The sequence below is a fragment of the Streptosporangium sp. NPDC003464 genome (genome assembly GCF_053588315.1).
Window position 1 is genome coordinate 1 of record NZ_JBSFPS010000004.1, and the last position, 56,467, is coordinate 56,467.

A 56,467-nucleotide genomic window follows, 5' to 3' on the forward strand; every position below is an offset into this window, starting at 1 on the left:
CGGGATCAGCCGGGATCAGCCGGGATTAAATGGTTGCGCCGCCCGGGGCGGCCGCCGTACGGTCGATCGCATGTGGATCAACTCCTAAGAGCCGGCGTCGATCAGTTCCGACTGATCCGCCCGCACACTCAGCCCTCTGGCCCCGTACGTCTGACGCGGCAGCTGAGTCTCCGGCACGGCATCGACCGCGTCGTCATCATCCTCAAGGAGTCCATATGCGAATTCACGCCGGCCAAAAGCGCGGTGGCAAGAACAAGACCACCAAGACCCGCACTCCGCTGCCCGAGCGGAACCTGCCTCCGGCGGCGGCGCCGCGGCACATGCCGATGCCGCACCTGCCGATGAGGCCGACCCAGCAGCCGCGCCGGATCCCCGGCAAGGGCGGACGCTGAGACGGCGGACGCCCCGCCCCGGTCTCCCGGGGCGGGGCGTCCGTCTCGTGCAGCGCCCGGCTCGGAGCCGGGCGCTGCGCCCAGCTCGGTCCGACGTTCTCCCCCCAGCCTTACCGGAGTCAGCCTTACCGGAGCCTCAGCCCCACCGGAGCCGCTCGGCGCCGGACGCTCGGCGCCGGACGCTCGGCGCGGAGCCGCTCAGAGCCGCTCGATGATGGTGACGTTGGCCTGGCCGCCGCCCTCGCACATCGTCTGCAGGCCGTACCTGCCGCCGGTCCGCTCCAGCTCGTGCAGGAGCTTGGTCATCAGGATCGCGCCGGTCCCGCCGAGCGGGTGGCCCAGGGCGATCGCGCCGCCGTTGGGGTTGACCTTGGCGGGGTCGGCGCCGATGTCCTTGATCCACGCCATCGGGACCGGGGCGAACGCCTCGTTGATCTCGGTGACGTCGATGTCGTCGATCGACAGGCCGGACCTCTTCAGCGCCTTCTGGGTGGCCGGGATCGGCGCGGTCAGCATGTAGACCGGGTCGTCCCCGGTGAGCGCCAGGGTGACGATGCGGGCCCGAGGAGTCAGGCCGTGATCGCGGACCGCCTGCTCGGAGGCGATCAGGAGCGCCCCGGAGCCGTCGGAGATCTGCGACGAGGTGGCCGCGGTGATCCGGCCGCCGTCCCGCAGCGTCTTCAGCGACGCCATCTTCTCCAGGGTGGTGTCCGCGCGCGGGCCCTCGTCGTCCTCGACGCCGTTGACCGGGGCGATCTGGTCCTTGAAGTAGCCGTTCGCCACGGCCTTGGCCGCCCGCTGGTGGCTCTCGTAGGCGAAGCGCTCCAGCTCCTCGCGTTCGAGGCCCCACTTCTCGCACATGAGCTCGGCGCCGCGGAACTGGGAGATCTCCTGCTTGCCGTACCGCTCGACCCACATGTCCCCGAACGGGAAGGGCATGCCCTTCTCCAGCGCGGCGGTGATCGACGACCCCATCGGCACGATGCTCATGGACTCGACCCCGGCGGCCACCACGAGGTCCTGGGTACCGGACAGCACGCCCTGGGCCGCGAAGTGGATGGACTGCTGGGAGGAGCCGCACTGACGGTCGATGGTCACACCGGCGACGTTCTCCGGCAGGCCGGCCGACAGCCACGCGTTGCGCGCGATGTCCATGCTCTGCGGGCCGAACTGCATGACGCAGCCCATGATCACGTCTTCCACCGCGGACGGGTCGACACCCGTGCGCTCGATGAGCGCCCTGAGGGTGTGCGCGGCCAGATCGGTGGGGTGGACGGTGGACAGCCCACCCTTCTTCTTACCGACCGGGGTGCGGACCGCCCCGACGATGTACGCCTCTGCCACAGTGCCTCCTGCTTATGAACCGAGCATTGTTCGGTTATGAGGAGATTACAACAGAACCTTTGTCCGTGTCGTGCTCGGGACGGCCGGTTGAACACGGTCGGACACACCGCCCGACCCACGGGACGGCGGCTTCCGGCAGTCCCGGATAGGGCTTTTCATACCCCGTGGGCGTGAATCCGTATTCGCGTCACCTATTCGACATCTGCCGGTAAAGGTCTGGTTTCCTGCCGTTGAAAGCCTTCCGGGATCCCCTTCGAAAGGAAATCCCCCATGTCCGAAGGCCCCTCCCGCCGGCGGTTCCTCGCGGCCGGCGCAGGAGTACTGGCGGGCTCGCTGCTGCCCCCCTCGGTCCACCGGGCGATGGCGATGGCGGTACCACCCGGTGGCCTGTCCGCGATCAAGCACGTCGTCTTCCTCATGCAGGAGAACCGCTCGTTCGACCACTACTTCGGCACGCTGCGCGGCGTGCGGGGGTACGGCGACCGCAACGCGATCCGGCTCCCGGACGGCAAACCGGTCTTCGAGCAGCCCTCGACCGGCGGAAGCGTGCTGCCCTTCTCGGTCCGGGAGGCCGCGGGGCTCGTCGGCAAGGACCTCCAGTGGATCTCCGACCTGGCGCACGGCTGGAACGACGGCCAAGCGGCGGCGGCCAAGGGCTGGCACAACGGCTGGATCCCGGCCAAGTCCCCGGCCACGATGACGCACTACGAGCGGCAGGACATCCCGCTCCAGTACGAGCTGGCCGACACCTTCACCGTCTGCGACCACTACTTCTGCTCGGTGCTGTCCTCCACCAGCCCGAACCGGAACTACCACGTCAGCGGGCACACCGGCTACGAGCCCGGGACCACCAAGCGGGCCATCGACAACGCCGCCTACAGCCAGGACACCCACGCGGGCTACTCCTGGACGAACGCCGGGGAGATCCTGGAGGCGGCCGGGAGGTCGTGGCGGGTCTACCACGAGTGGGACAACTACGAGGACAACAACCTGGAGTTCTTCACCCGCTTCCGGCAGATCGCCCGCAAGGCGCTGCGCGGTGACTACAAGAGCATGCACTCCTTCTACCGCGCGGTCCGGTCGGCGCCGGAGCCGCAGCGCCGGGAACTGCTCGCCCGTCTGGAGGAGGGCGTCGCGCAGCTCACCCCGCAGGAGCGGTCGCTGTTCGACCGGGCGCTGCGCCGGGTGCCGTCCAAGACGCTGGCACAGGCCTTCCGGGCCGACGTCGAGGCCGGGAAGCTGCCCGAGGTGAGCTACATCGTGCCGTCGGCGGCCGACTCCGAGCACCCCTCGGCGTCGTCGCCGATCCAGAGCGCGCAGATCACCTACGACATCCTCGACGCGATCGCCTCCACTCCCGAGGTGTGGCAGTCGACCGCGCTGTTCATCACCTACGACGAGAACGACGGCTTCTTCGACCACGTGCCGCCGCCGCTGCCGCCCGCCGAGCAGACCGCGGAGTTCTACGACGGCAAACCGATCGGGCTGGGCATCCGGGTACCCATGACGATCATCTCGCCGTGGACCGTCGGCGGATACGTCTGCTCCCAGATCTTCGACCACTCCTCGACCGTGCGGTTCCTGGAGACCTGGCTCGGGGTCCGCTTCCCCGACGTCTCCCCGTGGCGGCGCACGGTCTCCGGCGACCTGACCTCCGCTTTCGACTTCACCGCCGCCGGTCCCCGACCGTCCCCCGCCCGGCCCGCGCCGGTCCCGGCCTTCACCGGACGCTGGCGGCCGTCGCCTCCGGCCGAGCAGCGGATGCCGGTCCAGGAGGAGGGAACCCGCCCGGCCCGGCCGCTGCCGTACCAGCTGAACTCCTGGGCCCGGCTGCTCGGCTCCACGCTGGAGCTGACCCTGGCCAACACCGGCCGCGACAGCGCGCACCTGGCGCTCTACCCCTACGCGGGCGAGTTCGACCACCCGCGCCACCTCGACGTCCTGGGCGTCACCACCCGCACCGTCGAGGTGAAGGACCGCTACGACCTGACCCTGACCGGCCCGAACGGCTTCCGCCGCGAGTTCGCCGGGTCCCTGGCCGGCAAGGCCGCCCGGGTCCAGGTCCAGCAGGTGATCGACATCGATCCCCGGAAGGTCCGGATCGAGATCACCAACCTCGGCGACCACTCGCTGACCCTGAAGGTGCGGGCCAACGCCTACGGCGACAAGGAGCAGACCGTGCCGCTGCGCGCGGGCCAGTACCGGCAGGTCATCTGGCCGGTGGAGGAGTCGCAGGGCTGGTACGACGTCCAGATCACCTGCGACGACGACCCCTCCTACGCCCGCCGCCTGATGGGCCACGTCGAGAACGGCCGCCCGAGCGTCACGGGCTGACCTCGAACGGCTCCGCTGAACCGGCCGTGACCTCCGTCACGGCCGGTTCAGCACGACGTAGCCGTCACGCTCGAACACCTTGCGGTAACCGCTCCGCAGCGCCTCGTCGACCCGCTGCTGCTGCATGCCGTAATCGCCGAACGGATAGGTCCACCGCGCCACGTCGGCCACGATCCAGGGTGCGCCGTGGGCCTGGGGCCCCCACAGCAGCACCGTCGTCCGCTCGGTGAGCGCGGGGCCGACGTTGTTGGCCGCCTCGACGACCACCCCGTCCGGGACCCTGGCCACGGCCTCGCGCGCCGCCGCGACGTGCGGATCGCCCTCGTAGAAGGCCGGGTCCAGGAGCTTGCCGAGCTCGAAGCGCGGCACGAGGGTGAGGCCGATCACGCAGACCGCGACCGCCCAGTGCGTGACCAGGCGCCGGCCCCGGAACCGTCCGGCGAGCCGGTCCGCCCCGTCCACCCCGGCGCAGACGAGGACGGCGACGATGAAGGCGTTGTAGTGGTGCTCCGGCCCCCACCACTGCGGCCGGTCGGCCAGGAACCGCTCCAGGACGAGCGGGACCGCCACCAGCGTCAGCGGCGACAGCAGCGCGGTCAGCGCCATCGGCCACAGCAGGAAGGCCAGGGTGTTGACCTTGACCATCGGGCTGACGAACTGCGCCAGCGCGCCCAGCGGATCCCGCAGGAGGGCCAGCGCCACCTGGCCGAGATCCGCACCCCAGGCGCCGTAGGCCCAGTGGAAACCCGTGGCGCTGGCCCCCGCCGCCGGCATCAGCACGCCGCGGATCATCATGAGCGCGCCCAGCGCGAAGAGGATGACGGCGGCTCCCGCGAGCAGCCGCCGGGTGAGGAGCAGATACGTCCCGAAGCCGACGAGCAGCAGGCCCATGTCCTCCTTGACCAGCAGCAGCCCGGCGGCGGCGAGCACCGCCGGGACCGGCCGGCCGGCGTCGGAGCGCTCGATCATGATCGCGCTCAGCAGCGGGACGAAGGCCGCCTCGTGGAAGTCGAACCCGGCGGCCTGCGCGACCGGCCACGACACCGTGTAGGCCAGCGCGACCAGGTGGGCCGGGCGCGCGCCGAGACGGCGCTCGGCGTAGTGCCAGATGGGGACCGCGGCCAGCGCGAACAGCACCGCCTGGGTGACGATCAGCGTCTGCGGCCCGTCGTGCAGCCAGTACAGCGGGGCCAGCAGGGCCAGGATCGGCGAGAAGTGGTCGGCGAGCTGGAGGAAGTCCATCCCGGCGCCGTACTGCATGCCGACCGAGGGCACGACGGGCGCCCCGAAGCCCGCGTAGCCGCGCACGGCCTGGTCGAAGATGACCAGGTCGAAGACGGTGGCCCGGAAGGTCGCGAGCTTGACCAGGCCGAGCAGCGAGTAGACCGCCGTGGCCAGCGCCACGAGCGCGCCCAGCACCAGCCCGTGCCGCCGCCGCCACACGGTCTCCGCGGTGGCGAGGGCTCTCAGGGACGCGGCGCCGCGGGCTCTCAGGGAAGGCACGGCACCAGACGGAGCGGCGGCGCTCATTCCCTGCGGGTGCCCGTCATCGTCGCGTAGGCGATGACGTTGTCGGTGTAGTGGCCGGTCGTGCGGTCGTAGGTGCCGCCGCAGGTGATCAGGTGGAGCTGGGGGTTGGGCGACTCGCCGTACACCCGCTGAGTCGGGAAGACCGACTTCTCGGCCTGTTCGAGACCTCCTACGGTGAAGACCGCGATGACGCCGTCCTTGCGGTGCACCTCGATGACGTCGCCGTTGCGGATCTCGTCGAGGCGGCTGAAGACCGCGCTGCCCGACTTCGTGTCCTTGTGCCCCAGCATGATTGCCGGCCCGGCCTCCCCGGCCGTGGGCCCCGAGCGGTACCAGCCGACCAGGTTGGGGTTGCCGACCGGCGGCACCTCGATCGCGCCCTGCCTGTCGAGCCCCACCGACCTGATCGGCGCGTTGACGCCGAGCCGTTCGATGACCAGGCGGACCGGGGTCGAAGGTTGCATGGCGGGGGCCGCCGGGATGCTCGGCTGCGGCGGCGGCACGGTCGCGGGCGCCTGGAAGTAGGGGTCCGCGGGGGCGGTGGCGTTCATCTGGCTGCGGGGCGGCAGCGTGGTGCGCTGGTCGGCCAGGCCGTACTGCTCGGGCGCCGCCACCATGTAGAGCAGGCCCACCAGCACGGTGATCACCCCGGCGACCCCCGCCAGGATCAGCACCGACCGCAGCACCCGGCCGCCGTCGATCCGGCCGTCGGGCCACTCCTCGTACGGCCGGCCGTACTGCTGGTATCCGGGCTGCGGCGGGTAGGGCGGGCGGACCGGCCCGCGCCCGTACGGCGGCACGGGCCCGTGGGGACGCCCCTGCCGCCCCCCGCCCGGGGCGGGGGGCCTCGGCGGCCTGCCGTCAGGCGTCGGGCTGGTCATCCGGCACCCCGGTCAGCCTCTGGCCGCCGTACGGCGCCGCAGCACCAGGCCGCCGACCGCCGCGCCGGCCACCATCAGCGCGCCGCTGATGACGATCATCCGGGCGTCCGGCCCGGCCTCCCCGCCGCCTCCGGTGGAGGCGCCTCCTCCGGGGGTCTCGTCGATCTGCCGGGTCTTGGGGGGCTTGACGGGCTTGGACGTCTTGGTCCTGGTGACGGTGACGACCGGCGCCGGGGTGCTCGTCTGCGTCGGGGTGGGGGTCGGCGTGCCGGTGCCCGTGTTCGTGGGGGTGGGGCTCGGCGTGCCCGTGCCGGTCGAGGTGCCCGACGGCTTGACCGTGATCAGCAGCGCCGCGGCGCTCGCCTCGGCCGAGGCCGTGGACGCGACGTCGCACGCGTAGAGGGTGCCGCCCGTGCCGCCGCCGCCCGGCCCGGAGGCCGGCTCCAGGTAGAGGTCGAAGGAGGCCGGCTGGACCGCGATGACACCGGTCGCAGTCGGGGTCACCGTGATCAGCACGGGGGGCACCTGCAGTTGGGCACCCGCCGTCGCCGCGACGGCGGCGGCGGTGGCTCCGACCGTCCGGAGCTCGGAGGGGACGATCGAGGGGTTGCTGGTGACGAGCGCGTCACCGTCGATCACGAGGCGCTCGGTCGCGGCGATGGCCGAGGGGGCGGTGAGGAACGGCGAGGCGGCGGGCTGCCGGATCGCCCAGGTCGCCACGACGGCGGAGCTGGGCGTCGGCGCCAGCGGGCCCGTGATGTCCATCTGGAGCTTGTAGGTGAGATTCCCGGTGGCGGCGGAGGAGGCCGTGCAGGTGTAGGTGACGGTCTTCGGGGCCGCCGTCATGGAGGCGATCGCCGGGACAGCGCCGAAGAAGATTCCTCCACCCACTGCTGCGATGGCGGCTGTCTTGACCGCGACGCGGCGGCGCGTCTTGGACTTCAGCACAGTCTCTCTCCATTTCGGAACAGTTGAGCGCTCTGGGCGGGCGTCCACGATTCCAGGCGATGGTCACGGTCCGGCATAGATCCTATGAACAGAGACTGAGATATGCACGTAACTCGGCAAAACGGGCATAAATTCCTCCCCGTCTCACCGCTGCCGGTCGCGGGGCCCGGCCGCGGCCCCGCGCCATCCGGGCGCGACGGGCGGCTGCCCGCTACCCGCGCGGCGCGCGGACCACCACGGTGGTGATCGGGAGCTCGAACTCGCCGCCCGCCGTCTCGGGGGTGGCGCGCAGGTAGTCGAGGACCCGGGCCAGCAGCTCGGCACGCTCGGTCTCCGGGAGGGTCAGCACGTGGGAGTGGGTGGCGATCGTCGCCGCCATCGACTCCGCGGTCCGGCGCTGGCCGTGCGCGAACTCGGCCCGCTCGCCCGCGCCGAAGTGCGGCCCCGGCAGGAAGGCCGCGGCGGGCCGCCACCGCCTGAACGACACCGTGCTGGCGGCCACCCGCTTCAGGCCGCTCACCCACGGGACCCGGTCGTCGTCGAGGTTCCACAGCCCGGCCAGCACCCCGCCCGGCGCCAGGACCCGGGCCATCTCGGGGAGGGCCCGGTCGAGGTCGAACCAGTGCATGGCCTGCCCGACCAGGATCGCGTCGACCGCCCCGTCCGCCAGCGGGATCTCCTCCGCCGTGCCGGGCAGCGCCCGGACCCCGGGCAGCCGGTCGCGGAGCTGGGCGAGCATGGCCGCGTCGGGCTCCACCGCGACGACGTCGGCGACATGCCGCAGCAGCACCCCGGTCAGCTTCCCGGTGCCGGCGCCCAGGTCGAGGACGCGCAGCGGCGCGCGCTCCCGGACGGGCCCGAGAGCCCACAGCACGGCGTCGTCGGGGTAGTCGGGCCGCTCTCTCGCGTACGCGGCCGCCTGGCCGCCGAACGAGGACGCCCGCCGCGCGAGGGTCTCGGGGTCGACGTCGTCGAAGGTGGGTGAACCGCTCACCGGCTCACGGTACCCCCGCGGTCCGCGCCGGCGCTCACGGAGTGCGGCCGGCCGGCGGCACGTGACCGGGTGCCGGGTGAACCGGCGGCACGTGCGCGGGTGTCGGGTGGGCGGACGCCGGATGGGCGGGGGCCGGGTGAGCAGGTGCCGGGTGAGCGGACGCCGGATGGCCGGATGCCGGGTGAGCAGGGGCCGGATGGGCGGGTGCCGGGTGGGCGGGGACCGGGTGATGGGCTGTCACGTTCCGCTCGCCGGACGGCCGCCGCTCCCGGCGCCGCCCGCCGCCGGGCCGCGACCGGCCGCCCGCGGCCAGGGCGAGCACGAGGGCGAGGACGAGGTACGGCACGGCGGACACGGCGAAGATCACGCTGTGCCCGGTCACCGCGGAGGCGGCGGCATAACAGCCGAAGAAGGCGATGCAGGTCACATCTGTGCCCAGCCCGGCCAGCGAGGTCACGGTGGCCCGGGCCGGGCCGGTGATGCGGTCCTGCAGCCGCGCGTCGACCAGCACGGTCGCCATCTGGAAGAGACAGAAGGCCACCGCGATCACGGCGAAGCCCGCCGGGACCCCGCTGATCGCCCCCGCGCCGAGCGCCAGCGCCCCGACGGCGAGGATCACCGCGATCGCCCGGTCGGTGCCACGCCTACCGGCGGCCGCGAGCAGGCCGCCGAGCGCGCCTCCGGCGGAGACGAGGAGCACCAGGAGCGGTACGGCGTACTCGGCGACACCGGTGCCGGCCGCCAGCAGGGGGACGTACTCGTCCAGCGCGCCCCAGAGCGCCGTCACCGCGATCACCAGCAGCACCGCCCGCCGTACCGGCCGGCTGGAGCGCATCTCCCGCACGCCGTCCCGCAGGATGTCCGTGTAGGAGCCCGACGACGCCTCCTCCGGCGACGACTCCTCCGGGCTCTGCCCGCGGTGTTCGGGGAAGGTCGTCGCCACGGCCGCGCAGAGCACGCAGGCCAGGACGCTGGCCGCGCCGAGCAGCGGGTAGCCGCCCACCGCCAGCGCGGGGGCGGCCAGCGCCGTGGCCACCATGACGGCGCCGGTGCTGAGCGCGCGGGCACGGCCCATGATCGTGGCGTAGCGGCCGGCGGCGTCCAGACGTTCGAGCTCGGTGTAGACCAGCGCCTCCATGGCGCCCGACTGCAGCGCTCCCGAGGTGCCCCAGAGCACGAAGCCCGCGGCGAACGCCCAGTAGGAGGGGGCGATGACCCACAGGGCGTAGCCCACGGCCGACAGCAGCGGCGCCACGACGAGGAGCAGCCGCCGCGAGACGGCGTCGGCCCACACTCCGGAGGGGACCTCCATCACCAGGGAGGTGACCGACCAGATCACGAACAGCGAGGAGATCTCGGCGGTCGACAGGCCGGTGTCGACGAACAGCAGCGCGTAGACCGGGTAGAGCAGGATGAGATCGTCGAGGAAGGTGTAACCGTAGAGCGTCGCGGCCAGGCGCTCCGCGCGCCTGTCCGGTCCACGGAGAAGAGAGATCATCATGAGGTCTTTCCGACGGGGGACTGTGCGGGCTCGGGATGCTCGGCATCTCCGGCGGCCCGCGACAACGGGTCCCCTGTCGACCTCTGGTGATGGATCAATGTCGCCAGGTCATGAAGCCGACTCTACCTCCGGCCCGTCCGCCCGGCCCAGCCTTTTTCGGGCCCCGTCCCACCGAATATCTCTACTTATAGATAATCCCGTAGTAGAACTATCTTGGTATACTCACCGCATGACCACGAGCGCGCCGTCCCGCACCGTCCCGGATCTGAGCATGCTGCTGACGCACACCGGCCACGTGCTGGCGACCCAGATGACGGCGGCCCTGGCCGAGCTCGGGATCACGCCGCGCGGCTACTGCGTCCTGTTCCACGCGATGGAGGCCGAGCGGACGCAGATCCAGCTCGCCGAGATCTCCGACCTCGACAAGACCACGATGGTGGTGACGGTGGACGAGCTGGAGAAGGCCGGGCTTGCCGAGCGCCGGCCGTCCAGCACCGACCGCCGGGCCCGCATCATCTCGGTCACCGAGGAGGGCCGGCGGATCGTGGCCGAGGGGACGGCGATCTCCGACCGTGTCCACGCCGACGTGCTCGCGGCGCTCCCGGCCGACGAGCGCGCCCCCTTCGTCGGCGCCCTCGAACGGCTCCTCAACGGGCACCTGGCCACCCCGATGGTGAGCGAGCGGCCGGTACGGCGGGCCCGCCAGTCGCGGGCGTAGATCCGCTTCCCCCGGGGCCGTTCACTTCCCCCGGGGCCGTTCATGTGGCCGGGGCCTCAGTCTCCCCTCCGCACCTGCCGCGGGAGCCTGGGCGTTCCGGGCTTGCCCGGGATGCCCCGGTAGATCATGAGAACGCGCTCCAGGCCGGTCAGCCGGAGCAGCTCGGCCGTCTGGGAGCTGGGCTCGGCCAGGTAGAGGGCGATACCGCGAGCTCTGGCGCGACGCTGGACGCCGACCAGCGCGGCCAGCCCGGACACGTCGCGGAAGGACACCTTGGACAGGTCGAGGATGAGCGGGCCCACGCTGGACCGCACCGCGCCGATCAGGCGTTCGCGCAGGGAGTGGCTGGTGAAGATGTCGATCTCACCGCACAGCTTGACGATGGTGACGGACGGGCGGGCGGGCCGGAGCACCGTTCCGTCGGCCCGGTTCTGAAGGACAGTCATGGGATCTCCGATCGAAGAAGGAATGAGACCTCGGCCGGAGCATGGGCTCCCGCGCACGGGGATCCGGCCGGGACAGGATCGTGAACGGCGGTGAGGATGTCGATCGGACGTAGGCGGCCGGCACAGGTGACGGCCAGCTCCAGGGCGTCCATGGCCGGGACGCACGCGGTGCCGGACGGGATCACCAGCAGGTCGACGTGCTCCATGCCCGCTACGGACAGCCTGATCAGGCGGTGGTCGGCACTCCGTGACGGGCCCACCTCGACCTGGCGGCCACGGGCCGGGATGCGGCGCGGGACGCCGTCCCAGACGTCCGCGTGCAGACTCACGCGCAGGACGGTACGGCCCAGCAGCCGATCCACCGCCGCGATGAGGCCGGGCAGCTCCACGCCGGCGTTCCGCGAATACGGCCACCATGCCCCGTCCACGAGACCCCGGTGGCCGGGCACGAGGTCCAGGCTGAGGCGTACCGCGGAGGAGGTGGTCATGGGGACGGCGGCCACAGGGGGCGCGATCCGGGAGAGAAGTTTCGGCGTCATGATCGATCGGCCTGACTCGGGCCGGGAAGGACCGAAGTTGTGTATCGCCTTGGGCGACGCCGACCTGGATGCCAACGTGCGGAATGTCCTCGGTCTCCCCAGACTACTCCTCCGGACGGTCTCATCGCCGACATCAGGGAGTCCTCCCTCATCACGCCCGCGTCGGGCACCGGTCGCACGCGGGCGGGGAGGCCGCCGGCGTGCGCCCTCCCCGCCCCGGCCGCGACCGCGGCGAACATCCCCGGCGGCTCCCGCGAGGCCCTGACGGCACCGACCCGGGTGAGGCCGCCTGCCCCTCCGGACGGCTGGACCCTCCGGACGGCCGGCCCGGACGGTCAGTCCCCTCCGAACATGCGGTCTCGCGTCACACGCGCCACCCCGGGGTTGTCGGCGAACACCCCGTCCACCCGGAGCCGGTACAGCCGCTTCAACCAGCCCGTCACGTCCCCGACGGCCCGGCGGTAGGCCGAACCGCCGGGACGGCCCCGCCGGTACTCCGCCGGGAGCTTGGCGTTCTCGTCGCGGATCGTCGAGACGTGGACCTGGAGACCGTAACGGTGGGCGTCCCGGACGAGCGAGGTGGGCGGATCCGTCCTCCCGTCGGGTCCGACCGGCACGATCCGCGTGGTGGTCACGCCGATGCCGTCGGCGTAGGTGGCGATCTGCCGCAGCCCTTCCGAAGTGACGAGCTCGTCGCAGGTGAGAGCGTTGTCGACGTCGACCAGATCGTACGGCGCGCCGCTCCCCGATCCGATGAGCTGGATCAGCCGCAGCCGCGTGAGGGCCCGGAGCCGCTTGAGGTTGCTCGTCTCGAAGGACTGGATGAACACCGGGTCGCACGCCTCGTCCCAGCCGTACCGCCGGAGGACCTCCAGCAGCGGCTCCTCGATCGGCAGCCCGATCGAGGCGAAGTAGGTCGGATATTTGATCTCGGGGTAGATGCCCACGCCGTGTTTCTGCGCGAGCTTGACGATCTCCTCCAATGTCGGGATCTGCGCTTGCCCGTCGTATGCCGCGTTGCCCGGCCGCCGCTTGGGGAAGCGCTCCCTGGCACGGAGGGTGCGCAGCTCGGCGAGGGTGAAGTCCTCGGTGAACCAGCCGGTCACCTGGCCGCCGTTGATGGTCTTGGTCGTCCTGCGGGCGGCGAACTCGAAGTGGTCGGCGACGTCGGTGGTCGCCGAGAGCTCGTTCTCGTGCCGGGAGACCAGCACGTGGTCCTTGGTGGAGACCAGGTCCGGCTCGATGTAGTCGGCGCCCATCTGGATGGCGACCTCGTAGGACAGGAGCGTGTGCTCGGGCCGGAAGGCGCTGGCTCCGCGGTGCGCGACGACGATCGGCGTCCGGGCGCCGCGCCCGTGCCGGGCGGACGCGCCCGCGGACCGGCCGGGGGTGGGCACCGCCGGTTTCGGGGGCCGGGCCCTGCGGGCGGAGCGGGCCGTACCGGCGGACCGGACTCCCCCTGACGACCGGGCCGAGCTCACCGGTCCGACCAGGCTCACGGGCCGCATCGGGCCTGCGGGCTGAGCCGTCCCCGCGTGGCGGACCGGGCCCGCGGCCTGAACCGGGCCCGCGGCCTGAACCGGGCTCACGGGGCGGATAGAGCCGGCCGGTCGAGCCGGGCCTGTGGGGTGGAGGGCGAGGAGCGTCACTCCTCCTACGATCACGGCGAGGACATTGAGCGACATTTTCCCGACCACCCGGGTACACCCCCACGTTCCTACTTCGCGGGGGGCACACTGGTACAAACAGTTCTACCCTGAGCGGCTGAACGGCTAACGATCGGCCGAGCCAGGAAGGCCCGGCGGGCTACCGCTCCCGGATCAGCGTGAGCCCGTCCGCGCCGTGCCGGGCAGGATCAGGCACGCGTACGAGGCGCCGTCCGGCCGCGGGCCGTGGTCGAACCCGATGGAGAACACCTCCGCCGACAGCGACCCCGTCCGGGCGCGTGCGGAGCCGTACGGCGGGCGGGGATTTCCCCTTCTGTCGGGCCTTGGGCGGCAAAACCCCACAATGCCGGGTCCAAGGACCCTTCCGGTAACGCCGACAGAGGCGCAGTCTTGAAATGGGAGGTGTTGGTAATGGAATCAAAGGAATGGACTGTACAGATATTCATCAGCGAGGACGACGCCGACGCCGTCACCACCGCCAAGGCCGTGCTGATGACGGCGGACGGCAGGAAACGGGAATGCGTCGCGCACGCCCGGCGTAACCCGGACGACCAGCCTGTTCCGTCGATCGGCGACGAGCTGGCCGCCGGACGTGCCCTGTCCGACCTGGCCGGCAAGCTGATGCGGGAAGGCGCGGAGGACGTCGCCCAGATGGCTGGGCACGCGCCCAGAACATGGTGAGCCCTCGCCCGTCCCAGGGCCCCCGCCGGCTCTGGCGGGGGCCCTGACCCGGCCTCGGGACGGACGGGACCACCAGGCCCGTCTCACCGCCCGGAGTTCTGGATCAGCACGCCGAGGCCGTCGAGCATCGCCCGCAGGCCGAGCTCGAAGATCGCGTCGAGATCGAGGTCGTACCCGTCCTCCAGGTCCGCGACGACCCTGGAGAACGTCGGCAGAGCCCCCGAGGCGAGTTGCCCGGAGAGGACGGGCTCCTGGGTGTCCATCCATTCGTCTCCGGTGACGCCGGTGTCCGCTTCGGCCTGGGCCTCCGACTCCAGGTTCACGGCGATTCCCCGGACGTAGCTGTAGAGCAGGACGTGCACGTTGAGCATGGTCTCCGCGTCGAGGCCGAGGCCGTCCACCGCGCTCATCGTCCATTCGGCGTAGGCCATCAGGTTGGGCAGCGGCAGCGGCCGGGTCACCGAGCCGGCCTGCGCCAGCCACGGGTGCCGCCGGTAGGTGGACCACAGCAGCCGCGCCACCAGTTCGAGGCGCGCCCGCCACCCCGTGGGCGGCTCCTCCGGATACCGGATCTCACCGCACGCCGCGTCGATCATCAGCAGGACGAGATCTTCCTTGTCCCGTATGTGGCGGTACAGCGACATGGTGGCGACATCGAGCTTGGCCGCGACGCCGCGCATGGACAGGGCGTCCAGCCCCTCGGTGTCGGCGATGCCGATCGCGGCGCGGGCGATGCGCTCCCGGGTCAGCCCTTGATCGGGATCGTGGGCCGTACGGCGCGGGCCGGCCGGCCGGGACGGCGCCGGACGGGGCGCGGAGCGCGGCCCGGACCCGGGATGCGATCCGGACCCGGCCCCGGGATGCGATCCGGACCCGGCCCCGGGCTGTGATCCGGACCCGGCCCCGGGCTGTGGCCCGGGCGGGGGCTCGCGGCGCGGCCCGGGCGGGGATCCGGGCCCGGCCACCACGGTGCCGACGCGGGGCACCGCCTGAACAGCTCCCTCCTGGCGCAGGATGGTCAGGGCCTTGGTGGCGGTCGCGATCGCCACGCCCCACTCCCGGGCGACCTGCCGGGTCGAGGGCACCCGGTCGCCGGCACGGAGCTCACCGGCCGCGATGCGGCGGCGGATCTCGGTGACGATCCTCAGGTAGGGGGGATCAGGCTGGGCAGCGGGCCGGTTCACGATCGCCTTCCGTCCGGTGGAGCGTCCTGTACTAGTACAGGCGGGCCTGCCCCGAGGGTAGCCGAATCCCTCGATGACCAGGGACGGCGGCGGCCCGGCGGATCACCACGGACGGGCGCCCCACTCGCTGTACTAGTGCAGAATTTCCCGAAAGTCTCCGGAAAACCCGTGCTCAACGGCCATACAGAGTTGCCCAACCGTGTGCGTACGTCGTACATTCAGTTGTGTACGGCGTAGCCGGCGGGGCCGTCACCGGTCGGCCGCATCCCCTCCCCTCGACATCCGCCAGGAGTCCCCATGAGAGACCACGACATCCTCGTTTCCGGTGCGAGCATCGCCGGGCCCGCGCTGGCCTACTGGCTGCGCCGCCACGGCTTCAATCCCACCGTCGTGGAGAAGGCCCCCCGGCTCCGCCCCGGAGGTCAGGCGGTCGACATCCGCGGCGCGGCGCTCGGCGTCGTCGAGCGGATGGGGCTGCTGGCCGACATCCGGCGGATGGACGCCGCGATGCGCGGGATGTCCTTCGTCGACAGCGCCGGCGAGGTGCTGCACAGCACCACCGAGGAGACCCTGACCGGCGGCGAGGTCGGCAGCGAGGACGTGGAGATCCTCCGCGACGACCTGGCCGGCATCCTCTACGAGGCCACCCGTGACGGCGTCGAATACCTCTTCGGCGACTCGATCACCTCCCTCGCGCAGGACGACGACGGGGTGCGGGTCACCTTCGAGCGGGGCGCACCGCGCACCTTCGGACTCGTCGTCGGCGCCGACGGCCTGCACTCCAACGTGCGCGCGCTGGCCTTCGGCGAGGAGTCCCGGTTCATCCGCCACCTGGACACCTACCTGTCGGTCTTCACCACCGACAACTTCCTGGATCTGGACCACTGGCAGGTGTTCCACCGGACCCCGGGGAAGATGTCCGGCCTCTACAGCGCGCGGAACAACACCGAGGCCAGGGCGGTCCTCGGTTTCGAGTCGCCACGGCTGGACTACGACTACCGCGACATCACCCGGCACAAGCAGATCGTGGCCGAACGCTTCGCCGACGACGGCTGGGAGACCGCCAGGCTGCTGAAGGCCATGTGGGAGGCGCCCGACTTCCACTTCGACTCCATGAGCCAGATCCGCATGGACAGCTGGTCCAACGGACGGGTCTCACTGGTCGGGGACGCGGGTTACTGCGGCTCTCCGCTGTCGGGTCAGGGCACGACCCTCGCCCTGGTCGGCGCCTACGTCCTGGCCGGAGAGCTCCTGGCGGCGGGCGGGGACCACCGGGTGGGGCTGGCCCGCTACGAGGAGGAGATGCGGGAGTTCGCCGGGCTGAACCAGGATTTCGCGCTGCGGGTGAGCGAGTGGCAGAAGGACCAGAGCCGTCCGATGCCGGACATCCGGGAGCTGTCCAACGCCATCACGCTCAAGGACTACCGGAGCTGACGGACACGGCCCGCCCCGGCGCGCCCGGCCCCGGGGCGCGCCCGTGCGAGGCCGGAGGCCCCGGCCTCGCACACGACCCGGCGGTACGGCCAGGCCGAAGGTACGGCCGGGCCCTCCTGGACACCTCTGTCGTCCTCTGGCCGGTTGTCCTCTGGCCGCCGATCGCCGGACCGCCGACGCCGGATCAGCGTCGCCCGATCACCTTGCGGCCGGTCCGCTGCCTGCCGGTCCGCTGCCTGCTTGTCCGCTGTCTGCCGGTCCGCCGCCTATTTGTCCGCTGCCTGCCGGTCCTTCCTGGTCCGGTGCCACCCCGGGGCGGATGATCTGGACGTCGGACGTTCTCTGCCTGGGATGCCCGTTCAACCACTCACCCAGCCGCTTGGCGCTCCAGCCTCGGGGCCGCTCGGTCGACCAGCCATCCTGCCGGCCCGCGCCCGCTCCCCGGTAGCGCCGGGGACCCGGGCCGTCGGCCCGCTCGCCCCTCAGGTCCCGGTACCGCCGGGAATCCGGGCCGCCCGGCCGGCCGAGTCCCGGATCACGGTAGCGTCCGGGTCCCAGGCCGTCGGCCCGCTCGCCTCGGAGCCCCCGGTGCCGCCCGATCGTCCCCTCCTCCGGCTGCCTGGCGGCGGACCCTCCGTACGCCGGTCCCCGATACCGCCTGGGATCCAGGCCGTCAGGCCGCTCGACGCCCGACCCCCGGTAGCGCCGGGGCATCGGCCCGTCGGGCCGCTCGGCCCTCGACCCCCGGTAGCGCCTGGGTATCGGGCCCTCAGGCCGCTCGACCCTCGACCCCCGGTACTGCCGGGGCATCAGCCCCTCAGGCCGCTCGACCCTCGACCCCCGGTAGCGCCGGGGTATCGGCCCGTCGGGCCGCTCGGCCCGATGCCCCCGGTAGTGCCGGGCCCGCGGCCCGTCGGTCCGCCCGAACGCCCGGCCCCGGTGCCGGTCGGCAGCCGGTTCCGGCTGCCTGACCGTCCAGGCCACATGCCGCTTGGCGGTCGAGTTCCCCGGCCGCTTGACCACCCAGCTCGGGGACCGGTTGGACGTCGGCTTCGAATGCTGGACGGCGCCGATCGCCGCCACCCCTATGAGTACGGCCATCACACCGGCCCGTACGACGCTCATCTGCGCACACCCCCGCTTTCCGATCTGTCGGGGGGTCCGCTTCTACAGAGCTCTCTCTACCCGGGTTGGCCGGGCAGATAACGATCATAGATCAGAGCCGCCCAGGTCACGAGCACCGCGCTCGCGTCCCGACCAGCGGGTGTGCGCTCCGTCGAACGGTCCCGCCCGGCCCGCGCCGGCATCGCCGGGGAGGTCGCCCGGGCCGTCGACGCCCCCGGGGGCATCGGTCACGCGGCTGGAGCCGTGTCACGCGCGCGGCAGGCGGGGCGTGCCGCGGAAATAGTCGTTCGCCGCCGGGGCGAACATCATCGCCATGGCACCCAGGACGGCCACGAGGTGCACGATCCGGCTCCCGGCGAACACGAACGACATCGCGTCGGCCTCCGCGACGGCCTGACCGAGCGAGTTCCCGTCGAGCAGCCACCGGATCGGCTCGATCACCAGGGAGATGGTGCCGAAGATGCCGAGAGACAGGGCGAGGGCGATACGGGCCCAGCCGCGGCCCTGCCGCAGGCGGACGGCCATGAAGATCGCCGCCGCGAAGACCGCCAGCCGGAACCCCAGCCCCCCGGCGAGGTCGGCGAACGACGCCGACCCGCTGACCAGCGCGCCGGTGACGGCCAGGGCGGCCTCGAAGGCGCCGGCGCCGACGGCGGTGAGCCAGAGCGCCGAGGCGGTCTTGACGGCCGCAGGGACGGCCGGCGGGCTGTTCAGGGTCTGCGGTGCGTGCTGCTGCGTTGCCATGAAGGTACCTCCGGACGGGGGATCGGGTATGCCCCGAGTCTTTCTCGCGCGGCGGGCCGGGACATGCCCGTCCGCACCCTGATCCGGAGTAGGGAGGGCCCTACCGGCGCTCCGGCGCCGTGGCCCGGACGATTTCCAGCAGTGCGGCGCCCATGAGCAGCAGCCCGGCCGCGGCGGTTACGCGGTCGTGCCGGCGTCGACGGTGACGGACGCGCCGGTGATGTTGCGGCCGCCCTCTCCCACCAGGTGCGCGACGGTGGCGGCGATGTCGTCGGGGCTGCAGTAGCGGTCCAGCGCCGTGTAGCCGCGCTCCTCGTCGGCTCCGGGGCCGTCGGCGGGGTTCATCTCCGTGTCGGTCGAGCCGGGGTGGACGAGGTTGGCGGTGATGCCGCGAGGGCCGAGGTCGCGCGCCAGTCCCTTGGTGAGGCCGATCAGCGCCGACTTGCTCATCGCGTAGAGCGTCCAGCCCGGATAGGGCACCCGCTCGGCCAGGCTGCTGCCGATGGTGACGATCCTGCCTCCCGCGGTCATATGGCGGGCGACGGCCTGGGCGAGCAGGAAGGACGCGCGCGCGTGGATCGCCAGCGTCCGGTCGACCTCCTCCAGTGTCACCTCCTCCAGCGGTCCGTAGGGGGCTGTGCCGGCGTTGTTGACGAGGATGTCGAGCCGTCCCAGCTCCGCGACGGTGCGCTCGACCGCGCCGGCCAGCGCGGCGGCGTCGGTGGCCTGGGCGGCGACGGCGACGCCGCGGGCGCCTGCGGCTTCGATCTCCTTGACCACCGCGGCGGCGCGGTGGGCCGCGCTCGCGTACGTGATGACCACGTCCGTGCCGTCCGCCGCCAGGCGCCGGGCGATCGCGGCCCCGATCCCGCGGCTCCCACCCGTGACGAGTGCGACCTTGCCTGTCATGCCTGCCTCCATCTGGCCAGGTAAGCGGAACTGATTCCGTTTAAATTTAAGCGGAACCAATTCCGCTTAGCAAGCAGGAAGCGGAACCCGTTCCGCATGCCGGGCGACGGTCGGCGCGCCTGGATGCCGGGACGCCGGGACGTCTGGACGCCGGGGAGACTCCGGCCGGATGTGCCTGACCCGCGGATACGGGCGGGCCTTCGAGGGGTACGGGCGGGCCTTGGAGGAGGGATCGCTACCCGGGTCAAGATCCGGCCGGATTCGGAGAGGGCCGCACGCCGTGCCGCGACCTCAAGAGGGCCGCATGACCGCCCCCCAGTCACTCGCAACCGGGCTCAAAGCGGAGGGGCGGAGACTACCGACCCATGCGGGTTCCAGTCATACTCCAGCACAGCTTGGTCGAATGCGGGGCCGCCTGCCTCGCGATGGTCCTCGGCGCCCACGGGCACCACACCTCCGTGCGCGCCCTGGCCGAGGAGATGGGCGTGGGCCGGGACGGCGTCAGCGCGCTCACCCTGGTACGCGTCGCGCGGGCGCGCGGGCTGACCACCCGGGCGCTCTCCCTGCCCGCGGCGCACATACCCGAGATCCCTCTGCCGGCCGTGGCCCACTGGCGGGCGAGACACTTCGTGGTGGTGGAGCGGGCGGCCGGGGACCGGATCACGATCGTCGATCCGGGGATCGGGAGGCTGAGGCTCTCCCGGGAGGAGTTCGCGCGGGACTTCAGCGGCGTGGTCCTCACCTTCGCCCCCGGCCCGGACTTCCAGCGGGGACACCACGGCGAGCGGCGATCCTGGTGGTCGCGCTACGCCCGCTTCAGCGTGCTGAACCATCGGGGCATCCTGGCCGTCCTGGTACTGCTCAGCCTCATCCTGCAAGGGCTCGGACTCGTCCTGCCCACCGCCACCGAGAGCGTCGTGGACCGGGTGCTGGGGCGCGGGGAGATCGACCTGCTGCCCCTGCTGGGACTGGCCGCGGCCGTGGCGGCGCTCGCCTACCTCGCCGCCGGAGGGGCGCGGGCCTGGGCGCTGGCCGTGCTGCGGGCCCGGGCCGACACCGCCCTGCTCGACGACCTGGCCAGGCGGCTGCTCGCCCTGCCGTTCCGCTTCTTCGCCCACCGGGGCTCGGCGGACCTGGTCTCGCGGATCACCGGAGCCGTCGTACTGCGGGACATCTTCACCGGCCAGGTGCTGTCCACCCTGCTCGACGCGCCTCTGGCCGTCGGCTATCTCGTCGCGATCACCGTACGGTCGCCGCTGCTCGGCGGGGTGCTCGTCGTCCTGGCCGCGACCCAGCTCCTCGTGCTCCTCGTCACCCGGCAGCGGATCCGCGACCTGGTCCACCGCGAGCACGAGGCGCGCAACGAGGCCCAGGGACAGCTTGTCGAGTCCGTCAAGGGCATCGAGACGATCAAGTCGTCCGGCGCGGAGTCCCAGGTTCTGGAGCGCTGGACGCGTCTGCTGGACATCCAGACGCAGCAGGCACGGCGGAGCTCGTTCGCCCAGAGCATGCAGGACACCGCGCTGGGGGCGCTGAGGTTCGGCGCCCCGCTGGCGCTGCTGTGGGCCGGCGCGTGGCAGGTGGTGGACCACCGGCTCACCGTGGGCGCCATGCTCGGCGTGCTGGCCCTGGCCGCCGCCGCCCTGGCGCCGCTGGCCTCGTTGACCGGCAGCCTGCGGAGCCTCCAGCTCGCCCGTACCCAGGCCGAGCGGCTCGCCGACATCTGGGAGACCGCCCCGGAGTCCGGCCCCGGCGCCCCGGCGGGTGACGGGGACGCGGTCGCGGAATCCTCCTCCCCGGCCGGACCCGGCGGCGGAGCACGGCGGAGCGGGATCGAGATGAGGGCGGTCGGCTTCCGGTACGCGCCCGAAAGCCCGTGGATCGTCCGTGGGATCGATCTGCGCGTCGTCCCCGGGCAGAAGGTCGCGCTGGTAGGAAGGTCCGGGTCCGGCAAGACCACCCTCGCCCGGCTCCTGCTGGGGCTGTTCCCGCCGGTCGAGGGCGAGATCCTCTATGACGGGGTGCCGGTGTCCCGCCTGGACCCGGGACGGCTGCGGCGGCGTTTCGGGGTGGTCACCCAGGAGCCCGCCCTGTTCACCGGCTCGATCGCGGACAACATCGCCCTGGGAAGCTCCACCGTCTCCCCCGGCCAGGTGGAGGAGGCCGCCCGGCTGGCCTGCGTCCACGACGACATCGCCGCCATGCCCCTCGGCTACCACACCATGCTGACCGAGGGCGGGGGCCTGTCCGGCGGCCAGCGCCAGCGCATCGCCCTGGCCAGAGCGATACTGGCGCGGCCGGAGATCCTGCTGCTGGACGAGGCCACCAGCCACCTCGACACCGACACCGAGGCGGCGCTGAGCGCGAACCTCGGCACCCTCCCCCAGACGCGCATCGTGATCGCCCACCGGCTGAGCACGATCAGGGACGCCGATCTGATCCTGGCACTGGACGGCGGCCGGATCGTCGAGAGCGGCACCCACGACGCGCTGATCCGCTCCGGCGGCCTGTACGCGCGCCTCGCCCGGGCACAGCTCCCGGCGGGCTCCCGGTGAGCCCCGTACCTGCGGGGAGAGACGTGACCGCGGGTCCGCAGTCATCCCCAAGTCGCCCGCAGCCGTCCCCAAGTCACCTACAAGACGAGATCCGCATGATTGGTCACGAGATCGCTTTTCCAGAGCGACAAGGAGAGGAGGAACGTTCCATGAACGCGGCATCACGTACCGAGCTCGGGGACATCACGCCGGTCGGCGCCGAGCTCGACGAGAGCGCGCTGAGCGGAATCAGCGGCGGCCAGAAGGTCGAAATCACCACGGGGTGGGAGGCCGACCCGCCCGGCATCTGCGGCAGTGACTGAATCTGCGGCAGTGACTGAGTAGTCGCGCCCAGCCGCCGTCCCGCCAGCCGGGACGGCGGCGACGGCCGGCGGTCACCGGACCCGGGGACGCGCGCCGTCCCCGGGTCCGGTGCCCCCGCCGTCCCCGAGTCCGGAGAAACCCGTTCTCCCCGGCGGTCCGTCGCCTGCGCACAGGCTCCCGCTCTCCAAGGAGATCCGTGTCACCCCCGCATGTCCTCGTCCTCACCGGTGAGGCCGACCCGCACGCCGACCACATCCGTCACCTGCTGGCCGGACGCGGCGCCCGGACCACCGTCTTCGACAACCGGGACTATCTCACCCGGGCCCACGTGGAGCTGGCGTACACCGCTCGTGGACTCACCCGGCGGCTGCTGCACACCGAGTCCGGCACCCTCGACCTGGACACGCTGACCGCGCTGTGGTGGCGCCGCCCGACGCCGCCCGAGGCGCATCCGGCGCTCACCGACCCGTCGGTGGCCGCCTACGCCGCGCAGGAGAGCGTGAACCTGATCACCGACCTCTGGGAACATCTGCCGTGCCGTACGGTGCCCGCGCGGGAGTCGGTGTTCCGGCGCGCCGCGCACAAGCCGTCCCAGCTCATGCTGGCCGCCGAGCTCGGGTTCGAGATCCCGGAGACCCTGATCGCGACCCAGGCGGACGCCCTGTGGGACTTCCACAACCGCCATGACGGTCACATCGTCACCAAGCCCATGGGCAAGCCGTGGGTAGGCAACCTCGCGGGGGGCCACACGGTCACCCGCCACTGCGAGTTCGTCTCGGCCCGTGATCTGGCCTACGCGGAGGCGCTGCGGTTCTGCCCGGTCATCGCGCAGCAGTACGTGCCGAAACGGCTGGAACTGCGGGTCACCGTCGTCGGCCGGCGGGTGTTCGCGGCCGAGATCCACTCCCAGGAGAGCAACCGGTCGAAGGTGGACTGGCGCCTGTACGACATCGAGGTGACACCGTACGGCGTGCACCGGCTTCCGGACGAGGTCGCTCAGCGGTGCCTGGCGATGACGGACCGTCTCGGGCTCGACTACGGAGCGTTCGACCTGGTCCTGACCCCGGACGGCCGGTATGTGTTCCTGGAGATCAACCCCAACGGCCAGTGGTTGTGGATCGAGGAGCTGACCGGCCTGCCGATCAGCGAGGCCCTCTGCGACCTGCTGCTGGAAGGAGCCTGACGTGTCCCCGATCGTGCCCCCCGACCTCCTCGGCGACGCCCTGGAATGGCTGCGCGGGCTGGACGGCGTGCGCCCGGAGCGCGCCGACGAGCGGCTTTCGGAGCTGCGCGCGCGCCATCCGGAGGTGAGGATGCGGCTGCTGTGGCAGCGTGAGGCCGCCACCGACGACTACCACTACGATCTGCTGCTCCCCTCACCGGAGGGGAGCGTCTCACTGGCTTTCGCGCCGGACCGGGCGATCCCCTGGCCGCTGCGGGGAGGGCAGCGCTCCGGTGAGCAGCTCGTCCTGCGCGTCAACGGCGTCGACATGACGATGGAGCGGGTCGTCTCGGTCCTCGACGTGCTGTGGGACGATGTCGCGCTCGCCCGGCGCCTGGTGAACTCCGCCCTGGTCGAGCAGGCGGTGGACGTCCGCGACCAGCATCTCCCCGCCGACCGGCTCCAGGAGGCCATGGACGCCTTCCGCCGGGCGCGGGGGCTGCTGACCGCGCAGGCGGTACGGGAGTGGATGGCCGAGCGCGGCCTCAGCCACGCCCGCCTGGAGGAGATCGTGGCGCGCGAGGCGGCGGTGGCGGCCCTGCGCCAGGACGTGGTCAAGGGACGGGTGGAGGACTTCTTCGCCGCCCACCGCGCGGAGTTCGACCGGCTGCGCGTGGTCAGGCTGCGCTACGCCGATCCCAGCCGCGCCGACGTCGCCGCCGCGCTCCTGCGGGCCGGGGCCGTGCCGCCCGACGGGCCTGACGGGGTGGAGAAGGACGCCGACCCCGTCGCGCTGGCGGTCGAGGAGGTGCTGGCGGGCGTGGCCACCTGCCGGATGGAGGCGAACAACAGGGACGGCCTGGTCGCGCTCTTCGGCGCCCCGGCGGCGGACGCGCGGGCCGGTCAGGTGCTCGGGCCCGCCCGGCTCCCGGACGGCGGCTTCTGCGTCGCGCACGTGCTGGCCGTGGAGCCAGCGGAACTCGACGAGGTGACCCGCGGGCTCGTCGAGCGGCGGATCTTCGATGACTGGCTGGCGGAGCAGCGACGGAACGCCCACGTGGAGTGGTTCTGGGGCAGCCGGGCCCGCACCGACGAGCTCACCGCCGCCCTGCGGACCTGACGCGGAGCCCACCGGGAACGTCCCGCGCCGGGAACGTCCCGCGCCGAGGAAGTCGAGGCAGAGAACGTCGAGGCCGAGGAAGCGGAAGGCGTTCCGTTAGGCTGGCCCGGTGTGGCGAAGGACGCGGTCGTGAACGCACCGCCCCCCGAGAACGGCGCACGCAGGAGAGACGCGCCGATCTCCGGGAGCGGTCCGCGCCGGAGGGAGGCGGCGGCTCCCGGAGAAGACCCGCGCGTGAGGGAGGCGGCTCCCGGTAGCGGTCCGGGCGCGAGAGCAGCGGCTCCCGGTAACGGTCCGCACGAGGTGGACGTGCCGCCCGCCGGGAAAGGCCCGCGGGAGAGGGCCGACGCCGCGCGCAACCGGGCGCGGATCCTCGCCGCGGCCGCCCGGATCGTGGCCGCCCACGGCGTCGAGGGACTGGCGATGGCGGACGTGGCCGCCGCGGCGGGAGTCGGCGTCGGCACCCTCTACCGCCGCTTCGGCGACCGCTCCGGGCTGGCGTACGCGCTCATCGACGAGCGGGAACGGGAGTTCCAGGCGGCGTTCATCGAAGGCCCGGCGCCGCTGGGACCAGGCGCCTCCGGGACCGCCCGCATCCGCGCCTTCCTGCACGCCCTGGTCGACCGTACGGTGGCCCAGCTCGACCTGCTGGTCATGGCGGAGACCGCGAGCCCCCTCGCCCGCTTCGGCGCCGCCTACGATCTCCACCACAGCCACCTCGCGATGCTCATCGCGCAGGTGAAGCCGGACGGCGACGCCTACTGCCTGGCCGACGCCCTGCTGGCGCCGCTGGCCGCCCCGCTGCTGGCCCACCGGCTCCGCACCGGCGGGGTGACCGTCGAGCGGGTCAAGGCAGGGCTCGACGACCTGCTCTCCGGGTTGGAGGCCGCGCCGACGGGCTGAAGCCCGGGTTCGAGGCCGGGCCGGCAGGTTGAAGCGCGGGGTCGAGGCCGCGCCGGCGGGCTGAGGCGCCGCACGACCGGCCCCGGCGCCCGGCAGGCCGCGCCCGCGCGGCTCCAGCCGGCGGGGCCGAACGCTCCAGCCGGCGGGGCCGAACGCTCCAGCCGGCGGGGCCGAACGCTCTAGCCGGCGTGGCCGAGCGGCGGGAACGCCTCGCGCGCCTCCAGCAACTCCTCCCAGTGCTCCTGCGCCCAGTCGCACATCACGGCCATCGGCCCAAGGATGCTGCGGCCGAGCGGGGTCAGCCCGTATTCGACCCGCCGCACGGGCTCGTCATGGGTCGTGCGGGTGATGAGGCCATCCCGTTCGAGCGCCCGGAGCGACTGCGTGAGCACCTTCGCGGTGATGCCGCGCAGGGGGACCCGGAGCTCCGAGAAGCGCCGCGGCCCGTGTTCGAGGCAGCGGATGATCATCCCTGCCCATTTGTCACCGACGCGGAAGGGCGAGAGAGCGGACGGGCAGAGCTCGTCGAACATGTCCGGATCAAGCGGTTGTCTCACGATCTCACGGTAACCGGTATCCCGGCGGTAACCACGTGCCCGGCTACCGTCCGGGGCAGCGGTCGGCGACCAGGCCCGGCCCCGGGACGTGAGGCGGACTGATGAGCGAGATCATTGTTTTCGGCGCGGGCGGCAGGGCCGGGCGGACTGCCGTCGCGGAGGCTCTGCGCCGTGGGCACCGGGTCACCGCGGTCGTGCGCGACCCGGCCGGGCACGGCGACCTGGCCGCGGACGGCGTGCGCGTCGTCGCCGGCGACGTCACCGACGCGGACGGCGTCGCCCGGCTCGCCGAGGGGCACGGCGCCGCGATCAACGCCGCCGCCGACCTGGGCTCGCAGCCCGACGTCTTCTTCCCCGCCGCCTCCCGCGCGCTGCTCGACGGGCTGGCGCGGGCCGGGGTGGACCGGCTGGTGGCGGTCGGTCTGGCGTCGGGGCTGAAGTCCGAGTCCGGAGCGCTCCTGATGGACACACCCGGCTACCCGCAGGAGTACCGCGGCTTCTATCTGGGGCACGCGGCCGGGACTGAAGTGCTGCGCACCGCGACCACCACGCTCGACTGGGTGGTCCTCAGCCCGGCGGGCGACTTCGACCACGGCGGTGCCCGCACCGGCCGCTACCGGCAGGCCGCGGGCGACGCGGCCAGCCGGATCTCCTACGCCGACTTCGCGATCGCACTGCTCGACGAGATCGACACCCCGCGGCACCACCGCACGCACCTCGGTGTCGAGGAGGGCTGAGGAGCAGGCCCCGAGGAGGGCCGGCGGAGGAGGAGGCGGAGGATCCGGCGGCTCTCGCTCACCTGACCGGACGAGGGGCTCCCTCCCGAGAGCGAGCCGGAAGATCGCCTGCGTCGGCGATCCGGTAGCCGGGCGCGATCGACAGGATCGGGGACATCCCACAGAGCACCCCATCACTGGAGATGTCCGATGAAGCGCACCCGGATCGCCGCCGCCGCTCTCGCCCTCGCCGCCCTGGTCCCGGCCGTGGGGACCCCGGCGCTCGCCGCCACCGTGGCGACGCCCGCCACCGCCGTGCGGACCGAGGTGCCTCCGATCGACAGCGCGGCGCTGGAGCGGAGCATCGCCGGGCTGCCCGCCCCCGACGCCACCGCGGCGGAGGTCAGGGTGGGCGGCTCGAAGGGCTCGTGGCACGGGGTCACGGGGGTGACCGATCTGCGCACCGAGCGGCCGGCGAAGGAGGGGGCCCGGTTCCGGACGGGCAGCGTGACCAAGATCCTCACCGTCGCGGTCGTGCTCCAGCTCGTCGCCGAGGGCGAGCTCTCGCTCGACGGCACGGTCCAGGAGTATCTACCGGGCCTGCTGCCCGCCGACTACCCGGCCGTCAAGGTCGGCCAGCTCCTCAACCACACCAGCGGGCTGCCCGCGCCCAAGTCCGGCGACGGCTTCGAATGGGTCTACGCCACCAGGTTCAAGAAGTGGACGCCGGAGGAGTATGTCGGCAAGGCCGTGGAGAACCCGATCGAGTTCACCCCGGGCACCCGGCAGCACTACCTCAACACCAACACGTTCGTGGCGGGCATGCTGATCGAGAAGGTCACGGGCCGCTCCTACGAGCACGAGGTGACCACCCGGATCCTCCGGCCCGTCGGCATGCGCGACAGCTACCTGCCCGGCGACTCCATCCGGATCCGCGGGCGGCACAACCACGGCTACCAGGTCGTCCCCGAAGGGTTCCCGGACGCGATCGAGTACGGCCAGGCCCACGTCGTGGACATGACCGAGACCAGCGTCACCTCGACCTGGGCCTCCGGTGACCTGATCTCCACCACGGCCGACCTGGAGAGGTTCGTCAAGGCCCTGTTCAGGGGCAAGGTGGTGCCGGCCGCGCAGCTGAAGCACATGTTCACGGTGCCGAAGGTCACGATGTACGGCGGCGACCAGCCCGCCGTCTACACCTCGGGCCTGACCAGGTCGGAGCTGCCCGGCGGCATCGTGGCCTTCGGCAAGACCGGCGCCAGGTACGGCAGCGCGTCCGGCGTCGGCGCCACCCGCGACCTGAGCCGCACGGTCGTCTACTCGATCAACTCCACCGACGCCAAGGCCTCCGGGCAGAACCAGCGCGGCCTCGGCATCGCGCTCGCGGCCTTCGGCGGGTAGGGCCGGCACTCGCGGGACCGCCCCGCCCGTCCGGCCGTCCGCCCGCCGTACGCCCCGCCCGTCCGGCCTCCGCGCCCCGGGCCACCGTACGGCGGGCGGACGCGGGCCGGGACCCGCGCTCAGACGCGGCGGGTCTTCGACAGGGTCGCGTAGACGATGATGTTGTCGGTGTAGTGGCCGGTCTTGCGGTTGTAGACACCGCCGCAGGTGATCAGCCGCAGGGTGGCCTCGCCGGTGTTGCCGTAGACCCGCTTCGACGGGAACGCCTTCTTGCTGACCTGCTCCACGCCGTCGACCGTGAACTCCGCGATGGTCTTGTCCGACCGCGACACCTTGATCGTGTCCCCGCGCCTGACCTCCTTCAGCCGGCTGAAGACGGCGGCCCCGCTCCGGGTGTTCACATGCCCCAGGATCACCGAGGGCCCCTGCTGGCCGGGGATCGGCCCGTGCTTGTACCAGCCCGCCTGGTTCGGCTTGCTCAGCGGAGGGGTCTGGATCTCCTTCTTGGCGTCCACCCCCAGCGCCATCAGCGGAGCCAGCAGGCCGATCTTCGAAATGGCGATCCGGTACGGCTTCACCCCGGCGCTCTTGAGCGGCTCCGGCGGCTGGACGACGGGCAACGGCGGGGGCGCCGTGGGCGCGGCGGCCGTCAACGGCACATCCAGCCCACCCGGCCCCACCGCCGACGGCAGCACCGGCCCGGGTGCCTCCGGCTGCTGTTGCTCCTGCGGTTGCTGCTGTTGTTGCTGCTGCGGCACCGGCTGCTCCCCCGGAGCGGGGACGTCCTCCACCACCAGGGTGTCCGCCGCGTTCGGCGCCGGAGGTCCGTAGGACTCCTGGTCGGCCACCGGAGTCATGTAGGTGAGCAGCCCCGCCATGATCGCGGCCACCCCGCCGAGCGACCCGGCCACGAGCGCCACCGGGAGCAGCAGGCTCCCCCTGGGCTTGGGAGGGCGGCCGACGCCGTACGGATCGTGACCATGGGGATCGTGACTGTAAGGATCATGACCGTAGGGATCGGGACCGCCCTGCGAGGGCCCTGGATACATCCGGCGCGCCTCCTTGCCTAACCCCGGCCGCGCACGTGCGCCGCCCGCCGCCGCTTCAACGCCACTCCGCCGAGCACGCTTCCGAGCACCATGGCCGTCCCGCCGCCGATCAACCCCATCCCCGAAGGGCCGTCATCGGGAGCCTCACCGGTCTGGGCCCCGCCCGTGGGCGTCACGGTCACCTGAGGAGCCGTCGGCGTGGCCCGGGTGGGGGTCACGGTCGCCGTGACGGTCAGCGTCGGCTTGGGCGTCGACGCGGGCGTGGTCGTCACGGTGATCGTGGGCCTCGGCGACGTGGTGGGAGTCGGAGTAGGAGTCCTGGTGGTAGGAGTCGGCGACGGACTCGCCGACACCTTCTCTACCTTCACCGTAACGACCTCCGCATTCGCGGGAGGAGTACAGGTCGTTTCAACCAGCTTCAAAGGCGACGTGAATTTCTTAGTGATCAAGTTGAAGGCGTCAACCACCATGTGCTTGCCATCGGCCTTCTCCAACTTGACCGTGTGCTCACCATATTCCAGATCAGTACGCGACCAGAGAATTTGCTGTCCCAGCTTGTCACCCACCTTGTCATCAGGCATTTCAGTGCCGTCAGACTTCTTTGAGGCGTCGACTCTAGTGGGATTGGTCTCGTTGTCTACGGTGATGTTCACTACACCCATGTCATCATCGCGCTCGGTGATGTATTCGATTCCCGTGCCCGTGAATTTGACTTGCACGAAATTACCGTTCACGGTAGAGAAATGAACATCATCCAGGTGATCGCCTGGGTCGCTCGGCGCGAAAATCTCGGGGTTGGTAGCTTTCCGCTTCGACGAGTACCCCCATGTCCCTACATAAGCGATCGGGCCATGTGTACTGCCAGAAGCGCCATGCGCTTGCTCATTCTGATCATCAGTGTCGTTGACTTTTACATTCGACTCGGGCGGAGTGAAAGAAAAGGTGAACTTCAAGTTCCCCGGCTTGACCTTGACCTCACCCTCGCTTCCAGTAGCGGCGGACCCGACGGATAGCGAGGGAAGCTCCAGTTTGTCGCCCTGCTTCAGGGTACCAAATTCCTTAGTTCCAGATGAATCCAGCGTCCCATCCCACAACCCAGAAATGCCTGCGGTTCCGGTAGCCGCGAGTCGACTAGCGGTTGAGTAGTTTCCAGGTGACACCAGAGGTGACTCGGAGAGGGACCAGCCAACTTCCAATGGCTTACCAAGCTGAATGCTCTGCGGAATGGAGAGTTTAACCTTCACGGTCTTGTTGGCGCCGGGAACAAGATCACCCGTGCAGGTGTAGTTATAGAAATAGTTGTTGGTTACCTCAGCAAGACTCTGCGAGCTGGAGATGACGACCAGGGAGCTGACCGCCACCCCTAGGACTGACGCCGCGACTGTTCTACGGAGTCCCGCTCCCCACCGAAACACCGCACACTCCGATCATCGGGCCTGGTCGCAAAACTGGTCATCTGATCACAACTAGGTCCGGATCGTACTGTGCCGTGATGTCGTGACGCAGGAAGATGACAAGACCCCCAGGGGACTGTGGCGGACTTGTGATCTGGTCCACGCGGAGGCGGAGACCCTCGGCGGCGTCGCGGGGTGGGTGTACCTGGAAGTAACAGAATCGTATTCTGGTCCACGGAGCCCCAAGGAGGCAGTCAATGCAGCGAGACCTCTTCGAGGAGGAGCACGAGCTCTTCCGTGAGACCGTGCGCGAGTTCCTGGCCCGTGAGGTCGTGCCCCATCACGCACAGTGGGAGAAGGACGGCATCGTCCCCCGTGAGGTGTGGAAGAAGGCCGGCGAGATCGGGATGTTCGGCTTCGGGGTGCCGGAGGAGTACGGCGGGGCGGGGATCACGGACTTCCGCTACAACAGCGTGATCCTTGAGGAGGTCATCGGGATCGGCGCGTCCGGCCTGGGCTTCTCGCTGCACAACGACGTGATGGCGCCGTACTTCGTCGACCTCACCAACGACGAGCAGAAGGGCCGCTGGCTGCCCGGGTTCGCCAGTGGCGAGCTCATCACGGCCGTCGCGATGACGGAGCCCGGCGCGGGCAGCGACCTGCAGGGCATCAGGACGACCGCCCTGCGCGAGGGCGACCACTACGTGGTCAACGGCCAGAAGACCTTCATCACCAACGGCATCAACTCCGATCTGGTCGTCGTGGTCGCCAAGACCGACCCGGCCGCGGGCGCCCGGGGGACCTCCCTGCTCGTCGTCGAACGGGGCATGGAGGGCTTCAGCCGGGGCCGCAACCTTGAGAAGATCGGCATGCACGCCCAGGACACCGCGGAGCTGTTCTTCGACAACGTCCGGGTCCCTGCGGCCAACCTGCTGGGCGAGGAGGAGGGCCAGGGCTTCTTCCAGCTCATGGCCAACCTGCCGCAGGAGCGGCTGTCGATCGCGGTCATGGCCGTGGCCGCGGCCGAGACCGTCCTGCGGACGACCATCGACTACTGCAAGAGCCGCACGGCCTTCGGCCGCAGCATCGGCAGCTTCCAGAACACCCGCTTCGTCCTGGCGGAGCTGGACACCGAGGTGGAGATCGCCCGTCACTACGTCGACAAGTGCGTCCGGGCCCTCAACGCCAAGGAGCTGAGCGTCGTCGACGCCGCCAAGGCCAAGTGGTGGACCACCGAGCTGCAGACCAAGGTGATCGACCGCTGCCTCCAGCTCCACGGCGGCTACGGCTACATGATGGAGTATCCCGTCGCCAAGGCCTGGATCGACAGCCGGGTCCAGACCATCTACGGCGGCACGACCGAGATCATGAAGGAGATCATCGGCCGTTCCTTCGGCTTCTGAGGCCCCCGCTCCGACCGCTTTCGGCGCTCCACGGCGGACCATCCGCACCACAGCGGACCGCTCCCCCTCGGACGGACGCCCACCCCACGACAGGACCGCCGCACGAGGAACCGCCGCACGAGGAACCACCACACGGGGCCACCGCACGGGGTGACCACCACACGACGGGACCGCCGCGCCCTCTGGTGACGCGGCGGTCCCGTCGTGACGGCCCGGCCGTCAGTCGGCGACGAGTTCCTCGATCTGGACGGCCTGTCCGTCCTTGATCGTCACCTTGGCGTAGAGGGAGGTGCCCGCCTTGAGCGCCTTCTTCAGCTGCTCCACGGTGCACTTGTGCGGGAGGTCGCCCTGCTTGCAGATGCTGCCCTGCACGTCGAGCACCACCGTGAACGGCGTGAGCTCCGCCTTCTGCGCCTTCTCCCCCTCGGGCGCCACCGTGATCGAGCCCGCCCCCTGGAGCTGGACGTCTCCCACCAGCACGGCGTCGGTCTCCCTCGGCAGCATCCCGTCACCCGGCGACGTCGAGGCCGACGCCGACGCCGAGGCCGAGGCCGACTCCGACGGCTGGGGCTCCTGCGAGGCGGGTGGCTGCGACACCGACGCGGAGGCGGACACCGAGGCGGACGCGGTGGGCGTCGCCGAGGCGGCGGACATCTCCCCTCCTGCCGAGCAGGCGGACAGGCCGGCGGCGAAGGCCGCCGCCAGCAGAATGCGCGTTACCGTCAAGGATCTGTTCACGTCGCGCAACGATGCCATGGAACGCGAGTCCGTGCTCAATCGCCGCGAGATCGGCACCGGAGACGCATACTGGTCAGCGAAGGCTCCCCAGAGGCGGTGTTGATGGACAGCGGACTGATCCTGCTGATCTTCCTGGCGTTCCTGTTCGCCTGGGGGCTCAACCGGGTCCGGCGGACCCTACGGCTCGGCCCGGTCGCCTACGCGGGCGTCATGGTGGTGTTCGTCCTGGTGATGCTCGCCATGTGGGGCCAGACGTTCCGATAGCGTCCAACTGGCCGGCAGCCGCAGCGCGGCCTCCGACTCCGAGCCCGGTTCGGCGGAGTAGGCGATCAGCGACCGGCCGTCCTCGCCGGCCACCGCGGCGGTCCCGGACAGGGGCCGGGGACGGGAACCACCCGGCCGGTCCGCTATCCGGAGCCTTCCAGCAGGACCTTGGCGACCAGCTCGGGGTCGTCGCTCATCGGCAGGTGCCCGCAGCCCCTGAGCAGCTTCACCCGCCGCCCCGACCACCTGGCGGCCCGTACGGCCTGCCGCCGGAGCAGCAGCCGGTCGTGCTCGCCCCAGGCGATGGTGATCGGCGCCTTCGGCGGACCCGGGGGCATCATCCACTCGAACGAGTCGAGGGTGTCGTCGAACCCGGGGGCGTCCCCGAGCGCCTGGACCGCCGCGAGCAGCGCCTCGGCGGAGAGCCTGGACGGATGGGCCACCATCACGCCCGCCCCGACCAGGCGGCCCAGCGGGCTCCGCGCGGCGGCCAGGGCCCGCTCCGGCGGCGCCGTCCGGGCCGAGGCCCCGGCGGCGCGGGCCGAGGCCCTGGCGGCCCGGAGCACCGCCCGCGCGTAGGCGAGCTCTCCACGGCTCCAGAATCCGGCCGGGGACAGCGCGGTGGCCGAACGGACCGCACCCCGGGCGGCCAGCTCAAGGGCGACGTATCCCCCCAGGGAGTTGCCCGCGACGTGGGGGGTGTGCAGGCCGAGCATCGCGCAGAACGACTCGATCGCGTCGGCGAGGCTCTCCGCCGTGTACGGCGAGCCGGGCGGCAGCGGCGGGGAGACGCCGAAGCCGGGGAAGTCCACGGCGATCACGTCCCGCTCGGCGGCGAGCCGGTCGAGCACCGGCAGCCATGCCTGCCAGTGGTGCCCGATGCCGTGCAGCAGCACCAGCGGCGGGCCGGCCCCGCGCCGTTCGAAGGCCAGTTCCATGCCCCGAGTCAAGCACCGATCGGCGCCTTCTCCTAGCCCCGCCGTGGCCCGGCCGGTCGCGCCGTGACCCGGCCAAGTCACACCGTGGCCCGGCCGGTCGCGTCGCGGCCGGCCGGGCTCACCTGAGCCGGTGTGCTCAGCGGGACTTGGTGGGGATCTCGAACCAGACGGCCTTGCCCTCCTTGGTGGGGCGCGAGCCCCAGCGCTTGGCGAGCTGGTCGACGAGGTAGAGGCCCCGGCCGCCCTCGTCGTTCTCCCCGGCGCTGCGGATGCGGGGCAGCCGCAGGTCCTGGTCGAAGACCTCCACCCAGACGGACTCCCCGCCCCGGCGGAGCCGGAGCGTGAACTCCTTCTCGTTGACGATCTCGTTCTCGAAGCCGGGGAGGTCGTCCCAGGTCTCGTCGAACGGCATCGGGGCGTCCACCGTCAGCTCGCGGCGCGGGATGCTGGCGCTGGCGGCGTGCAGCACCACGTTGGTCACCACCTCGGAGACCAGCAGGCAGGCGAGCTCGGCACGCTCCTCGGGGACGTTCCAGCCGGTGAACGCCTCCGCCGCCATCCGGCGGGCCTCACCGACCATGATCGGCTGAGCCGGGAAGGTGCGCTCCTCGACCTCCAGGTCGGCGGGGGCGGATCTGACCACGAGGATGGCCATGTCGTCGTCGATCTCGCCGGGCACGGCGACCGTCGCGGCCTCGGCGATCTCCTCCACCGAGGAGTCGGAGACCTCGACGAGCTTGCCGGCCAGCAGCGCGAGGGTCTCCTCGTCGCTGGGCGACCTGCCGCCGTCGGCGTCGCGGACGGGACGGCGGTCCACCAGGCCGTCGGTGTAGAGGAGCAGCGCCGCGCCCGGGGGCAGCGTCCGCGTCTCCTCCTTGTAGACCAGGTCGGCGTGGAGCCCCTTGGCGCGGACGCCGAGCGGCTGGCCGACCTCCTTGATGTCGAGCTCGGCGCAGACCCCGTCGTTGAGCAGCAGCGGCGGGGCGTGGCCGGCGTTGGCGAAGGACAGCTGCCGCGACCAGGCGTCGTAGACCAGGTATTGGCAGGTGACGATCGGCGGGACGCTGATGTCCTCGCCGCTGTCGTCCCGCTCGGGGGTGGCGATGATGCGCGTCCACTCGTCGAGCCGGGCGAGGATCTCCGCGGGCGGCTTGTCGTCCTGGGCGAAGGCCCGCAGCGCGGCCCTCAGCTGGCCCATGACCGCGGCGGCCTTGGCCCCGCGGCCCTCGACGTCGCCGATGACGATGCCGACCCGGCCCGCCGACAGCGGGATGACGTCGTACCAGTCGCCGCCCACCTGGGTCTGGATGCCCTGCCCGTGCGAGGCGAGCGGCGCCGCCGGGTAGTAGCGGACCGCGATCTCCAGCCCGTCGAGCTCGGGCAGCGGAGCGGGCGGCAGCAGGTATTTCTGAAACGACTCGGCGGTGTGCCGCTCCTCCTCGAACAGCAGGGCGTTGTCCACCGCCAGCGCGACCCGGGTGGCGATGGCCCCCACGAAGTCGCGGTCGAAGGCGTCGTAGTGCGGGCTGCGCCGGTCGGTCAGGTTGGACAGTCCCAGGTACATCAGCCCGAGGACCTCACCGCGCACGCACAGCGGCGCCACGATGGCCGAGGTCATCCCGATCTCGGCCGCCAGGCGGGTGTTGGCCTCGCCGGGGCTGGGATAGTTGGTCTGGGAGAAGTCCTCGACCAGGATCGTCTCCTGGCGGCGCAGCGCGATGTCGGCGTAGTGGCCCACCGGATAGCGGATCTCGGCGCCCAGCGGCGCCCAGGTGTTGGGCGGCGGGCTCCAGCCCTGGACGTGGGTGGAGACCCTCCGGGTCATCCGCTCGCCTTCCATCAGCTCGATGAAGCAGTGGTCGGCGAACTGCGGGACGAGCATCTCGGCGACGCGTTTGAGCGTCTCCTCGACGTAGAGGGAGCCGGCCAGCCGCTCGCCGATCCGCTCCAGCAGACCGAAGCGGTCCTTCTCCCGCTCGTTGCTGCGCATCGCCTCGCGGGCGGTGATGACGATGCCCGTCACCGATCCCGACGGGTGGCGCAGCGGCACGGCCTGGGCGCGGACGTAGACGATCGTCCCGTCACCGCGCCTGACGTCGAACGTGCCCTCCCAGACCCCGCCCTTGAGCACGTGCTTGGCGAGCTCGATGGCGAGCGGATGGTCCTTCTCCATGATCCCCAGGGAGAGCGCCTGGTCGCGCGACCCGGGTATCCCGGGGCGTCCGAACAGCTTCTCCGCGAAGGGGTTCCAGTAGAGCAGGTTGCTGAACCTGTCGGTGACGACCACCGCCATCTCAGCATGATCAAGAACGGAACCCGCCGAAAGGTGGTCGGCGGTGTCCTGGGTCACATCCCCCCACCGCTTCATCCGGTGACCACCCCTCGGGGACGGGTGTGCGCAAAGCGAACCACGGTTGCTCCTGCTGCAGTCTCGGCCGGGGAGTGAAGGGGCTCCCGAGGGGGATCCAACCAAGCAGAGGGGCCCAGGTCAGCGAGTGGAGACGAAGACGTGCGCGGCGATGTCTCGCGGAAGGTCCGCAAGAGTGCTCTCCGCTTCGTCGTCACCTGTCACCCGCACACCGTTGTCGCTCGCCGCGAGCATTACCTCGCGTCCGGGTTGTATCCCAACTTGCTTGAGTTTAAGCATCACAGCCGGATCGCTTTGCACTTGTTCGCTAATTCGCCGCACGACAACGGGTATATCTCTGGGTCCGGCCACGGCGGCCATCGACGGCAGGGACTCCCAGCCGCCGCCCTGGACGCCCTCGACCCCGAGTTCGTCGAGGCCGGGGATGGGGTTGCCGTGCGGGTCCTCGGTCGGGTTGTTCAGCAGCGTGACCAGCCGGGCCTCCACGGACTCGGACATGACGTGCTCCCAGCGGCACGCCTCGATGTGCACCTCCTCCCAGGGGAGGCCGATGACCTGGGTGAGCAGGCATTCGGCGAGGCGGTGCTTGCGCATGACGCGGGTGGCGAGCGTGCGGCCCAGGTCGGTCATGGTCAGGTGCCGGTCGCCCTCGACGCGGACCAGACCGTCGCGCTCCATCCGGGCGACCGTCTGGCTGACGGTGGGACCACTCTGCTGCAGCCGCTCGGCGATGCGCGCACGCAGAGGGACGATCCCCTCTTCCTCCAGCTCGAAGATCGTGCGGAGATACATCTCCGTGGTGTCGATCAGGCCGTGTGCGGTCAAGGCTCCTCCCGTCCTATCTCGATGCCGTGTCCGTCGCGCGGCGTCCCCGTGAGAGCCGTGCGGGACTGAAGTCTCGGACCTCGACCCTATTGTGAGATCCGCCCACGATGACAAAGGACGGCAACACCGGGGCTTGCCGAATCCTTCCCGAGCTGCTCAAATATCGCGCGCGACGGGACGGTATTTCCTGAACGCCGGTACGGCCAGCCCCACGGCGAGCACCGCGACCGCGCAGGCGACCCCGCCGCCGATCCACGCCCCGGTGGCCCCGAACCAGCTCGCCGTGGCCCCGGCCCGCAGGTCCCCCAGCCGGGGCCCGCCGGCGACCACCACCATGAACACCCCCTGCATCCGCCCGCGCATGTCGTCGGGCGCGTGGGTCTGCAGGATCGTCTGCCGCCACACGGAGGAGACCAGGTCGGCGGCGCCGCCGAGGGCCAGCAGCGCGACCATCGCCCACAGCTGGCCCACCAGCCCGGCGGCGGCGACGCTGATCCCCCAGGCCGCGATCACGAACGTGAGCGCCAGGCCCTGGCGGCGGACCCGGCCCACCCAGCCCGACATCAGGCCGCCGAGCACCGAGCCGATGGCCATGCTGGCCGACAGCCAGCCGAACGCGGTCGGCGAGCCGCCGAAGCGCTCGGCCACGATCTCCGGGAACAGCGCCCTGGGCAGCGCGAAGGCCATGGCGATGATGTCCACGACGAACGACATCATCACGATCGGGTGCCCGGCGACGTAGCTGAGGCCGTCGACGACCGACCGGAGGCCGGGGCGGGACACCTCGCCGACCGGTTTGAGCCGCGGCAGCCGTACGGCGGCGTAGAAACCGGCGCCGAACAGCAGCGCGTCGATCAGGTAGGCGGGGGCGTAGCCGCCCTGGGCGAGCACGACCCCGCCGACCAGCGGGCCGGCGACGGTGCCGAGACCGCCCGACAGGTAGTTGAGCGTGTTGGCTGCCGGGACGAGCTCGGCCGGGACCAGCCGGGGGATGATCGCGCCCCGGGTCGGCCCGGTGATGGCGAACCCGGTGGCGTGCACGGCCACGGTGGCCAGCAGCAGGCCCACGTTCGTCATCCCCAGGGCCGCCTGGGCCAGCAGCGCGAGCGTGGCGGTCCAGGCGATCAGCGCGCCGACCAGCAGGAGCCTGCGCCGGTCCACCGCGTCGGCGACGGCCCCGCCCCACAGCCCGAAGACCACCAGGGGGATCAGGTTGGCCGGACCGAGCATGCCGACCCAGAACGACGACTCGGTGATGTCGTAGATCTGGGCGCTGACCGCCACGGAGGTGAGCTGGAAGCCGATGAACGACACGCCCTGGCCGGCCCAGAGCCGCCGGTACGCGGGGACACCCAGCGGACGGGTGTCCACCGCGAGCCGCCGTACGAAATCCCCGAACCCCACACCGCCCCCTAATCCGCCGGACATATGCGGATATATCAGTAAAGGTCGGGTAATCGGGTATTAGGGTCAGGGGGCCAGGCGCTCCACAACCCAGGAGGCGCCCGAACGGCGGTATCGGAGGCGGTCGTGCATGCGGTCGAGCTGGCCCTGCCAGAACTCCACCTCCGCCGGCACGACCCGGAACCCGCCCCAGAAGTCCGGCACGGGCGGATCCTCCGGCCAGCGCCCCGCCAGCTCCGCGTAGCGGGCGTCCAGCTCCTCCCTGGAGTGCACGACGGCCGACTGCCGCGACGCCCAGGCGCCGATGCGCGAGCCGTACGGGCGGGACCCGAAGTAGGCGGCCGACTCCTCCCGCGGCGTCCGCACCACCGCCCCCTCCACCCGCACCTGGCGGCGGATGGCGTGCCAGGGGAACAGCAGGCTGGCCCGCGGGTTCTCGGTGAGGTCGCGGCCCTTGCGCGACTCGTAGTTGGTGTAGAAGACGAACCCGTTCTCGTCGTAGTCCTTGAGCAGCACGGTCCGGGCCGTCGGCCGGCCGCCCGCGGAGGAGGTCGCGACCACCATCGCGTTCGGCTCGGGGAGCCCGGCGTCCACGGCCTCGCCGAACCAGACGGCGAACTGGGAGATGGGGTCGGGTGCGAGGTCGGCCTCCAGCAACGGCAGGCCCTGATAGGTGCGGCGAAGCCCCGCCAGCGACGGCGGGCGCGATGTGGCATCCACGGGAAGGTATTCTCCCGTGCTTGACGGAGAACGTGCGCACCGCCCCCACCTGGGACGATCGCGTTCCGGCGGGTCCGGCGGCACACCGCTGTGCCCCGCAGGGTTGAATATGACCCGCCGGTATCTCGACATCAAGGCTTTGACTTCAAGAAAGGGAGGCGGCCGAGAATGTCCGACTTCAAACCCGGGCTCGAAGGCGTAGTAGCTTTCGAGACGGAGATCGCGGAACCGGACAAAGAAGGGGGCGCCCTTCGTTACCGGGGCGTCGACATCGAAGAGCTGGTCGGCCGCGTGTCCTTCGGGAACGTGTGGGGCCTGCTGGTCGACAACAAGTTCCAGCCGGGTCTCCCCCCGGCCGAGCCGTACCCCATTCCTGTCCACTCCGGTGACATCCGCGTCGACGTGCAGAGCGCGCTGGCCATCCTGGCCCCCGCGTACGGCTTCAAGCCGCTGCTCGACATCGACGAGGAGCAGGCCCGCAACGACCTGGCCCGCGCCAGCGTGACCGCGCTCAGCTTCGTCGCCCAGTCCTCTCGCGGCCTCGGCAGGCCGATGGTCCCCCAGAGCGAGGTCGACAAGGGCAACAGCATCGTCGAGCGGTTCATGATCCGCTGGCAGGGCGACCCCGACCCCAAGCACGTGAAGGCCATCGACGCCTACTGGACGTCCGCGGCCGAGCACGGCATGAACGCCTCCACCTTCACCGCCCGCGTCATCGCCTCCACCGGCGCCGACGTGGCCGCGGCGCTGAGCGGTGCGGTCGGCGCCATGTCGGGACCGCTGCACGGTGGCGCCCCCGCCCGCGTGCTGCACATGATCGAGGGCGTCGAGCAGGTCGGCGACGCCAAGAAGTACGTCCAGAGCGAGCTGGACAAGGGCCAGCGCCTCATGGGCTTCGGCCACCGCGTCTACCGCGCCGAGGACCCCCGTGCCCGCGTGCTCCGCCGTACCGCCAAGGAGCTCGACGCGCCGCGTTACGAGGTCGCCGCGGCCCTGGAGAAGGCGGCCCTGGACGAACTGCACGCCCGCAAGCCCGACCGGGTGCTCGCCACCAACGTCGAATACTGGGCCGCGGTGATCCTGGATTTCGCCCAGGTCCCCTCCTCCATGTTCACCTCCATGTTCACCTGCGCCCGCACCGCGGGCTGGGCCGCCCACATCCTGGAGCAGAAGCGCACGGGCAGGCTCGTCCGCCCCAGCGCCAGCTATGTGGGTCCGGCACAGCGCTCGGTCAACGACGTCCCCGGCGCCGCCGAGGTCCTCGACTCCGTCTGACCGACGTCCCGTACGGCTGTCGCGCGATGTCCCGCGCGGCAGCCGTTCCGCGTTCCGCGGCCCGGGGCGCCGGGTCCCGGATTCCAGACTCGCCCGTCTCACAATCCGGACTTCGGCCTGGGCCGACCGGAAGGCTCAGTAGGCTGGTCAGGTGGCTGACATCGTGATTCCCTCTGACATCAAGCCCGCCGACGGCCGATTCGGCTGCGGGCCCTCGAAGGTGCGCCCCGAGCAGCTCTCGGCTCTCGCCGCCTCCGGGTCCAGCGTGCTGGGCACCTCCCACCGCCAGAAGCCGGTCAAGTCTCTCGTCGGTCGGGTCCGCGCGGGCCTGTCGGAGCTGTTCTCGCTCCCCGAGGGATACGAGGTCGTCCTCGGCAACGGCGGCACCACCGCCTTCTGGGACATCGCCGCCTTCGGGCTCGTCCGCGAGAAGTCGCAGCACCTGCACTTCGGCGAGTTCTCCTCCAAGTTCGCCTCCGTCGTGGCGAAGGCTCCGTGGCTGGGCGACCCGACCGTGATCAAGTCCGAGGTCGGCAGCCACCCCGAGGCCCGGCTCGAAGAGGGCGTGGACGTCTACGCGCTCACCCACAACGAGACCTCGACCGGCGTCGCGATGCCGATCAGGCGCGTGGGCGAGGACGGCTCGCTCGTCCTGGTCGACGCCACCTCCGGCGCCGGCGGCCTGCCCGTCGACATCAGCGAGACCGACGTCTACTACTTCGCCCCGCAGAAGAGCTTCGCCTCCGACGGCGGCCTGTGGATCGCCCTGATGTCCCCGGCCGCGCTCGCCCGGGTCGAGGAGATCGCCGGCGGTGGCCGCTACATCCCCGAGTTCTTCAGCCTGCCGGTGGCCATCGACAACTCCTCCAAGGACCAGACCTACAACACCCCGTCGGTCTCCACGCTGTTCCTGCTGGCCGACCAGATCGAGTGGATGAACGGCAACGGCGGCCTGGCCTGGACCACCGCCCGCAGCGCCGAGTCGGCCCGCCGGCTCTACACGTGGGCGGAGAAGACCTCCTACACCACGCCGTTCGCCGCCCCGGAGTTCCGCTCCAACGTGGTCGCCACCATCGACTTCGCCGACAACGTCGACGCCGCCCAGGTCGCCAAGGTGCTGCGCGCCAACGGCATCGTGGACACCGAGCCCTACCGCAAGCTCGGCCGCAACCAGCTCCGCGTCGCGATGTTCCCGGCCATCGACCCCGACGACATCGAGGCCCTGACGGTCTGCATCGACCACGTGGTCGAGCGGCTCTAGCCGGCCCGCCCGTGCCCGGGGGGAGGCGTACGGCCCCGCCCCCGGGCACCGGGAACGGCGAAGATCGTTCCTGAATCCCCTGATTCGTCCCCGAGTGATCTATATCCGTAGAGTGTCCCCAAACGATCGTCAAGGGGAGTTCTGCGCGTGAGTTCGACCTCGGAGACCGCCTCACCCCAGGCCCGCAGCCTGGGCTATCTGATGTTCGCCAGCCGGTGGCTGCAGGTCCCGCTGTATCTGGGCCTGATCGTGGCCCAGGGCGTCTACGTCTACCAGTTCATGGTCGAGCTCTGGCACCTGGTGTCCGAGATCGCGCAGGGCGCGCTCCCTCCGGAATACACCCCCGAGGTCGCCGTGATGCTGGCCGTACTCGGCCTCATCGATGTGGTGATGATCTCCAACCTGCTGATCATGGTGATCGTCGGCGGCTACGAGACCTTCGTCTCGCGTATCAACCTCAACGGCCACCCCGACGAGCCCGAGTGGCTCTCCCACGTCAACGCGAACGTGCTCAAGGTCAAGCTGGCCACCGCGATCATCGGCATCTCCTCGGTCCACCTGCTGCAGACCTTCATCAGGGTCAGGGAGACCCCCAACGACAAGATCATGTGGCAGACGCTGATCCACCTGGCCTTCGTCGCCTCCGCCATCGGCCTGGCCTTCATCGACCGCATGCTGCGGACCTCCCCCGCCGAACGCGTCCACGCCTGACGCCGCCACCGGCCGCCACGCCGGCCCGGCCCCCACCCGGCCCCGTGCCGCCGGCCCGGACCCCCGCCCGGCGGTCAGGACCCGTCGCCCGGCGGTCAGAACTCGTCGGCCCCGGTCACCTGGGCGATGGGGAAGACGTGCCGGGAGGCGGCACAGATCGTCTCCAGCGTGTGGACCGGGATGCCGTCGTCGCCGTAGCCGGCCCGCAGGACCTGCACCACCCACTCGCCCGGGTCGAGCTGGAGGGTGCCGGCCTCGGCCCCGGCCGGCGGGCGGGCGACGAGGTGCTCCTCCGCGTGGCCGAAACGGTGGCCGAGGGCCTCGATCCCGGCCTGCAGGCTCGGCCGCACGAAGTCGGGGGCGGCGATCAGGGTGCCGCCGAAGAGGTCCAGGCGGAAGAAGCTGGTGGCGATCCGCACGGGCACGTCGTCGGCGAGCAGCAGCTTGCGGCGGGCCAGGACCTCGGTGCCGGGCTCGACGCGCAGGGCGGCGGCGACGTGGCCGGAGGCCGGCTCGGGACCGACGTAGAGCATGCGGCGGCCGGCCCTGATGCCCTGCCTGTCCGCCTCCGTCATGAAGAGCGACGCGGAACCGCGCACCGCGGGCTCTGTGGGGAGCGCACGCCGGACCACCACCCTCGGCCCCCGGGGCGGCCCTGCGGGGCCGTCCACGGCCTCTCTGGCGCCCGCCGGCCTCATCTGTGACACCCGGCCGGGGGTGACCCCGAGCCGCCGCGCTATCGCCTCCTGGCGGACCCCCGAGGCCCGCGCCTCGGCGACGGCCTCGCGGCGGAGCCGGGCCAGCCCGGCGACCAGATCCTGCTGGGCGGCCATGGCCAGACCGGCCGCGTGGGCCCGTTCGACCGGATCGGCGATCGCGGTGATGTCTTCGAGGGTCGTGTCGTCCACAGGTGATCTCCTCCCGGGCAGCCGGCCGACCCGCCAACTTTAGCCCCCCTAAAATCGTGGGCTGCCTGGTGGGGGCCACTCCGTTGCGGGCGCCGCGGCACAGGACGATAGTGAGCCGCGGCACAGGACGATAGTGATACGCCACAGGACCGCGGGTACTTCCGAGAGGAGACGCCCGGGCGGACGGCCGCCCGGCCGCATGGTGGAAACGGCCGGACGTCCGACCGGACGCGTCGAGAGCCCCGGGCGGGTGCCCGCCCGGCCGCGTCGAGACACGCAGGAGCGCCGGAGCGGACGGCCGTCCGGCCGCGACATGACGAGATCCCTTCGCGCTGGGAGAGCCATGACCACGCTTGCCGACAGGACCATCGCGGCCCTGCGCACCAACAATGACGACCTGGCCGCACTCGTGCGCGGCCTGGACCCCGCCGGCCTCGCCCGGCCCTCGGGCGCGTCGGAGTGGACCGTCGCGCAGGTGCTCAGCCACCTCGGCAGCGGTGCGGAGATCAGCCTGGCGGTCCTGCGGGCCGCGCTGGCCGGCCACGACGCGCCCGGCCAGGACTTCAACGAGTCGGTGTGGAGCCGCTGGAACGCCAAGGCCCCCCGGGAGCAGGCCGCGGACTTCCTGGCGGCCAACGCGGAGCTCGTCGCCGCCTACGAGGGCCTCGACGCCGGCACCCGCGAGCATCTGGAGATCAGGCTGGGCTTCCTGCCGTCGCCCGCCGACGTCACGCTCGCCGCCGGGATGCGGTTGAACGAGGCCGCCCTGCACGCCTGGGACGTCAAGGTCGCCTTCGACCCCCGGGCCACCGTCGCGCCGGACGCCGTCGAGGCGCTGACCGACCTGCACGCCGGGCCGCTCGGCTTCATAGTCGGCTTCGTCGGCAAACCCGACGCCCTCGACCCCCGGCAGGCCACCCTCCGCGTCGAGACGAGCGAGCCCGAGCGCGTCCTCGGCCTCACCCTCGGGGAGACCGTCGGCTTCAGCCAGGTGGCCGAGCCGGCGGACATCGTCCTGTCCGCCCCCGCCGAGGCGTGGCTGCGCCTGCTCAGCGGGCGGCTGGCCGCCGAGCACACCCCCGCCTCCGTGACCGTCACCGGCGTCACCCTTGACGACCTGCGCCGGGTGTTCCCGGGGATGTGACGCCCGCGCCCGCCGTACCCGCCCGGACCGGCCCTGCGCGGGAGCGCCACGCCCGGGACGGCCGGGCCGGGGACCGCCGGACCCGGGACCGCCGGACCCCGGACCACCGGGCCGGGACGGCGAGACCCGGGACCACCGGGCCGGGACGGCGAGACCCGGGACCACCGGGCTGGGACGGCAAGACCCGCGGCCCCGCCGCGGGACCGCCGCACGCGGCGGGGCCGCGATCCCGGGCGTCCCTACCCCGCCGTCCCGAGGAGCACGGCCGCCGCCCCCGCGGCCACCACCAGCGGGTAGGCCCACCACTTGGGCGCCGGGCCGTCCTTCAGCACCTTGACGCCGTACGGCACCAGCGCGACGCACAGGCCGGCCGCGGCGAGGACCGACATCGGGCCCGTGCCCTTGAGGACGCCGAGCGGCATGGCCGACATGAGCCCGAGCGCGACGGACCGCGCGATCCCCGGCACGCCGGCGCCGAACGCCCCGGCCCGCCAGGCGCCGACGGCCAGCACGATCCACCCTGCGAGGACGGCGACGTTGAGCGTCTGGAAGACGTGGAAGGACGTGTACTGGGCGCTCACGGCCTGCCGCGCGGCCTCCAGCCCCTGCACCTCCACCAGCTGGGCTGCCAGGTGGCTGACCCCCGCGTGGAAGACCCGGGCGAACAGCCCGGCCACGGCCAGCGCCCCGCCCCACAGCGCCCAGCGGGGGTGCGCGGCCCCGATCCGCCTCGCCACGGCCAGGACCGCGGGGCAGAGCAGCACGACCCCGGCGACGAACGCGCTGTAGGAGGCGGTCATCAGCGCCGGGTCCCGGGCGAAGGCCGCGAGCTGGTCGGGGAAGAAGTCGCCGGGCCCCGTCTTCAGCAGCACGCCCACCAGGATCAGGACCGGCCCCAGGACCAGCCCGGTCCCCTCCAGCCAGCGGCCGGGGAACCGGAAGGCGGAGGACGCGCTCCCGGTCGCCGTGCCGGTCGTGGTGCGGGCCGTCGCCGTGTCAGTCGTCGTCATGCCTTCGATCCAACCGGCGCGGCCCGGCCGTCACATTGGCGCTGGAGCGAGGATCCGGAGTAGACCTGGCACTACCCCGGTGGCTCAGTAGGCGGCGACGGCCTGGCGCCTGCGGCGCAGGACCCAGGCGGCCACGACCCCGCCGACCAGCCCGAACAGGTGCCCCTGCCAGGAGATGCCGGCCTCGCCCGGGAGCACGCCCCAGATGATCGAGTAGTAGGCCACGGCGACGCCGATGCCGATCACGATGTCGAGGGCGCGACGGTCGAACAGGCCCCGGGCGACGACGAAGCCGAAGTAGCCGAACACCAGCCCGCTCGCGCCGACCGTGACGGTGGTCGGCGAGCTGGTGAACCAGACGCCCAGCCCGCTGACGACGATGATGATCAGGCTGGCGGCCAGGAAGCGGCCGATCCCGCGCAGCGCGGCGAGGAAGCCGAGGACCAGCAGCGGCAGCGAGTTGGCCATCAGGTGGCCGAAGCCCGCGTGCAGGAAGGGCGCGACGACGACGCCGCTCAGGCCTTCGAGGTCCCAGGACCGGATGCCGTAGGCGTCGAAGTCGACGGGCAGCACGTAGTCGGCCACCTCGATCGCCCACATGCCCGCGACGAGGACGATGACGAGCATCGCGGCACCGGCCGCGCCGGCTGCCAGGCTGCCGGCCTTGCGCTTGAGGCGCTCACCCGTGGACGGGGTGGTCGGGGTGATCCGGGTCGCGTGATCGTTCATGCACTCTCCTGGCCTCGGAGCGGTCGCGTGGACGGCAAGTGCCCCCGCCGCACCTGTCCACACCTTTACCGTACGCACTCCCGGCCATGAATGGGCCGGGCGTGACCATCCCGATCACACCCGGCCGCGGACCTGTGACCTCCGGCCGTCGGACCGCCCGCCGCCCGATGATCGGTGGCCGGCGCCACCCGGTGGCCGGCGGCCACCGACCACTGGTCATCAGCCGGTGACCACCGGCCACAGATCACCGATCATCCGCCGGTGACCACCGACCACCGGTCGCCAGCCGGTAGCCAGCAGCCGCCGATCACCGACCACCGATCACCAGTCACCAGCCGGTGACCATCGACCACCGACCACCGGTCGCCAGCCGGTGGCCGACAGTCGCCGATCACCGATCATCGATCACCGGCCGGCGACCACCGGCCGCCGGAGGGCTACTCGCCCTTCCACTCCGGAGCGCGCTTCTCGGCGAAGGCCGCCGCGCCCTCCATCGCGTCCTTGGAGCCGAACACCGGGTTGATGATCTCGCCCTGCTTCCGGAACATCTCCTCCCCGCTCCAGTCGGCGGACTCGACGATCACGCGCTTGGTCGCGGCGAGCGCGAGCGGGGCGTTCGCCGCGATCTTCTTCGCCAGTTCGAGCGCCCTGGCCAGCGCCTCGCCCGCGGGCGTGACGTGGTTGACCAGGCCCACCTCGTACAGCCGGGAGGCCGGGAAGTGGTCACCGGTCAGGGCGATCTCCATCGCGATGTGGTACGGGATGCGCCGCGGCAGCCTCATGATGCCGCCCGCCCCCGCGACCAGGCCCCGCTTGGGCTCGGGCAGGCCGAACTTGGCCTCCTCGGAGGCCACGATGATGTCGCAGGCCAGCGCCAGCTCGCAGCCTCCGGCCAGGGCGTAGCCCTCGATCGCGGCGATGATCGGCTTCTTCGGCGGCGCCTCGACGATGCCGCCGAAGCCCCGGCCCTCGACGACCGGGAAGTCGCCGGTGAGGAAGCCCTTCAGGTCCATGCCGGCGCAGAAGGTGCCGCCGGCCCCGGTCAGGACGTAGGCGGAGACGTCCTTGCGCTCCTCCAGCTCGTCCAGCGCCGCGGCGATGCCCCGGGCGACCGCGCCGTTGACGGCGTTCCTGGCCTGGGGACGGTTGATCGTGATGACGGCGACGCCGCCGTCGACATCGACCAGAACCTCGTCAGACACCGGTGACTCCTACTTGGGCTGGAAGCGGATGCCGCCGTCGAAGCGGATGGTCTCGGCGTTCATGTAGTCGTTCTCGATCAGCGAGCGGACCAGGTGGGCGAACTCCGACGGCTGGCCCATGCGCTTGGGGAAGACCACCGGCGCCACGAGCTTGGCCTTGAACTCCTCGGCGTTGGGCGAGAAGCCGTAGATGGGGGTGTCGATGATGCCCGGACAGATCGTGTTGACGCGGATGCCGACGGCGGCCAGGTCGCGGGCGGCCGGGACGGTCATGCCGACGATGCCGCCCTTGGACGCCGAGTACGCGACCTGTCCGGTCTGGCCCTCCAGCGCCGCCACGGAGGCGGTGTTGACGACCACGCCGCGCTGGCCGTCCGCGTCGACCGGCTCGGTCTTGGCTACGGCAGCGGCGCCGATGCGCATGAGGTTGAAGGTGCCGATCAGGTTGACCTCGATGACCTTGCGGTAGGACGCCAGGTCGTGCGGCGATCCGTCGCGGTTCACCGTCCGGGTGGCCCAGCCGATGCCCGCGCTGTTCACCACGATGCGCAGCGGCTTGCCGGTCGCCACGGCCGCGTCCACGGCCGCCTGCACCTGTTCCTCGTCGGAGACGTCGGTCTTGACGAAGACCCCGCCGAGCTCGTCGGCGAGGGACTTGCCGCGCTCCTCGTTGAGGTCGGCGATGACCACGGTGACGCCGTGCGCCGCGAGGTCGCGGGCCGTGGCCTCGCCGAGGCCGCTGGCACCGCCCGAGATGATTGCTGCTGCTCCGTTCAGGTCCATGAGCGGACTTTAACGCGGATACCGAATGAAGTTCTACTCGGGGTGGGCTAAATCTCTCCCACGGCGCTGCCGACGTCGGGGTAGACCTTTATCCGCCGGTCGAGCCCCGTCGTGCGCAGGATCCGCGCCACCGGACCCTGCGGCGCGGCCAGGCAGACCCCGCCGCCCTCCCCGGTGGCCAGCCGCCATGCCTCGATCAGCACCGACAGTCCGCTGGAGTCCATGAACGACAGCGCGGCCAGGTCGAGGACCAGCCTCGGGCTGTCGAGCTTGATGGCGTCACGGACCTCGTCTCGCAGGAACGGGGCGGTGAACAGATCGAGCTCCCCCTCGACTGCCACCACCACGGCGTCACCAACGGCGCGGCGAGCCAGCCGTAGCTTCATCAGTCCTCCTCGCGCCCATGAGGCAGACCCACTTTACTTCGCCATCACCGTACGCGAAGTCATGCGACCCACGATCATTGATCCGGATCGGCGTGCCGGGGGACGGCCGTCGCGCGCCGCGGCCCCGCCCCACGGCCCGGCGGAGCCGGTCAGGGCGGCGCGAAGCCGTACGGCAGCTCAAGCCGGTGGGCGGCGAGCAGCTCGGCGTCGGCGAGGATCTCCCGGGTCGGCCCGTCGGCAGCGATCACGCCTCCGGAGAGGATGAGCGAGCGCTCGCACAGCTCCAGCGCGTAGGGCAGGTCGTGGGTGACCATCAGCACCGTCACGTCCAGGCCCCGCAGGATCTCGGCGAGCTCGCGGCGGGAGGCGGGGTCCAGGTTCGACGACGGCTCGTCCAGCACCAGGATCTCCGGCTCCATGGCCAGCACGGTCGCCACCGCCACCCGCCGGCGCTGGCCGAAGGACAGGTGGTGCGGCGGCCGGTCGATCGCCTCCAGCATGCCCACGCGGTCCAGGGCGTCCTTGACCCGGCGCTGCAGCTCCTCGCCGCCGATCCCGAGGTTGGCCGGGCCGAAGGCCACGTCCTCCCGGACGGTCGGCATGAAGAGCTGGTCGTCGGGGTCCTGGAAGACCAGCCCGACCCGCCTGCGGATCTCCTTGAGCGAGCGCTTCTCCACCGGCAGCCCGGCCACCGCCACCGTGCCGTGCCCGGCGGTCAGGATGCCGTTGAGGTGCATCACCAGCGTCGTCTTGCCCGCGCCGTTCGGTCCGAGGAGCGCGACCCGCTCCCCGCGGCCGATCGTGAAGTCGACGCCGAACAGCGCCTGCGTGCCGTCCGGATAGGCGTAAGCCAGGCGGCTCACCTCAAGAGAGGGCGTCATGCCAGTCCCCAGCTTCCCAGCAGCACCACCAGCGCCGCGCCCGGCAACATACCGGCGGCGAGCCACTGACGCGACGAGGCGGACATGTCCTGGATGACCGGCATCGAGCCACTGTAGCCGCGGCTGAGCATCGCCAGGTGCACCCGCTCGCCCCGCTCGTAGGACCGGATGAACAGCGCGCCCGCCGACCTGGCGATGACCGGGATGTGCCGGACGTCTCGGGCCGCGAACCCCCGCGACTCCCTGGCCACCCGCATCCGGCGCATCTCGTCGATGATCACGTCCATGTAGCGGAGCATGAACATGGCGATCTGCACCAGCAGCGGCGGCAGCCTGAGCCGCTGCGCGCCCAGCAGCATCAGCCTGGGCTCGGTGGTGGCCGCCAGCAGGACGCTGGCGACCACCCCCAGGGTGGCCTTGGCCAGGATGTTCCAGGCGGCCCACAGTCCCGCGACGCTGAACGACAGCCCCAGGAAGGACACCCGCTCGCCGATCCCGATGACCGGCAGCGCCACCGCGAACAGCACGAACGGGATCTCGACCGCCATCCGCCGCAGCAGGAAGGGCGGCGGGATCCGCGCCGTCAACGCCACCGCGGCCAGCAGCAGGGCGTAGAGCCCGAAGGCCCACAGCCACTCGCGCGGAGTGGCCACCACCACCAGGGCGAAGCAGGCCACCGCCGCCAGCTTGCACTGCGGCGGCAGCCGGTGGACGGCCGTGTCTCCCGGCAGGTGGAGCTGGTGATGGTGACCGGCGCCCACTAGGCCGAGACCTCCTCGCGCCTGTCGCTGTCGCCCTTGGTACGGCGGCGCACCGCGAAGAACAGCCCGCCCCCGACCGCGAGGGTCGCCCCGACGCCGATCAGGCCGGCCACGCCGACCGGGATGCCGCCCACGTCGCCGTAGTCGGCGAGGGGCTGCTCGCCGAGGGCGTGGTCGGCGGCCCGGCTGCTGAAGCCCTTGTCCTCGGCGACCCGCTCCAGGCCGTCGGGTGAGGAGGAGGCGTAGAAGCTGACGATCCCGGCCAGCAGCGCCGCGACCACGACGCCGGCGGGCAGGAACCAGCCCGGACGCCGGGCGGCGGCCGGGGCCGGGGCGCCCTGGGAGACCACGGCGTCGCCGTCGGCGCCGCGCAGGACCAGCGGGGCGGCCAGCCCCCGCGCGCCGTAGACCAGGTCGGGCCGGATCGCCAGCACGGTGCTGACGGTGACCGCCGTGATCAGGCCCTCGCCGATGCCGATGAGCGTGTGCACACCGCCCATGGCGGCGGCCACCGTGCCGACCTCGATGGGCGCGGTGCCCCCGATCCAGAACAGCAGGGTGAAGGCCAGCGCGGAGGCGGGCACCGAGACCAGCGCGGCGGCGAAGGAGGCGGCGACGACGGCGGGCCTGCTCCGCGCGCTCCGGGTGATCAGGCGGAAGACCGCCCAGCCGGCCAGGACGGCGACGATGCCCATGAGGGTGATGTTGACGCCCAGCGCGGTCAGGCCGCCGTCGGCGAAGAAGAAGCCCTGCACGAGCAGGACCACGGCCACGCACAAGACGGCCGTGTAGGGCCCGACGAGGATCGCGGCGAGCGCGCCGCCGAGGAGGTGGCCGCTGGTGCCGGCGGCCACCGGGAAGTTGAGCATCTGCACGGCGAAGATGAAGGCGGCGACCAGGCCCGCCATGGGGGCGGTCCGGTCATCGAGCTCCCGGCGGGCGCCGCGCAGGCAGACCGCGACGCCGGCGGCCGCGACGGCCCCGGCTGAGAGCGACACGGCTACGTTGAAAAAGCCATCGGGTACGTGCACGACAAGCCTCCGAAGTGCGGAATCGCCCCTTACTTTAGGCCATGAGCTTGTAGTTGCAAGAAGGTGGCATTAACGCACCATCCGCTCCATGAACGTGCGGGGCGTGGACGTGCGGACCACCGCGCTGAGCCGCCCCTTGCCCGCCGTGGCGTACGGCCGCACGCTCCGCCGCACCAACCCCCGCCACCACGTGCGCGGCGGCACGATCGCCTCCGCCTCCGCCTCGATCCGGAACCGGGCGGGCGGGCCCCCCAGATCCAGCTCCAGGTAGGCGTCCCAGGTGCCCGGCCCCAGCCGGCCCGCCGCCTGCCGGGCGACGAACACGCCCCCCGCCCCGGCCGCGACCCGCTCGTGCCGCTCCCGCCCCGACCACCGCTCCCGCCACACCAGACGGCGTACGGCGTGCGCCCCCGGCGTGCCCGTGCCGACGGTGACCTCCCCGTCGAGCATCAGCCGGTGGCCGAGCGACCAGCGGGTCCGGGTCAGCCGCACGCTGGCCGGCACGCTCATCACGTGCCCTCCGACGTCGAGGCTGAGGTTGCCGTGCGGCCGGGTGAAGTAGGGCAGGGCGATGACGTCGCCGACCAGGCGGGGCACCGGCTGGGCGATCCGCCCGTCCCGGCCGGCGCCGAGCCGCGCGAGCCGGGTGATCCCCTCGCACTCGACGGTCACGTGGACGTCCCAGACGCCCGGGGGCAGCTCCCCGACGTCGACGAGGCCGGTGAACCCGTCGCAGCCGCCGCTGACGGGGACCACCAGGTCGGCGGCCGGCTCGGCGCCGTCGCGCCGCATCCGCAGCACCAGGGCCAGGCCGCCGACGACGAGCTCCGGGCGGTCGCCCTGCCCCAGCGCGCTCAGCCCGACCCGGCCGGAGATCGCCAGCCGGCCCCGCCCGTCCCAGCGCAGCTCGGTGAGCTCCCGGCGGACCGCGGCCGACTCGATGTGCGCCAGCCGTACCAGGCGGTCGATGTCCTGGAGGGCGGCGATGCGGCTGCGGTCGATGGGCGGGAGCCGGTCGCGGACGCCGTCGGTCAGCCACCGGTCGCACATGTCGGCCACCTCGGCGACGATCTCCTTGCGCTGGACCTCCCCTGCCTCCAGGAAGGGCCTGCCGAGGCTGCCGAAGGCGTCCAGCCGGAAGTGGCGGCGGAGCAGGTGGTCGCGGAGGGCGCCGGGGCGCACGTGGGCGACGACCAGCTCGATCGGCCGCCTGATCATCCGCAGCCAGGAGACCGGGTCGCGGCTGCCCGGCCGCTGCATGATGCTGCTGCCGTCGGGCCGGGCGACCAGGTGGTAGCAGTCGTAGTCGGCGACCACCGAGATCACCCTCGCGTGGCAGTAGGCGTGGGCGGTGAAGACCACGTCCTCCCCCACCAGCAGCGTCTCGTCGAAGCGGATGGCGTGGCGCTCCAGCATCTCCCGGCGGAACAGCTTGAAGCAGCTCAGGCTGTTGTAGACCGAGCTCTCCCCGAGCGGCACCCGGTCGGCGCTCTCGCGGAACATCGAGACCGGCGCCCTGCGGTCATGCCCGACGATCTTCCCGAGGACCATGTCCGAGCCGTTGCGGTCGGCCATCGCGAGCATCCGCTCCAGCGCCTCGGGGCCGAGGTAGTCGTCGGCGTCGCAGAAGAACACGTATCTGCCGCGCGCGTGCGCGATCCCGACGTTGCGCGGACGGCCGGCGCCGCCGGAGTGGCGCTGCCGGACGATCCGGATGACGTTGCGGTGGTGGGCGGCGTAGAGGTCGAGCAGCTCGGAGCTGCCGTCGGTGGAGCCGTCGTCCACCACGACGATCTCCCTGCTGACCCGCTGGATCAGCAGGGAGGTCAGGCACCTGTCGAGATAGGGACGGCAGTTGTGGACCGGAACGATCACACTGACGTCTATCTCGGACGGCTCGGATATCTCGGGTGGCTCGGATGTCCCGGACCGGCCCGCGCCTTCCTCCGTGCGGACTCGCTGAAGGATCATCCCCGTCACCGCCGCGCCCCTCGTCGGTCACTATCGGCTTGCATGCCGATTCAGTATGTGACCAAGAGCCCTCCGTGCGCGGCGGATCCAGCGTCTTGGTCACCCCACCTCCACGCCGGGATCGCCGCACCCGGTGGAAAGCGGCCGGTTCGTACGGCTTGCCCCGCGCCACGGCCACGGACGCGCCGCGCCCGGACGTCTTCGGTAAGGTACGCCCGCATCCTGGAGGAGAACCGTGCTGAACGAGCCGACCGAGCCGAACGAGCCGAACGAGCCGAACGAGCCGAACGAGCCGAACGAGCTGAACGAGCTGAACGAGCCGACCGAGCTGAACGCCCCGGGCGCCGGGCTCACCGCGCTCCCGGCGCCCGCCGGCGACCCGGCCCTGCTGCGCCGTGTCGACCTGGCCTGGAACGAGCTGACCGAGCTGCCCCCGTGGGTCGGGCGGCTGCCCCGGCTGGAGCACCTCCAGTTGGACGGCAACCGGCTGCGCGACCTCCCCGACCTCCGCGGCCTCACCGCCCTGCGCGACCTCCACCTCGACGGCAACGCGCTGACCCGCCTCCCGGAGAGCGTCCCCGAACTGACCGGGCTGCGGACGCTCTTCCTGTACGGCAACGCGATCGGCGAGCTGCCCGAGGCCATCGGCCGGCTCCGGAACCTGCGGCACCTGGCCGTCGGCGGCAACGGCCTGACCTCCGTGCCCGCCGCACTGTGGCGGCTGACCGGCCTGCGCTCCCTGAACCTCGCGGAGAACTCCATCACCGAGGTGCCGGAGGCGATCGGCGGGCTGACCGAGCTGCGCATGCTGGACCTGGGGCACAACGCGCTGACCCGGGTCCCGGAGGCGATCGGCGACCTCCACGGCCTCACCGACTATCTCTACCTGAGCGACAACCGCTTCACCACGGTCCCGGCATCCCTGGGCAGGCTCACCCGGCTGACCTACCTGAACCTGACCGACAACCGCCTCACCGTCCTGCCCGCCGCCCTCGGCGGCCTCACCGCCCTGCGGGAGCTGCGGCTCTACGGCAACCGGCTGCGCGAGCTCCCCGAGACCATCGGCCGCCTCCGCGAGCTGCGCGAGCTCCACCTGATGAACAACGCCCTCACCGGCCTGCCCGCCTCGATCGGCGACCTGTCGCGACTCAGGCAGCTCGACCTCAGGAACAACGCGATCACCTCCCTGCCCGGCTCCCTCGCCGGGCTGCGCAGCCTCACCCACCTGGACCTGCGCAACAACCGGCTCCGCGAGCTCCCCGACGGCCTCGCCGACCTGCCCGCGCTGGAGAAGCTCGACCTCCGCTGGAACAAGCTCGACGGCGACCCGGAGGTCCTGCACCGCCTGAGCGGGCGCGGCTGCGCCGTACTCCGCTGACGCCCAGGGCCCGGCCGGCCACCGGGACGCCGGGCCCGCGGGGCGGGGCCGATACCACTGGCTTCCAAGAGATCGACAAGGCGCCTTGACCAAGCTGTCCGGCGAACCTCATCGCCGTTGACAGGGGAGAGCATGCATCGCCTATTCGCCCGGGCCTCGCTGAGCGTCGCGGTCATCGCGGGATCGCTGCTGGCAGGGGGGACCGCGCACGCGGAGCCGGCGCCGATGGTCAGGGTCGTCCTGGAGAGCTTCATCGCCTACAACCTCGAGGAGAGCGGACACGACGAGATCTACGTGCAGACCCAGCGCGACGGGAAGACCCGCCAGCTCTTCCCGACCAACACCGGCGCCCTGTCGGTCGCCGTCAACGACTGCGTCTACATCAGCGGCGACGGCTGTCCTCCGGGGACCAACTACCGGGGCTACTACAACGCCAACAAGCCCAGCTACACGGCCGACGGCAAGCTGCTGATGGTGACCCTCTACGACGACGACATCTCGGGGGACGACCCGCTGGTCAACGTGCCGATCTGGCCCCAGCCGATCAGCGAGAACCAGTACTTCCGCGAGGACGCCGACATCAACGGCTATCACTACGCGTTCAATTTCCGCCTAGAGCCCGCCTACTGACGGAGAGTCACGTGCGTACCATCCTGTCCAGGATCGTCACCACCGCCGCCGCGCTGACCCTGGCCGCGGCCCTCGCGCCGCCCGCCCAGGCCGTAGCGGCCGCCGCGACGCCCCTGAAACTCGTGTTCGGCTCACTGCAGGCCATCGACCTGGAGGAGAGCGGCGAGGACGAGATCCGCGTCGAGGTCAAGGAGCCGAACGGCGACCACTACTACATCTGGCCCACCAACGGCGACGAGGCCGACACCAAGGTCGGGACCTGCTGGGTGTGGACGAGCGAAGCCTCGGCGTGCTCACCCGGCTCCTCCTCCCGCTCGGCCGGGCCGTACACCCACCTGACGGTCTACCCCGGCGCGTCGTTCACGATCGAGGTGTGGGAGGACGACCACATCGGTGACGACCTGCTGCTGCGCATCCCGGTGACCCCGACGGAGGGGACCCAGTACATCGACGCCTCCTCCCCGGCCGGCAAGGGGTTCTCCTACCGGCTGGTGGCCCGCCTGGAGCCCGCCTGACGCCGGCGTCCCGGACCGCCGCGGCGGTCCGGGACCGCGCCTGAGCCGGTGATCTCCCTCCCTCCGGCGGGGGAGGGAGATCACCCCACGGCGGGAGGTCCCGGACGGGACCTGACGTGACCATCGGGGGTATGACGGCTTCACAGGTCGACGGGACGACGGCGGCGCGGTCGCGCCGCGCGGCATGGGCGGGGTACGGCGCGGCGGCGTGGGGGCTCCTGTTCGCCCTGCCCAGCTTCTACTGGGCGCTGGGGGGCACCGCCGGCGTGACCACGACGATCTCCCCCTCGCTGGTCAGGCTGGTGCAGGACGGGGTCACCTGGTTCATCGTGGTCCTGTGGGTCACCGGCGCGCTCAAGGTCGTCGGCGGGGTGCTGGGGCTCGCCCTGGTGCGCCGCTGGGGCACGGGCATGAGCCGGCTCCTGCAGTTCGCCGCCTGGGGCGCCGGGGTGCTGCTGCTGTGGCACGGCGGGCTGTTCGTCGTGCAGGGGCTGCTCCTGCAGCTCGACGGCACCGGGATCGCGCCGGAGCTCCTGCCGGTGATCCGCTGGTACACCTACCTGTGGGGGCCGTGGTTCATGGCCGGCGGCCTCCTGTTCGTCCTGGCCGCCCGCGTTCAGCGGCGCGGTCTGACCGACCGGCGCGGCACGGCGGTCGCCGGCGCGGTCGGCGGGGTCGGCGCGCTGGGCCTGTCAGTGGC

The 56,467-nt window shown here is 71.8% G+C and carries 53 protein-coding genes (1 of these 53 cut by a window edge); 22 read left to right on the forward strand and 31 right to left on the reverse strand.

Features of this window, described 5'->3' with window-relative positions; genetic code table 11:
* Positions 1–215 precede the first annotated feature (215 nt).
* Complete coding sequence (locus ACWDS7_RS01465; protein ID WP_306859685.1) at positions 216–392, forward strand: hypothetical protein; 177 nt, start codon at positions 216–218, stop codon at positions 390–392.
* A gap of 198 nt (positions 393–590) precedes the next feature.
* Here the strand turns inward: ACWDS7_RS01465 and ACWDS7_RS01470 are convergent, their stop codons facing one another.
* Positions 591–1,736 carry an acetyl-CoA C-acetyltransferase gene (locus ACWDS7_RS01470; protein WP_451927619.1) on the reverse strand — a complete coding sequence of 382 codons (1,146 nt, stop codon included), beginning with the start codon at positions 1,734–1,736 and terminating at the stop codon, positions 591–593.
* Positions 1,737–2,006: 270 nt separating this feature from the next.
* Here ACWDS7_RS01470 and ACWDS7_RS01475 point away from each other — a divergent pair, with 270 nt between their 5' ends.
* Positions 2,007–4,070: a phosphocholine-specific phospholipase C gene (locus ACWDS7_RS01475; protein ID WP_451927620.1), complete on the forward strand. Its 2,064-nt coding sequence runs from the start codon at positions 2,007–2,009 to the stop codon at positions 4,068–4,070.
* A 36-nt stretch (positions 4,071–4,106) separates the two neighbouring features.
* Here the strand turns inward: ACWDS7_RS01475 and ACWDS7_RS01480 are convergent, their stop codons facing one another.
* The 5 genes from ACWDS7_RS01480 to ACWDS7_RS01500 form a co-directional block, all read right to left on the reverse strand.
* On the reverse strand, positions 4,107–5,573 hold the full coding sequence (locus tag ACWDS7_RS01480) for a DUF2079 domain-containing protein (RefSeq protein WP_451927621.1): 1,467 nt from the start codon (positions 5,571–5,573) through the stop codon (positions 4,107–4,109).
* A 23-nt stretch (positions 5,574–5,596) separates the two neighbouring features.
* On the reverse strand, positions 5,597–6,481 hold the full coding sequence (locus ACWDS7_RS01485) for a class F sortase (protein WP_306859693.1): 885 nt from the start codon (positions 6,479–6,481) through the stop codon (positions 5,597–5,599).
* Positions 6,482–6,493: 12 nt separating this feature from the next.
* Complete coding sequence (locus ACWDS7_RS01490; protein ID WP_306859695.1) at positions 6,494–7,429, reverse strand: hypothetical protein; 936 nt, start codon at positions 7,427–7,429, stop codon at positions 6,494–6,496.
* A 211-nt stretch (positions 7,430–7,640) separates the two neighbouring features.
* A complete protein-coding gene (locus tag ACWDS7_RS01495; protein ID WP_306859697.1) occupies positions 7,641–8,423 on the reverse strand; it encodes a class I SAM-dependent methyltransferase in 783 nt (260 codons plus the stop codon).
* Positions 8,424–8,457: 34 nt separating this feature from the next.
* On the reverse strand, positions 8,458–9,924 hold the full coding sequence (locus ACWDS7_RS01500; RefSeq protein ID WP_451927622.1) for an MFS transporter: 1,467 nt from the start codon (positions 9,922–9,924) through the stop codon (positions 8,458–8,460).
* A 229-nt stretch (positions 9,925–10,153) separates the two neighbouring features.
* On the opposite strand from ACWDS7_RS01500, the gene ACWDS7_RS01505 reads away from it, so the two are divergent.
* Entirely contained in the window at positions 10,154–10,642 is a 489-nt protein-coding gene (locus tag ACWDS7_RS01505) for a MarR family winged helix-turn-helix transcriptional regulator (RefSeq protein ID WP_306859701.1), read from the forward strand.
* A 56-nt stretch (positions 10,643–10,698) separates the two neighbouring features.
* On the opposite strand, the gene ACWDS7_RS01510 is transcribed toward ACWDS7_RS01505, so the two are convergent.
* The 3 genes from ACWDS7_RS01510 to ACWDS7_RS01520 form a co-directional block, all read right to left on the reverse strand.
* Positions 10,699–11,088, reverse strand: a complete 390-nt coding sequence (locus ACWDS7_RS01510; protein WP_451927623.1) for an STAS domain-containing protein — start codon at positions 11,086–11,088, stop codon at positions 10,699–10,701.
* Positions 11,085–11,627, reverse strand: coding sequence for a DUF5994 family protein (locus ACWDS7_RS01515; RefSeq protein ID WP_451927624.1), 543 nt, complete (start codon positions 11,625–11,627; stop codon positions 11,085–11,087). The genes ACWDS7_RS01510 and ACWDS7_RS01515 overlap by 4 nt, the downstream gene beginning before the upstream one ends.
* 335 nt (positions 11,628–11,962) lie before the next feature.
* The gene (locus ACWDS7_RS01520; RefSeq protein ID WP_451927625.1) at positions 11,963–13,126 is read right to left on the reverse strand and encodes a glycerophosphodiester phosphodiesterase; all 1,164 of its coding nucleotides are present in this window, start codon (positions 13,124–13,126) and stop codon (positions 11,963–11,965) included.
* 579 nt (positions 13,127–13,705) lie between these two features.
* Between ACWDS7_RS01520 and ACWDS7_RS01525 the strand changes: the two genes are divergently transcribed.
* Entirely contained in the window at positions 13,706–13,975 is a 270-nt protein-coding gene (locus ACWDS7_RS01525; RefSeq protein WP_451927626.1) for a DUF1876 domain-containing protein, read from the forward strand.
* 83 nt (positions 13,976–14,058) lie between these two features.
* Here ACWDS7_RS01525 and ACWDS7_RS01530 read toward each other — a convergent pair whose 3' ends face one another.
* Complete coding sequence (locus ACWDS7_RS01530; protein ID WP_451927627.1) at positions 14,059–15,159, reverse strand: TetR/AcrR family transcriptional regulator C-terminal domain-containing protein; 1,101 nt, start codon at positions 15,157–15,159, stop codon at positions 14,059–14,061.
* A gap of 297 nt (positions 15,160–15,456) precedes the next feature.
* On the opposite strand from ACWDS7_RS01530, the gene ACWDS7_RS01535 reads away from it, so the two are divergent.
* On the forward strand, positions 15,457–16,593 hold the full coding sequence (locus ACWDS7_RS01535; protein ID WP_451927628.1) for an FAD-dependent monooxygenase: 1,137 nt from the start codon (positions 15,457–15,459) through the stop codon (positions 16,591–16,593).
* A gap of 1,371 nt (positions 16,594–17,964) precedes the next feature.
* On the opposite strand, the gene ACWDS7_RS01540 is transcribed toward ACWDS7_RS01535, so the two are convergent.
* Both ACWDS7_RS01540 and ACWDS7_RS01545 read right to left on the reverse strand, forming a co-directional pair.
* Positions 17,965–18,462, reverse strand: a complete 498-nt coding sequence (locus tag ACWDS7_RS01540) for a hypothetical protein (RefSeq protein WP_451927629.1) — start codon at positions 18,460–18,462, stop codon at positions 17,965–17,967.
* Positions 18,463–18,639: 177 nt separating this feature from the next.
* Positions 18,640–19,371, reverse strand: a complete 732-nt coding sequence (locus tag ACWDS7_RS01545; RefSeq protein WP_451927630.1) for an SDR family NAD(P)-dependent oxidoreductase — start codon at positions 19,369–19,371, stop codon at positions 18,640–18,642.
* Between the two features lie 365 nt (positions 19,372–19,736).
* On the opposite strand from ACWDS7_RS01545, the gene ACWDS7_RS01550 reads away from it, so the two are divergent.
* The 5 genes from ACWDS7_RS01550 (at position 19,737) to ACWDS7_RS01570 (ending at position 25,414) form a co-directional block, all read left to right on the forward strand.
* Positions 19,737–21,926, forward strand: a complete 2,190-nt coding sequence (locus ACWDS7_RS01550) for a peptidase domain-containing ABC transporter (protein ID WP_451927631.1) — start codon at positions 19,737–19,739, stop codon at positions 21,924–21,926.
* A 149-nt stretch (positions 21,927–22,075) separates the two neighbouring features.
* The gene (locus tag ACWDS7_RS01555; RefSeq protein ID WP_306859720.1) at positions 22,076–22,228 is read left to right on the forward strand and encodes a hypothetical protein; all 153 of its coding nucleotides are present in this window, start codon (positions 22,076–22,078) and stop codon (positions 22,226–22,228) included.
* A gap of 197 nt (positions 22,229–22,425) precedes the next feature.
* Complete coding sequence (locus ACWDS7_RS01560) at positions 22,426–23,412, forward strand: MvdC/MvdD family ATP grasp protein (RefSeq protein ID WP_451927632.1); 987 nt, start codon at positions 22,426–22,428, stop codon at positions 23,410–23,412.
* A 1-nt stretch (position 23,413) separates the two neighbouring features.
* A complete protein-coding gene (locus ACWDS7_RS01565) occupies positions 23,414–24,511 on the forward strand; it encodes a TIGR04500 family putative peptide maturation system protein (protein WP_451927633.1) in 1,098 nt (365 codons plus the stop codon).
* A 303-nt stretch (positions 24,512–24,814) separates the two neighbouring features.
* A complete protein-coding gene (locus ACWDS7_RS01570; RefSeq protein ID WP_451927634.1) occupies positions 24,815–25,414 on the forward strand; it encodes a TetR family transcriptional regulator in 600 nt (199 codons plus the stop codon).
* A gap of 179 nt (positions 25,415–25,593) precedes the next feature.
* Here the strand turns inward: ACWDS7_RS01570 and ACWDS7_RS01575 are convergent, their stop codons facing one another.
* Entirely contained in the window at positions 25,594–25,971 is a 378-nt protein-coding gene (locus tag ACWDS7_RS01575; protein ID WP_306859728.1) for a winged helix-turn-helix transcriptional regulator, read from the reverse strand.
* A gap of 101 nt (positions 25,972–26,072) precedes the next feature.
* Between ACWDS7_RS01575 and ACWDS7_RS01580 the strand changes: the two genes are divergently transcribed.
* Positions 26,073–26,708 (forward strand): NAD(P)-dependent oxidoreductase, encoded by a 636-nt coding sequence (locus ACWDS7_RS01580; RefSeq protein WP_451927635.1) that lies wholly within the window; start codon positions 26,073–26,075, stop codon positions 26,706–26,708.
* A gap of 189 nt (positions 26,709–26,897) precedes the next feature.
* The gene (locus tag ACWDS7_RS01585) at positions 26,898–28,088 is read left to right on the forward strand and encodes a serine hydrolase domain-containing protein (RefSeq protein WP_451927636.1); all 1,191 of its coding nucleotides are present in this window, start codon (positions 26,898–26,900) and stop codon (positions 28,086–28,088) included.
* A gap of 119 nt (positions 28,089–28,207) precedes the next feature.
* Here ACWDS7_RS01585 and ACWDS7_RS01590 read toward each other — a convergent pair whose 3' ends face one another.
* Positions 28,208–29,137 carry a class F sortase gene (locus ACWDS7_RS01590; RefSeq protein ID WP_451927637.1) on the reverse strand — a complete coding sequence of 310 codons (930 nt, stop codon included), beginning with the start codon at positions 29,135–29,137 and terminating at the stop codon, positions 28,208–28,210.
* Between the two features lie 17 nt (positions 29,138–29,154).
* Positions 29,155–30,498, reverse strand: a complete 1,344-nt coding sequence (locus ACWDS7_RS01595) for a hypothetical protein (RefSeq protein WP_451927638.1) — start codon at positions 30,496–30,498, stop codon at positions 29,155–29,157.
* Positions 30,499–30,788: 290 nt separating this feature from the next.
* Here ACWDS7_RS01595 and ACWDS7_RS01600 point away from each other — a divergent pair, with 290 nt between their 5' ends.
* Complete coding sequence (locus tag ACWDS7_RS01600; protein ID WP_451927639.1) at positions 30,789–31,934, forward strand: acyl-CoA dehydrogenase family protein; 1,146 nt, start codon at positions 30,789–30,791, stop codon at positions 31,932–31,934.
* 219 nt (positions 31,935–32,153) lie between these two features.
* Here the strand turns inward: ACWDS7_RS01600 and ACWDS7_RS01605 are convergent, their stop codons facing one another.
* Entirely contained in the window at positions 32,154–32,672 is a 519-nt protein-coding gene (locus ACWDS7_RS01605; protein WP_451927640.1) for a hypothetical protein, read from the reverse strand.
* Between the two features lie 102 nt (positions 32,673–32,774).
* Between ACWDS7_RS01605 and ACWDS7_RS01610 the strand changes: the two genes are divergently transcribed.
* On the forward strand, positions 32,775–32,936 hold the full coding sequence (locus ACWDS7_RS01610) for a hypothetical protein (protein WP_306859741.1): 162 nt from the start codon (positions 32,775–32,777) through the stop codon (positions 32,934–32,936).
* Between the two features lie 143 nt (positions 32,937–33,079).
* Here ACWDS7_RS01610 and ACWDS7_RS01615 read toward each other — a convergent pair whose 3' ends face one another.
* The 5 genes from ACWDS7_RS01615 to pdxH all read right to left on the reverse strand — a co-directional run bounded on the left by ACWDS7_RS01615 (position 33,080) and on the right by pdxH (position 39,191).
* Positions 33,080–33,874, reverse strand: a complete 795-nt coding sequence (locus tag ACWDS7_RS01615) for an alpha/beta fold hydrolase (protein ID WP_451927641.1) — start codon at positions 33,872–33,874, stop codon at positions 33,080–33,082.
* A 136-nt stretch (positions 33,875–34,010) separates the two neighbouring features.
* Complete coding sequence (locus ACWDS7_RS01620; protein WP_451927642.1) at positions 34,011–36,242, reverse strand: SpoIIE family protein phosphatase; 2,232 nt, start codon at positions 36,240–36,242, stop codon at positions 34,011–34,013.
* A gap of 120 nt (positions 36,243–36,362) precedes the next feature.
* On the reverse strand, positions 36,363–37,067 hold the full coding sequence (locus tag ACWDS7_RS01625) for an iron dependent repressor, metal binding and dimerization domain protein (protein WP_451927643.1): 705 nt from the start codon (positions 37,065–37,067) through the stop codon (positions 36,363–36,365).
* 156 nt (positions 37,068–37,223) lie between these two features.
* The gene (locus ACWDS7_RS01630; RefSeq protein ID WP_451927644.1) at positions 37,224–38,471 is read right to left on the reverse strand and encodes an MFS transporter; all 1,248 of its coding nucleotides are present in this window, start codon (positions 38,469–38,471) and stop codon (positions 37,224–37,226) included.
* A 66-nt stretch (positions 38,472–38,537) separates the two neighbouring features.
* Positions 38,538–39,191, reverse strand: a complete 654-nt coding sequence (gene pdxH, locus ACWDS7_RS01635) for a pyridoxamine 5'-phosphate oxidase (RefSeq protein WP_306859752.1) — start codon at positions 39,189–39,191, stop codon at positions 38,538–38,540.
* Between the two features lie 168 nt (positions 39,192–39,359).
* On the opposite strand from pdxH, the gene ACWDS7_RS01640 reads away from it, so the two are divergent.
* The 3 genes from ACWDS7_RS01640 (at position 39,360) to ACWDS7_RS01650 (ending at position 42,438) form a co-directional block, all read left to right on the forward strand.
* A complete protein-coding gene (locus ACWDS7_RS01640) occupies positions 39,360–40,466 on the forward strand; it encodes a citrate synthase 2 (RefSeq protein ID WP_306859754.1) in 1,107 nt (368 codons plus the stop codon).
* 151 nt (positions 40,467–40,617) lie between these two features.
* The gene (gene serC, locus ACWDS7_RS01645; RefSeq protein WP_306859756.1) at positions 40,618–41,727 is read left to right on the forward strand and encodes a phosphoserine transaminase; all 1,110 of its coding nucleotides are present in this window, start codon (positions 40,618–40,620) and stop codon (positions 41,725–41,727) included.
* A 147-nt stretch (positions 41,728–41,874) separates the two neighbouring features.
* Positions 41,875–42,438 (forward strand): TIGR00645 family protein, encoded by a 564-nt coding sequence (locus ACWDS7_RS01650; protein WP_306859757.1) that lies wholly within the window; start codon positions 41,875–41,877, stop codon positions 42,436–42,438.
* Between the two features lie 95 nt (positions 42,439–42,533).
* Here ACWDS7_RS01650 and ACWDS7_RS01655 read toward each other — a convergent pair whose 3' ends face one another.
* A complete protein-coding gene (locus tag ACWDS7_RS01655) occupies positions 42,534–43,346 on the reverse strand; it encodes a GntR family transcriptional regulator (protein ID WP_451927645.1) in 813 nt (270 codons plus the stop codon).
* A 343-nt stretch (positions 43,347–43,689) separates the two neighbouring features.
* On the opposite strand from ACWDS7_RS01655, the gene ACWDS7_RS01660 reads away from it, so the two are divergent.
* Entirely contained in the window at positions 43,690–44,490 is an 801-nt protein-coding gene (locus ACWDS7_RS01660; RefSeq protein WP_451927646.1) for a maleylpyruvate isomerase family mycothiol-dependent enzyme, read from the forward strand.
* A 239-nt stretch (positions 44,491–44,729) separates the two neighbouring features.
* Here the strand turns inward: ACWDS7_RS01660 and ACWDS7_RS01665 are convergent, their stop codons facing one another.
* The 9 genes from ACWDS7_RS01665 to ACWDS7_RS01705 all read right to left on the reverse strand — a co-directional run bounded on the left by ACWDS7_RS01665 (position 44,730) and on the right by ACWDS7_RS01705 (position 53,148).
* Positions 44,730–45,500, reverse strand: a complete 771-nt coding sequence (locus tag ACWDS7_RS01665) for a hypothetical protein (protein ID WP_451927647.1) — start codon at positions 45,498–45,500, stop codon at positions 44,730–44,732.
* A gap of 84 nt (positions 45,501–45,584) precedes the next feature.
* A complete protein-coding gene (locus ACWDS7_RS01670) occupies positions 45,585–46,229 on the reverse strand; it encodes a rhomboid family intramembrane serine protease (protein ID WP_451927648.1) in 645 nt (214 codons plus the stop codon).
* 437 nt (positions 46,230–46,666) lie between these two features.
* Positions 46,667–47,431 carry a crotonase/enoyl-CoA hydratase family protein gene (locus tag ACWDS7_RS01675; RefSeq protein WP_306859767.1) on the reverse strand — a complete coding sequence of 255 codons (765 nt, stop codon included), beginning with the start codon at positions 47,429–47,431 and terminating at the stop codon, positions 46,667–46,669.
* A gap of 9 nt (positions 47,432–47,440) precedes the next feature.
* A complete protein-coding gene (locus ACWDS7_RS01680; RefSeq protein ID WP_451927649.1) occupies positions 47,441–48,214 on the reverse strand; it encodes an SDR family oxidoreductase in 774 nt (257 codons plus the stop codon).
* Positions 48,215–48,261: 47 nt separating this feature from the next.
* On the reverse strand, positions 48,262–48,600 hold the full coding sequence (locus tag ACWDS7_RS01685) for an STAS domain-containing protein (protein WP_306859771.1): 339 nt from the start codon (positions 48,598–48,600) through the stop codon (positions 48,262–48,264).
* A gap of 149 nt (positions 48,601–48,749) precedes the next feature.
* Positions 48,750–49,481 carry an energy-coupling factor ABC transporter ATP-binding protein gene (locus ACWDS7_RS01690; RefSeq protein WP_306859773.1) on the reverse strand — a complete coding sequence of 244 codons (732 nt, stop codon included), beginning with the start codon at positions 49,479–49,481 and terminating at the stop codon, positions 48,750–48,752.
* Positions 49,478–50,242, reverse strand: a complete 765-nt coding sequence (cbiQ, locus tag ACWDS7_RS01695) for a cobalt ECF transporter T component CbiQ (RefSeq protein ID WP_306859775.1) — start codon at positions 50,240–50,242, stop codon at positions 49,478–49,480. The genes ACWDS7_RS01690 and cbiQ overlap by 4 nt, the downstream gene beginning before the upstream one ends.
* Positions 50,242–51,273, reverse strand: coding sequence for an energy-coupling factor ABC transporter permease (locus ACWDS7_RS01700; protein WP_451927650.1), 1,032 nt, complete (start codon positions 51,271–51,273; stop codon positions 50,242–50,244). Before ACWDS7_RS01700 ends, cbiQ begins: the two co-directional genes overlap by 1 nt.
* 69 nt (positions 51,274–51,342) lie before the next feature.
* Positions 51,343–53,148, reverse strand: a complete 1,806-nt coding sequence (locus ACWDS7_RS01705) for a glycosyltransferase family 2 protein (RefSeq protein WP_451927651.1) — start codon at positions 53,146–53,148, stop codon at positions 51,343–51,345.
* Positions 53,149–53,479: 331 nt separating this feature from the next.
* Between ACWDS7_RS01705 and ACWDS7_RS01710 the strand changes: the two genes are divergently transcribed.
* The 4 genes from ACWDS7_RS01710 to ACWDS7_RS01725 all read left to right on the forward strand — a co-directional run.
* Positions 53,480–54,622, forward strand: coding sequence for a leucine-rich repeat domain-containing protein (locus tag ACWDS7_RS01710; RefSeq protein WP_451927652.1), 1,143 nt, complete (start codon positions 53,480–53,482; stop codon positions 54,620–54,622).
* Between the two features lie 132 nt (positions 54,623–54,754).
* Positions 54,755–55,252, forward strand: a complete 498-nt coding sequence (locus ACWDS7_RS01715; protein ID WP_306859784.1) for a hypothetical protein — start codon at positions 54,755–54,757, stop codon at positions 55,250–55,252.
* A gap of 11 nt (positions 55,253–55,263) precedes the next feature.
* Complete coding sequence (locus ACWDS7_RS01720) at positions 55,264–55,767, forward strand: hypothetical protein (protein ID WP_306859786.1); 504 nt, start codon at positions 55,264–55,266, stop codon at positions 55,765–55,767.
* A gap of 131 nt (positions 55,768–55,898) precedes the next feature.
* Positions 55,899–56,467, forward strand: partial view of a DUF3995 domain-containing protein gene (locus ACWDS7_RS01725; RefSeq protein WP_451927653.1) — the 5' portion only. Its footprint extends 25 nt past the window's final position; only the first 569 of its 594 coding nucleotides appear in the window; the start codon lies at positions 55,899–55,901; its stop codon lies off the right edge, out of view.

Coding starts and splice junctions, on each gene's coding strand:
- ACWDS7_RS01615 (WP_451927641.1), bottom strand. CDS start 33,874: ATGGAACTGGCCTTCGAACGGCGCGGGGCCGGCCCGCCGCTGGTGCTG.
- ACWDS7_RS01555 (WP_306859720.1), top strand. CDS start 22,076: ATGAACGCGGCATCACGTACCGAGCTCGGGGACATCACGCCGGTCGGC.
- ACWDS7_RS01610 (WP_306859741.1), top strand. CDS start 32,775: ATGGACAGCGGACTGATCCTGCTGATCTTCCTGGCGTTCCTGTTCGCC.
- ACWDS7_RS01620 (WP_451927642.1), bottom strand. CDS start 36,242: ATGAAGCGGTGGGGGGATGTGACCCAGGACACCGCCGACCACCTTTCG.
- ACWDS7_RS01585 (WP_451927636.1), top strand. CDS start 26,898: ATGAAGCGCACCCGGATCGCCGCCGCCGCTCTCGCCCTCGCCGCCCTG.
- ACWDS7_RS01670 (WP_451927648.1), bottom strand. CDS start 46,229: ATGAACGATCACGCGACCCGGATCACCCCGACCACCCCGTCCACGGGT.
- ACWDS7_RS01685 (WP_306859771.1), bottom strand. CDS start 48,600: ATGAAGCTACGGCTGGCTCGCCGCGCCGTTGGTGACGCCGTGGTGGTG.
- ACWDS7_RS01475 (WP_451927620.1), top strand. CDS start 2,007: ATGTCCGAAGGCCCCTCCCGCCGGCGGTTCCTCGCGGCCGGCGCAGGA.
- ACWDS7_RS01525 (WP_451927626.1), top strand. CDS start 13,706: ATGGAATCAAAGGAATGGACTGTACAGATATTCATCAGCGAGGACGAC.
- ACWDS7_RS01660 (WP_451927646.1), top strand. CDS start 43,690: ATGACCACGCTTGCCGACAGGACCATCGCGGCCCTGCGCACCAACAAT.
- ACWDS7_RS01580 (WP_451927635.1), top strand. CDS start 26,073: ATGAGCGAGATCATTGTTTTCGGCGCGGGCGGCAGGGCCGGGCGGACT.
- ACWDS7_RS01505 (WP_306859701.1), top strand. CDS start 10,154: ATGACCACGAGCGCGCCGTCCCGCACCGTCCCGGATCTGAGCATGCTG.
- ACWDS7_RS01680 (WP_451927649.1), bottom strand. CDS start 48,214: ATGGACCTGAACGGAGCAGCAGCAATCATCTCGGGCGGTGCCAGCGGC.
- ACWDS7_RS01515 (WP_451927624.1), bottom strand. CDS start 11,627: ATGACGCCGAAACTTCTCTCCCGGATCGCGCCCCCTGTGGCCGCCGTC.
- ACWDS7_RS01690 (WP_306859773.1), bottom strand. CDS start 49,481: ATGACGCCCTCTCTTGAGGTGAGCCGCCTGGCTTACGCCTATCCGGAC.
- ACWDS7_RS01500 (WP_451927622.1), bottom strand. CDS start 9,924: ATGATGATCTCTCTTCTCCGTGGACCGGACAGGCGCGCGGAGCGCCTG.
- ACWDS7_RS01715 (WP_306859784.1), top strand. CDS start 54,755: ATGCATCGCCTATTCGCCCGGGCCTCGCTGAGCGTCGCGGTCATCGCG.
- ACWDS7_RS01550 (WP_451927631.1), top strand. CDS start 19,737: ATGCGGGTTCCAGTCATACTCCAGCACAGCTTGGTCGAATGCGGGGCC.
- ACWDS7_RS01485 (WP_306859693.1), bottom strand. CDS start 6,481: ATGACCAGCCCGACGCCTGACGGCAGGCCGCCGAGGCCCCCCGCCCCG.
- ACWDS7_RS01545 (WP_451927630.1), bottom strand. CDS start 19,371: ATGACAGGCAAGGTCGCACTCGTCACGGGTGGGAGCCGCGGGATCGGG.
- ACWDS7_RS01510 (WP_451927623.1), bottom strand. CDS start 11,088: ATGACTGTCCTTCAGAACCGGGCCGACGGAACGGTGCTCCGGCCCGCC.
- ACWDS7_RS01540 (WP_451927629.1), bottom strand. CDS start 18,462: ATGGCAACGCAGCAGCACGCACCGCAGACCCTGAACAGCCCGCCGGCC.
- ACWDS7_RS01600 (WP_451927639.1), top strand. CDS start 30,789: ATGCAGCGAGACCTCTTCGAGGAGGAGCACGAGCTCTTCCGTGAGACC.
- ACWDS7_RS01665 (WP_451927647.1), bottom strand. CDS start 45,500: ATGACGACGACTGACACGGCGACGGCCCGCACCACGACCGGCACGGCG.
- ACWDS7_RS01465 (WP_306859685.1), top strand. CDS start 216: ATGCGAATTCACGCCGGCCAAAAGCGCGGTGGCAAGAACAAGACCACC.
- ACWDS7_RS01640 (WP_306859754.1), top strand. CDS start 39,360: ATGTCCGACTTCAAACCCGGGCTCGAAGGCGTAGTAGCTTTCGAGACG.
- ACWDS7_RS01535 (WP_451927628.1), top strand. CDS start 15,457: ATGAGAGACCACGACATCCTCGTTTCCGGTGCGAGCATCGCCGGGCCC.
- ACWDS7_RS01590 (WP_451927637.1), bottom strand. CDS start 29,137: ATGTATCCAGGGCCCTCGCAGGGCGGTCCCGATCCCTACGGTCATGAT.